Origin of the sequence: Lichenibacterium minor, assembly GCF_004137685.1 — a bacterium.
Lineage (GTDB): Bacteria > Pseudomonadota > Alphaproteobacteria > Rhizobiales > Beijerinckiaceae > Lichenihabitans > Lichenihabitans minor.
The window spans coordinates 1-55300 of the sequence record NZ_QYBB01000030.1; the positions used below are offsets into that span (position 1 = coordinate 1).

Genomic DNA, 55300 nt, shown 5'->3' on the forward strand with positions numbered 1-55300 from the left:
GCCGTCGTCGACCCAAAAATCCAACCGCTTCCCGACGCCCGCGACACCACACCAGCCCAGGGGAGGTGAGCAATTACGTTCCGACAGATCGAGCCGGTCCTTATCGATGAAGCCACGCTTGTCTTTGAGGCCGACCATGAGAGGATCCTGCTAGGCTGGTGATCTGCGGTCTGGAGGAATGCCCGGTGACGGCTCGACTGTGACGAGCGCGGAAGCATTCGAGACGCCGCAGCGATACCCTGACTTATCCAGAGCCGCAGCTCCCTGCCCCGGTGCCGGACGCGCACCAAAGCGCGCTGGCGACGAAAGCGTGCCAGCGGTCGAACCCCATGACACCCTTGTCCGCTGGTGCCCGGTGCGGTGCATTACAAGCCGATGCCAAATGTGGGGCATTATGAGGGGCTTACCCTCAGCGCAACGCCAAAGAAAACGCTAAGGCAATGCTTTGGCAGAGGCCAATGGCGGAGAGGGAGGGATTGTGCCCCATCCGACCAGCATCTAGCAAAAACAGACACTTACGCATCACCCACGATGTCCGTGTGTACCACCACTGTGTGCCACTTTCAACTTCGCAGAAGTGACCTCATTCAGGTCACACCGAAAAGGGATTCGAACTCTCATTGGCCGGAGAGGCCGTCGCGGCTCAACGCTGACGCCCGGAAAACGGCCGGGGGTGCGATAGTCTGCTGTCGACCCACTTTAGACATTCCAGGCCAATTATGGACAGCCCCGAAGCGGACGCTCACGGCTCAGCCGTATCAGCGACTATGCGCTCGTTGCGGTTCTGTTCAACGTCAGCATCTGCCTTGCTTTGCTAAGGCGCACTGACACTACGTTGTTGAGAGGATATTGTGCAAACGCGCGATCCAGCCTTGAAGGCCGCGCATTTGCATGATGCGGCCATCCGCCTCGAGGCCCTCCGCTAGCACGCGCGCGTTCTCGTAGACAACTCCAAACAGTCCCTGCTTGGCGTAGGGCAGCGTGAGCCGGTCCTCCACCATGGCGGTCTCGAAGCAGGCGATCACCGCGGCCTCGGCGCGATCGGCTGCGGCCCGGGCTCCATCGGCGCGCTCCGTGGCCCGATCGGCTCGGGCCTCTGCGACTGCCAGGGCTGCGCGCAGCGCCTCTACATCCCACCTCGGTTACAATGCGCCTCTGCACGGCCTGCCGCATCCTTCTTTGACGCGGCGCTGCCCTGGCTTCGTGTGCCGGCTCCGGAACCAGAACGACGGGCACGAAGGCTGAGGCTGGCTCGGGAACGACACGCTCGACCTTCAACGCACGGCGCCACGCCACCAGTTGCGACCGGAAGATCCCATGGCGGCGTGCCTTCGCCAACACTTATCATGTTATTTTCGTGTTCAGTATCTTGCGGGCAGAAACGAACCATCCCAGACCAGCAGCAGTCGATGTTCGAGGTCGATATTCACAGCCCACAAATCCCTTATATCCCAACTCATCGATAAGATCAAATAAAAATGGAAAATTCAACTCTTCGCCGTCCGGCTCGTTTCGAGATGGTACGCTAGCGATCTGTATATGGCCAATAATTGGCATCATGGCCTCAAGCCGTCTTGTCACATCTCCATGGATAATCTGACAATGATAGATGTCGAATTGAAGTCTAAGGTTCGGCAGCGCGAGATCTTGAATCAGCGCTGCAGCCTCGTCGAAATCCACCAAGTGGTAACCAGGATTGTCACGGGTGTTGAGCGGTTCCAGCACCAAAGTGACATCAAGGTCGTTTAGACGTTCAGCCGTCCAGGCGACTGCATCGCGGAACGCGCCAGTATGAAGCTTCGATCGATCAGTCCGACCCGCCATGAGGTGAACGGTGGGCGTGGCGGTGGCGAGTATGTACGGCACGGCCTCATCGAACTTTGCTCGCATCTCGTCCGCGCGATCCGGTAGGGCCGCCAGGCCGCGCTCGCCAGCCGCCCAGTGTCCGGGAGGCAGATTGAACAGCGCTTGCTGAAGGCCATGGCGCCGAAGCCGTTCGCCCACCTCATCGGCAGGGTGGTCGTAGGGGAACAGGAACTCGACTGCTTCGAAACCCGCCTGCGCCGCCGCTTCGAACCGGTCGAGAAAGGGCAGTTCGGTGAACATCAGGGTCAGATTAGCGGCGAAACGCGTCATCGGGGCATTCTCCGTTCGGTGTGTGGGAGCCTGCGGGCTTGGTGGCGCACCGAGCTTTCGAAAAAAGGCTGCGGTGATCCGTGCCGGCGGGCGCTGTGTCGCGGCGTCGCCCGGAGGAGATCATACGGGATCCGCTGGACCAGACCGGTACCTTCTGCCCTTGCCGAAACCCGAGGTGATCCAGCGGATCTCGTATCAGAGGTTTAACTCGCGTGATCCCGCCCCAGAGCCATGAAGTGGCAAAGCGGGATCACGTGACTCTCGTACGCTAACCCCTTCTCGGATAGCGGGCAGTTACCTGAAACGCAGGTTTCCTGTCCCTAGCTGGCTCACGGACGTGCATCCCATGAGCCTCATGTCTCGCTCGATCTCGAGCCTCATCAAGTTCAAGGCCCGTTCCACGCCGGCTTGCCCCGCCGCCGCGAGCGGAAACAGGTAGTAACGCCCCAAGCCGACAGCTTTCGCACCTAGAGAGAGCGCCTTGAGAACGTGTGTCCCGCGCTGAACGCCGCCGTCCATGATCACGTCGAGCCGATCGCCCGCAGCATCGACCACCTCCGCGAGCTGGTCGAACGCCGACCGCGATCCGTCGAGCTGTCGCCCGCCATGGTTGGACAGTATCACGCCTGTGCAGCCGATCTCCGCCGCGCGCTGTGCGTCCGCGGCCGACATCACGCCCTTAAGGCAGAACTGGCCACCCCACTCCCGCACCATGGCGGCAACATCGTCCCACGACAGTGCAGGATCCAGCATTTCGGTAAAGTATCGGCTGATCGAGAGGGCGCCCCCGCCCATGTCGACGTGATCGTCAAGCTGCGGCAGCTTGAACTTCTCGTGCGTGAAGTAGCTGATCGCCCAGGACGGCTTGAGGGCGAACTGCATGATGCCCGAAGCGCTCAGGCGAAACGGGATAGAGAAACCCGTGCGCTTGTCCCGCTCCCGGTTCCCCCCGGTAATGCTGTCGACCGTGAGCATCATGACCTCGATCCCGGCCTTCTTGGCGCGGGCCATCATCTCGCGGTTCAGGGCCCGGTCCTTGTGGAAGTAGAACTGGTAGACCTGAGGCCCAGTGCTGATCCGCCGCGCTTCCTCCAGGCTGACCGTCCCGAGCGAGGACACGCCGAACATCGTGCCGTATTTGGCCGCTGCCGCCGCCACGGCGCGCTCACCCTGATGGTGGAACAGGCGCTGCAGCGCGGTCGGCGAGCAATAGACCGGCATCGCCAGCTTCTGCCCCATTACGGTCACAGACATGTCGACGTCGCCGACCCCGCGCAGCACGTTGGGCACGAGGTCGCAGGCCTCGAACGCGCCCGTGTTGCGACGGTAGGTCGCCTCATCGTCCGCTCCGCCGTCGATGTAATCGAAGATCGGCCGAGGCAGGCGCCGCTTCGCGAGGCGCCGGAAGTCGTGGAAATTGTAGCACTGCTGAATAGACATCATATCGGTCCGTCAAAAGCCTGCGTAGGGAGCGACGACGCGCCGCCCACACGGCTCCCGGCCCGGCGGGAGCCCGCGCGGGACGGTCCGCACGGCCGCGACCTCGGGGTGCGCCGTGGAGGGCGTCCCGTGGTCCAGGCGGACTCACCGTCCCTGGATGTAGACCACGTGGGTTTCGGTGAACTCGTACAGGCCGTGCTTGCCGTCGGCGCCCCCGATCCCCGATTTGCGGCGGCCGGCGTGGAACCCCTGCATGGCCTCAAAGTGCTCGCGGTTGACGTAGGTTTCCCCAAACTTCAACTCTCGGCTGGCCTTCAGCGCGGCGTTCAAGTCGTTGGTGAAGATCGATGAGGTCAGGCCGTAGTCGGAGTCGTTGGCCAGCCCAATCGCCTCATCGATATCCTCCACCATCTGCACCGGCAACACCGGACCGAAGATCTCGCTGCGCATGATGTCGTGGTCGGCGCGCACACCGGTGATCAGGGTCGGCTCGTAATGGTGCCCGACGGACTTGTCGGAGACGCGACCGCCGGTGACGACCGACGCGCCTTCGGCCTTGGCGCGCTCGACAGCCTGCGCGACCTTCTCGAGACCGGCGCGACTGACCAGCGGTCCCATATGGAGGTCGGTTTCCACCGACGGATCGCCGTAACGGGTTGTCTCGAGCAGCCGCTTGAGCTTGTCGACCAGCGCATCGTGGACGGAGCGCTCGACGTAGACGCGCTCGGCGCAATTGCAGACCTGTCCGGTGTTGATCACCCGAGAGTCGTAGATCGCCTTGGCGGCGAGATCGAGGTCGGCGCTCGCCAGCACGATCGCCGGGGCCTTGCCGCCGAGCTCGAGGTTGACGCGCGTCAGGTTCTGCCCAGCGGTCTGCATAATCCGCGACCCGGTGCCCACGCTCCCGGTGAAGGTGACGAGGTCGATGCCCTTGTGCTCCACGAGCGCCTGGCCGGTGCCAGCGCCTCGTCCGCCCACGACGTTCACGACGCCCGGGGGGAGGTCCGTTTCGGCGACCAGCTCTGCAAACACGAAGGCGTTGATCGGCGTCTCCTCGCTCGGCTTGATCACGATCGTGTTGCCGGTGACGAGGGCCGGGGCGAGCTTGCGGGCGATGAGGAAGAAAGGGAAGTTCCACGGCAGGATGCCGGCCACCGTGCCGATGGGCTTGCGCAGCAGGAAGATCGTCTCGTTAGGCCGGTCGCTGGTGATGACCTCGCCTTCGAGGCGCCGGGCCCATTCGGCCATGTAATCGATGTAGTCGGCCGTGAAGTCGACCTCGATCTGGGCCAAGGGCCGGACCTTGCCCTGCTCCTTGACCACGATGTCGGCCAGCTCCAGCCGGTGCGTACGGACCTTGGCGGAAATCTGACGCAGAAAACCGGCGCGCTCGATAGCGGGGCGCTTCTCCCAGGCGACCTGGGCCCGGCGGGCGGCCTGCACCGCGGCGTCAACGGCAGCGGCGCCGCTGTCAGGCACGCGCCCGAGCAACGAGCCGTCGGCGGGGTTCATCACCTCGATGTAGTCGGTCGCCCCATCGACGAAGCGGCCATCGATGAAGTTCCTGTAGTCGATAGGCCCACCGGAGAACTTGTTCGCGGGGGGTCGGAATGCGTTCGTCGACATCGTCTGTAGTCTCCGTCTGTAGCCGGGAAGGTCGTTCTCTGACAAAAGGTCGGTCGAGGCGCGTCCGTCGCACCCGGGCCGGGCTTTTCGGATTCAGCCGCGGTCGGCGCCCGCGCCTTCAAGGTGGTCGTTCCAGACGAACGAGGCCTCGTCTCTCACGCGCTCCGGCGTCAGCTCCGGAAAGCAGATGGCCTCCAGGGGGCCGTCGTAGCGGATGTAGTCCGCCATAGACTTGAGCGTCGTCGTGCCCTGGATCGGAAAGAACGACGTCGGCTCGGCATAATCGTAGACCATCAGGAACCGGCCCGTCGTCTCGGTGCCGTCCGGCAACGCGACGCCCGGAGGGCAGGCCGTCCAGGTGTGGGGGACACCCTCCGGAATGTCGACGAGCGTCCCATGCGGGATGACGTAGACGCGCCCGTTGAGCTCCACGAGGCCCACGCCGCCGGTGACGAGGATCCGCTCGGCCAGCAGGCGCCTGTCTTCGTCCCTCTCCGCCATGGTCACATGCACGTGCCTGGGCAACCGGAGCTTGTGGTCGAAGGGGATGAAGCCGAGCTGCCCGCGCTGTGTCGAGGGATAAGGCAACGTGCCGCCGGGGTAGAGCTCGTGCATGGTCAGCGGGATTGTGGAGAACGGCGTCTTGATCGTCGCTCCGCTACCGTGGGTGATGCGACACCCGTTCGGGAGCAGGAAGCCGTTCGGCTTGATGTCAGTGCTGGTCATTGCAAGCCTCCGAAATTCACCCCTGGTCGGCCAGGGCGTGTGGTGTGCGATCCGTGCCTCGACGCAGCCGAAAGGCGTGCAGGACGAGCGTGAGGCGGATCTGACGTCGGATTCGACCGATCCGAGAGTGTCGTCGCGCCGAAATGAGCGGTCCCGACGCCGCTCATTCTACAGAAAGACCGTCGAGATCCACGGCACGGCCGCGATGACGATGGTACCGATCAACAACGCCACCATGTAACCGGCGATGGGACGCATGCCCCGGTCGGGGTTCACGCGGCTGACCGCGCATGCGGAGTAGTAGCCGACGCCGAACGGCGGGGCGAACAATCCGATGCCCATCGAAAGGATCACCACCATCGCGTAGTGGACCTCGTTCACCCCGACCTGTTTAGCGATGGGAAACAGCAGCGGCCCGAAAAGCACGATCGCCGGGATTCCCTCCAGGACGCTGCCCAGGATGATGAACGCGACGATGTTGACGGCTAGGAAGGTGGGTATGCCGCCGGGCAGGCCGGTCATGAACGCCGCCAGGGCGGACGAGAAGCCCGACTGCGTGAGCGCCCAGGCCATGCCGGTCGCTGTCCCGATGATCAGCAGGATCGCCCCGGACAGGGTCGCCGTGGTCACCAGCATCGGATAAATGCGGCTCCAGTCGAAGCGGCGGTAGATCAGCAGACCCGCCATGACGGAATAAGCGATGCCGATCGTGGACACTTCCGTCGCGGTGGCGACGCCCTCGATCACGGCGGCCCTGATCACGAAGGGCAGAGCCAGGGCGGGCACGGCCACGACAAAGGTTTGACCGATGACTCGCGCCGAAGGCCGGGCGGCTTGGCTCATGTCCTCGCCGCGGTAGCGCCACCAAACCAGGGCGCAGAGCGTGATGCCGAGCACCACGCCCGGCAGGAGGCCGCCAGTGAACAGGGCCGTGATGGACACACCCGTGACCGAGCCGATGGTGATCAGCACGATCGAGGGCGGGATCGTCTCAGTCTGCGCTCCCGTGGCGGCCAGCAGCGCCACGAGATCGCCCTCGTCGGCGCCGCGCGCCTTCATCTCGGGAAACAGCACGGGGGCGATGGCCGCCATATCGGCTGCCTTGGATCCCGATATGCCCGAAACGAGGTACATCGCGCCGACGAGGACGTAGTGGAGGCCGCCGCGCACGTGCCCGAGCAGGGCGGCAAGGAATCCTACCATGGCTCGGGCCATGCCGGTCATCTCGATCAGGAGCCCGAGAAAGACGAACAGCGGTATGGCGAGCAGGATGAGGTGGCTCATGCCTTCGGACAGGCGATCGATGACAACATCCACCGGGGTCGTGGTCGTCAGCGCGATGTAGCCGAAGGTCGCCAAACCGAACGCGAAGGCGATCGGCACCGCCCCGAGCACCATGAGCCCGACCAACCCGACGAAGAAGATGAGCAAATTCAGATTGCCGAGTGAGCCGAGCGTCGGCGCGACGGCAACGAGCAGGCCCATCACCGCCGCCACCGCCAGGCAGGCGCCGACGACGTGGCGCATGCCGCCCTCCGCAGCGAGGCGCAGGACTGCCACCACAGCCATCAACGCCAGGCCGACCGGTATCGCCGCCGCCCGCCAAGCATTGGAGATCTCGAGGACCGGCGTGGACACGAAGGACTCGTCCGACACGAAATCGTATGCCGGCATCAGGGCCACTGCGACAAAGGCCAGCGGCGCTGCGATGGCTACGGCATCGAGGAACGCCCGGGGTCCTGGCGGCAGGCGACTCGCGATAGCCGTCATGCGCATGTGTTCGCCCCTTTGAAAGGCGATGACCGAGCCGAGCATCGCGAGCCACAGGAAGAGGATCTCCGCGACTTCGTCGGTCCACACCAAAGGCGATTGGAAGACGTAACGGGCCACGATGCCGGTAAACAGCACGGTGATCTCGACCAGCAGGATGAGCGCCGCCGGGACCTCGACAATGGGCCTCAGCGCAGCGCTGACACGGCTGGCCAAGCGCGGCAGGGCCGCACTACGATATCCCAGCGCCCGGGATTGAAGGTCTGTGGCGGGGGTCATGACTCAATCCAACCCCCCGTTCGACGCCTTGACCAGAAGGCCCCAAGCCTCGTCGCCGAACTTCTTCTTCCACTCCTCATAGAAGCCGGACTTGCGCAACACATCGCGGAACGGCGCTTGATCGGGTTTGTTGAACGTCATCCCTTTGGTGCCGAGTTCGGTCGCCAGTGACGCGTTCAGCGTCGCCGTGTCACCGCGCTCGGCCATGCCGGCATCGTTGATGGCCGTCGAAACGATGTCTTTCATAGGTGCGGGCACTCTGTCCCAGGCGCGACGATTGACGAGGAACCAGTAGCCGTCCCACTGGTGGCTCGTCAGTGAACAATATTTCTGAACCTCGTAGAATTTGGCTGCCGAGATGAGGGCCAGGGGATTTTCCTGACCGTCTGTCACCTTCGTCTGAAGCGAAGAATATGTTTCCGCGAAGGATATCGTCGTAGGCGCCGCCCCGAGCGCCTTGAACATCGAGGTCGAGATAGGGCTCGACAGCACGCGAAGCTTGAAGTTACCAAGATCGGCGGGCGTGTTGATGGGCTTCGTCGATGTCGTGATCTGGCGGAAGCCATTGTCCCAGACCTTGTCCATCACGACCAGGCCGGCCTTGACGATCTGCGCGCGCATATAGGCGCCGAGGTCTCCGTCGAGGGCTTTCCACACAGCGGGATAATCCGCGAAGGCGAACCCCACGCCGCTGATCGAGGCGCTCGGGATCAAGGTGGACAGGATGAGGGGCGACAGCGAGAAGCACTCGACAGCGCCTGATCTAAGCTGCCCGAGGACGTCGGAATCCCCACCCAACTGGTTGTTGGGGAACACCTTCAGGTCGAAGCGACCGTTTGTCTCGGTGAGGATCCGCTTCGCCGCTTCCTGGGCGCGGACGTTCATCGGATGGCTCGCAGGTGCATTGTTGGCGTATTTGAACGTGAACTCTGCTGCCTGGGCCCAAGCCCGGCTCACGAACGGGCTCGCGACCATGGCCGAGGCGGCGGTCGACTTGAGCAGCGTACGGCGTGACATCGGCATGGCTTGGTCTCTCCCTTTAATTGTTTGTTGTTTGTAGCGTTCCACAGGCCTTTGAAGCGGGAGGCTGCTGCACGTCACCACAATGCTCGCCGCATCGCGCAACCTCCCGCGGGTCTCAGGCCTTGCTCCCGTCCAGGCCCTTTTCCGTCCTGAAGAGAGCCTCCATCTCGTGACGGAAGCTGATCGCCGTATTGGTCGCGTCATATGCCACGTCGGACCACCGGATCGGTTGAGCGGCCGGCACGGCGTTTCGAAGCGTCAGCCCATGCGCAAGCCCGATCGGCACGGCTCCTACGGCGAGAGACGTTTCCGCGGGGACCACCTTGCCGAAGACCGTGAAGCCACCCTCGCCGTCGAGCGTTTCGCCCGCCTTCAGCGCACGTTTGGAAACGGCGATCACGTCACCGCGCCAGTCTTTCGTGGTGCCGGTCGGCTCGCCCCGCGTAGCGATGCTGGCGACGGAGGTTCCGAGTTCGAGCCCGATCAGGTGATAGGGCTTGTACATGGCCGCATAGCGGCCGCTGTCGTCGGTCTTGAGGCCATATTGGTTGAAGCAGTCCCGAACATATTTCGTGGGCGCGTCAAACACGACGTAGACGCCCCAGCGCAGGTCGCGGAACACAGGTCGGCCGTCGCGCTCGATCGACGAGACGACCTCGACGGTCCCCCGCTTCTTCAGCGTGCCGCCATCCTCGACGGGCCGCAGCACCGTCGGCAGGTCGTCCACGCCGCAGGATGGAAAATCCAGCCCGTCATCCGGTGGGCTGAGATCGCAGGCGTTCGAGACGGCGGCCATCTCAAGTGCCGACTTCGTGCCGTCGAGGAACGAGTTGAACATCTGCGGGTTGAAGTCGCCCCCGGCGACCTGCTCCTCCGTGAAACCGTAGTGACCCCACACCGTGTCCGGCGTCGACTGGTGATAGATGGGCAGATATTTCGTGCCCTTGCCGGCGCAGACGATGTCGAATCCGATTGTGCGCGCCCAGTCGACCAGTTCGGCGATCAGAGCCGGCTGATCGCCGGACGCCATCGAGTAGACGATCCCGGCCTCGGCAGCCCGACGCGCCAGGAGCGGGCCGGCCAACGCGTCGGCCTCCACATTCACCATCACAATATGCTTGCGATGCTCGCAGGCCGCCAAGACATGCCGGATACCGGCGGCAGGACTGCCGGTCGCGTCGATGACGATGTCGATGAAAGGGCTGGCGATCATCGCCGCGGTGTCGTCCGTGACGAACGTCGCCGTCATGCGAGCCGCGTCCTCGAATGAGCGAGCACGGAAGCGCTCATCGGGCCACCCAACGCGCCGCATCGAATCCTGCGCGCGGGCGGGCGACAGGTCGGCAACACCCACGAGATGTATGCCCGGAGTGCGCCAAGCCTGAGACAGAAACATGGAGCCGAACTTGCCGGCACCGATCAGGCCGACGCGAGCGGGCCTGCCCTCCGCCGCGCGCAATTTTAGCTTGGCGAACATCGACATCGGCTTCCTCCCAAGCCGGATTCCGCGTCGTACGGGCCCCAGCTCATTGATTGTTTCTCTCCACGACTCTTGTAAGCCGACCGGCACAGTGGGAAAACGCGCATCCGAGCAAGGTGGCTGTGCATGAATCCCAATAGGCCGAACTTCGACTGGAACGACCTCAGGTCGTTTCTCGCCATCGTTCGAACGGGCCGGCTGACCGTCGCGGCGAGCCAACTGGGCATCGATCATTCGACCCTGAGCAGGCGTATTACGTCGCTCGAAACGGCCCTGCAGGTGCGGCTCTTCGATCGGCTCTTGACGGGCTATGCCCTAACGGATCACGGCCGGATCCTCGTGGGTGAAGCCGAGGAGATCGAATCCGTTGCCATACGTATCTCGTCCAACATCGAAGACGCGAAGGCCCGAATGATCGGCCCCGTCCGCATCGCGACCCCGGAAGGATTCGGCACCTATTTCGTCGCGCATCGCTTGCGCGATCTGTCTCAGGAGCATCCCGGGATCACGTTAGAACTCATCGCGGACCCGAGCATCGTGAGCCTTACCAAACGCCAAGCCGATATCGCAGTGACGATGGAGCGTCCGGTGACGGGCCCTCTTCGCGCGCAGAAACTCACAGACTACGAATACGGGTTGTATGGAGTAGACCATCTCCTCTCCAGCCAGACTGACTCGGAAATTAATCTTTCTAACTTCAAACTGATCGGATACATATCGGATATGTTACCGACGGCGTCCCATGACTATTTTAGAGAAATTTTTGGAGAACGTCTGGCTGATATGAGTACATCGAACATACTCACTCAGATCGCGGCTACAATTAGCGGGCACGGCTTGTGCATCTTGCCATGTTTTATGGCGGCAAAGCATACAAGTCTTCGCCGAGTGTTGGCGAAACAGATTTGTTTCAACCGATCCTACTGGCTTACTACCCATGTCGACGCCCGAGCTCCTGCTCGAGCTAAGGTGATTGCAAGTTTTCTTCAAGAAGGCGTAAAAACATATCGCGATGCATTTCTTCCATCGCTTAAAAAATAACAAAAAATCAAGTTATTAATCAGGGCGACTCGGTCAATAATCTTCGAACAATCCTTATGCGAATATTATTATTCGAACGGCCGCTCCGGTTTATGTTCGTTCCAAAGCAGCCGTTCCGCTTTCCACCCATGTCTGCTGTCCGGCCGGACTCGACGCGGCGACGTCGTTTCTGCGGTCTGACGGGCACCTCGGAAGCCGCCGCTCCGGATGGCGCGGACCCAAGGTGGTCTGACATCCCCCGCCAGCCTCGTGCCGCATCGCCCAGGCCAGCGGGAACCGCTCGTCCGGCGCGTTCCGCTCGGCGCTGCGAGACCGCGCTGTGACCGATCGTCGATGCTTGCCGCCCGGGTCGGCATGGGCGAGTGTCGCGGCTCGGGAAGCGTCAATTCAGGATATCCCATGCGAACACCGTCGAAGCCGGCCCCGCTCCGAGCCTTCGTCCTCGGCGTCGCGGCCGCATCCGCCCTGGTGTCCGTCCCGATCGGCCGGTTGACGGCGGCACCCGCCGAGGATGTGCATGCTCGGAATACGCAGGCCCGGGACGCGCAGGCTCGGGATGGGGTGAGCGCGCCCATCAAGATCACCGTCATCACCGACCTCGACGGCGACCTCTACGACGCGCGGTCGGGCTCGGGCGGCGTCGACGCGACCCGGATGGCGGTCGAGGACTTCGGGGGCAAGGTGCTGGGGCGCCCCGTCGTGGTCGACGCCCGCGACGACCACAACAAGCCGGACACGGTGAAGGCGCTGGCCGAGGGCGCCTACGACGCGGGAGCCGACCTGCTGATGGACGTGCAGAACTCGCCCATCGCGATCGCGGCGTCCAAGGTCGCGGCGGAGCGCCACCGGCTCGCCATCGTGACGCTGGCCGCCACCCCGGCCCTGACCCGGGGCGCGTGCAACAAGTACACCTACCATTACTCGTTCGACGCGCCGGCCATCGCGGCCGCGACGGCCGACAGCGTCGCCAAGCTGCCCGACGGCAAGCGCTGGGCCGCCGTGGTGGCCGACGCGGGCTTCGGTCGCGGCGCCGTCGCGGCCTTCGCGCCGCATATCGCGGCGGAGGGCGGCACGGTGGTCGGGTCCTTCGTGGTCCCGGTCGGCGCGGCCGACATCGCCCCCACGCTGCGGGACGTCGCGGCCCTGAAGCCCGACGTCGTCGGCGTGTTCAGCGCCGGCGCCGACGCGGACGAGAAGGTGAGCCAGGTCAACGCCGCCGGGAAGACCGACGGACCCCCCGCCCACGTCACCACGGCGCTGCTCTACTTGTCGGACGTCGACCGGGTGAAGGGCGGCTACGCCGGCGTGCGCGCGACGGTGCCCTGGTACTGGGACATGGACGGCCGGGCGCGCGCCTGGGCGGACCGCTTCGCCGCCGTCCACGGCGGGCTTCGGCCGACCGCCGCCCAGGCGGCCGACTATTCGGCCACGACGCAGTGGCTCACGGCCGTGGCGGCGGCCGGCACGACGGATGCCGACGCGGTCGTGAAGACCCTCGACGGCCGCACGTTCGACGACATGTTCGCGCGCCACGCGACGTGGCGGGCCAGCGACCACATGGTCACGCACGACCTTTACGTCGTCGACGTGCTGCCGCCGGCCGAGCTCCGGGCGCCGCACGCCTGGTTCCGGGTCGTCGACACGGTGCCGGCGGCGCGGGCCTTCCCGGAGGCGGAGGCCGGGGCCTGCAGGTTCTGAGCGGGCCCGACCGGCCGAAGCCCGCCGGATCAGGCGCCGCGCTCACGCCTTCCCGGGGCCGTCCGCGACCGTGACCGTGTCGCCCGTCTGGGTCGACTCCAGCGGGTTGTCGATCAGCCGGTCGCCGGCCGACAGGCCGGACTCCACCTGGACCCGCTCGCCGAGATCGCGGCCGAGTTCGACGGGCTTCACCGTCACCCGGCCGCTGCCGTCCACGGCGGCGACCTGCATGCCGTGGGCGCCGAACACCACGGCCGTCATCGGGATGGTGAGCCGGTCGGGGTCGGACGGGATGTGGAACTGCACTTCCGCGAAGGCTCCGGGCCACAGCCTGCCGTCGGCGTTGTCGGCGTCGAGCTCGACGGTCGCGGTGCGCGAGCTTTCGGCGACCGCGTTCGACGTCGTCACCAGCTTCGCGTCCACAGTGGCCTTGGCGCCCGGCAGGTGCAGGGTCGCCGCGATGCCGGGCTTTAGGGCCGCCAAATAGGCCTGGGGCACGTTGACGTAGACGCGCATGCGGTGGATGTCGGCCACCTGGAACAGCGGCTTGCCGCTGGTGCCGCCGGCTGCGACGAGGTCGCCGACGTCGACGTTGCGCGCCGTCACCACGCCGTCGAACGGCGCCACGATCTTCTCGAAACGCGTCAGTTCCTTCAGGCGGCCCACCACGGCCTCCTGCGTTGTGACGTTGGCCTTGGCGACCGCCAGCGCGGCCGTGCGGGACGCCGCCGTGAGGCGGTCCGTGTCGCCCTGCTCCTTGCTCGACCAGCCCTGCACGACCAGCCGCGCCGTCCGCGTGTCGGTGGCCTGGCCGAGGTCGGCGTTGGCCTGGGCCTGCTGCACGGCGGCCCCGAGCTGGCCGAGCTGCGCTTCCGCTTCCGCGAGCTGCTGGTCGAGGTCCGGGGCCGAGATGGTGGCCAGCACCTCGCCCTTCGTCACCCGGGCGCCGATGTCCGCGTGCCACGCAGCGACGTAGCCGCTGGCGCGGGGATAGAGCGAGCTCATGTCGAAGGCGCTGACGGTGCCGGGCAGCACCAGCGCGTCTTCCCCCGGGCCGCGCTGCGGCGCAACGACCCGGACCGTCGGGACCGCCTGGGCGTCGGTCCAATTGGCGACCTCCGCCAGGCTCCTCGCCCGGCTCTGGATGCCGAAGAACGCGAGCGCGACGGCGCCGACGGCCGCGGCCGACAGCAGCAGGAGGACGCGGCCCGCGCGGGGGGGCTGACGGCTTGGATCGATCTCGGGGCTCGGCGACATGGAAAGTCCGGGTCAGGCTCAGGAGGATAGGGCAGGGTTCGACAGGGCGGGCGACGACAGGGCGGGAAGCGCCGCGGCGGGCGCCTCCGAAGGCACCGAAGCGGGAGCCGCCGCTTCGGCGCGTCGCGGCCGGCGGCCGTGCACGAGGCAGAACACGGTCGGCACGAACAGCAGCGTCGCCAGCGTGGCGAAGGACAGCCCGCCGATCACGGCGCGCCCGAGCGGCATGTTCTGGCCCGGCTCGAGCGCCATCGGCGCCATGCCGATGATCATGGCCAGCGCGGTCATCAGCACGGGCCTGAACCGGGTGGCCCCGGCGGCCAGCGCCGCGCTCACCGCGTCCCGCCCCTCGGCGAGCTGCTCGCGCGCGAAGCTCACCACCAGGATGCTGTTGGTGGTGGCCACGCCCATGCACATGATGGCGCCGGTCAGCGCCGGCACCGACAGGCCCGTGCGCGTGACGAACAGCATCCACACGATGCCGGCCAGCGCCGCCGGCAGCGCCGTGACGATCACGAAGGGGTCGAGCCAGGACTGGAAGTTGACGACCATCAGCAGGTAGATGAGCACCACCGCCAGGGCCAGCCCGACGACGAGCTGCCCGTAGGCGGCCGCCATCGTGACGGCCTGCCCGCGGATGCCGACGACGGAGCCGCGCGGCAGCTCCGCCTTCGAATCGTCGATGATGCGCTGGATGTCGGCCGCCACGGCGCCGAGGTCGCGATCCTGCACGGCGGCGTAGATGTTGACCGTCGGCCGCACGTCGTAGTGGGACACGACCGCGTCGAGCGGCTCCGGCCTGAAGCTCGCGAGCCCGCCGAGCAGCTGGGTCGAGCCCGCGGCGGTGAGGGGCAGGTCGCCGAGCGCGCCCAGCGTGTCGATGTCGTATTGCGGGGTCTGCACCGACACGGGATAGGATACGCCGTTCTTCGGGTTCAGCCAGTAGGTCGGCGCCGTCTGCGTGCTGCCCGACAGCGTGGCCTGGATGCTCGACGCGGCATCGCCTTCCGTCAGCCCGACCACGCCGGCGAGCTCGCGGTCGAAGTCGACCTTGAGGCCCGGATCCTTGGACGCTTCCTGGATGCGGGGGTCGGCGACGCCGGGCACGCGGCGGATGCGGGCCAGCAGCTTGTCGGCATAGGCGCGGTCCCCCGCCGCGTCGTTGCCGGCGACCTGCACGTCGAGCGGCGCGGGCGAGCCGAAATTCAGCACCTGGGTGACGATGTCGGCGGGCAGGAACGAGAAGGTGGTGCCCGGGAAGGCGCGCGGCAGGACCTCGCGCAGGCGCTTCGTGATGTCGTCGGTGGAGGGCGTGCCCTCGCGCAGCGTGAGGAGCACGTCGGCGTCGAAGACCCCGACCGTTCCGGAGTTGCCGTAGGCGATGTTGATGCCGCTGATCGGCAGGCCGATGTTGTCGACCACGCTTTCGAGGCGCCCCGGCGGCAGCGTGCGGCGCAGCTCGGCCTCGACGCGGTCGACCAGCAGCGTGGTCTCCTCGATGCGGGTGCCGGTCGGCGCGCGGACGTGGATCTTGATGGCGCCGGCATCCACCGACGGGAAGAAGTCGCGGCCGAGGGTGGGCGCGAGGCCGAGGCTCAGCAGCGCGAAGCCGAGGAAGCCGGCCGCGAAGCGGGACCGGTGATGCAGCGCCAGCCCCAGCAGGCCGAGGTAGCCCTGGCGCAGCCGCTCGAAGCGCCGCTCGAAGCCGCCGAGGAAGCGGCCGAAGAGTCCTGCCGGCGCGGCCGCGTGGCCGGAAGCGCCCGCGTGGGCGTGCTGCCCCCCGTGCTGCCCGCGCAGCAGGAAGTGCGCCATCGTGGGCACGAGCGTGTAGGTGAGCAGGTAGGACGCCACCATCGCGAAGACGACCGCCATGGCGAGCGGCCGGAACAGGTAGCCGGCGACGCCGCCGAGCGCGAGCAGCGGCACGAAGGCGATGCAGATGCAGAACAGCGCGATGGTGGCGGGCGGCATGATCTCGCGCGCGCCTTCCGTGATGGCGGTGAGGATGTCCTCGCCGAACTCCTCCATGTGCCGGTTGATGTTCTCGATCGTCACCGTGGCGTCGTCGACCAGGATGCCCACCGCGAGCGCCAGGCCGCCGAGCGTCATGACGTTGATGGTTTCGCCCAGCGCCGCCAAGGTGATGAGCGAGCTCAGCACCGCCAGCGGGATCGACACGGTGATGATGAGGGTCGAGCGCCAGGAGCCCAGGAACACGAGGATCATCACGCCCGTCAGCGTCGCCGCGATGATACCCTCGCGCACCACGCCGGTGACGGAGGCGAGCACGAAGCCCGACTGGTCGCCGACGGTCTTCAGCGTGACGCCGGGCGGCAGCGTTTCCCGCACGGCCGGGAGGCGCGCCTTGATGCCGGCGATGATGTCGAGCGTCGAGGCCGAGCCGATCTTCAGCACCGACATCAGCACGCCCTTGTGGCCGTCGAGCTGCACCACGTTGGTCTGCGGCGGCGAGCCGCTGTGCACGGACGCGACGTCGCGCATGAAGATCACGGTGCCGTCGACGACCTTGATCGGCAGGTCGTTGAAGTCGGCCATGACCTTCGGCGAGTCGTTGAGGTCGACGGTGTATTCGTAGCGGCCGATCTTCTCGGTGCCGACCGGCGTGATGAGGTTCTGCCGCGCCAGGGCCGCGCCGACGTCCTGGGCCGACAGGCCGTGCGCGTGCAGGGCGCGCTGGTCGAGGTCGATCTGTACCTGGCGCGCCGCGCCACCGTAGGCGTAGGGCAGCTGCGCGCCCCGCACGGTGGCGAGCGCGGGGCGGATGAAGTTCTGGGCGAGGTCGTTCAGCTCCGTCTGCGACAGCGTCTCGCTCGACAGCGCGAGCTGCAGGATCGGCACGCTCGACGCGTTGTAGACCAGCACCTGGGGCGGCGTGACGCCGGGCGGGAGCTGCTTCAGGATGGTCTGCGACACGGCGGTGACCTGCGCCTGGGCGGCGTCGATGTTGACCGTGGGCTGGAAGAAGATCTTGACCACGCCGTAGCCCGGCACGGACTGCGACTCGACGTGCTCGATGTCGTTGACGGTGGTCGACAGCGAGCGCTCGTAGACCGAGATGATGTGCCCCGACATGTCGTCGGCCGGCAGGCCGGTGTAGCTCCAGATGACGGAGATCACCGGGATGCCGATGTCGGGGAAGATGTCCGTCGCGGTCCTCAACGCGGACAGCGTGCCGAAGATCAGGATCAGGATCGTCATCACGACGAACGTATACGGTCGAGACAGGGCCAGTCGAACAATAGACGTCATAGAACCAGGCCGCGACTGGGGTTGCTTCGGAGTATAAAATCTTATTTAGAAACAAGTATGCAATGTGATCGCGGCCGTTTCGGGGCTTAGCTGTTTCTCATTCCGGCCCGCCCCGCCGCCCCCGCCGGCCGGGGCCGCGGGTCGAAGATCGCAAGGCCGTCGGCGGGCCGCCTCAACTCCGCGTCACCGAGCAGGCGCCGCCGAGGCGCAGGATGCGGCCGCACAAGGCGGCGGCGGCGGGGCGCGACGGCGCCGGGAAGCGGACGCGGTAGAAGGGCCGGAAGCCCCGCCCCGGGGCGCGTCCGCCCACCACCATGGGGGGCTCGTCCCGCAGCACGGCCGAGAAGGCCGCGCGCCGGTCGGCATAGGCCGCCACGGCGGCGGCCTTGGAGAAGCTGCCCGCGAGCTGCACGCCCCAGGGCGCGAGCAGGGCCGAGGCACCGGCGAGGGCCGGCAGGCGCGCGCGCAGCGCGGCGAGTTCGCCATCGCACGACCTGTCCGGCACGGAAGCCGCCGCGGCGGGCGGCGGCCCGTCCTTCCAGTCCTCCGCGGGCCGGCCCGTGACGGCCAGCACGTAGCCGCGCGTCTCCGCCGGCAGGTCGCGGCGGCCGGCGAGCCAGTCCGCCACGCGGGCCGGCCCGGCGTTGTAGGCCGCCGCTGCGAGGCCGAGGCTGCCGAACTGCCGCCGGAGGTCGGCCAGGAGCTCGGCCGCCTTGGGCACGGCGGCCTCGGGGTCGAAGGGATCGGCGAGGCCGCGCTCGCCGGCCGTGCCCGGCATGAACTGGGCGATGCCCTGCGCGCCCGCCGGGCTGACCACCGCGGGCCGGAAGCTGCTTTCGCGCCAGATCAGGCGCGTCAAGAAGCCGACCGGCAGGCCGTGCCCGCGCGCCGCCGCCTCGATGAGCCGGCACACGGGGACGTCGACGGCCGGGACCGCGGGCTCGGCCGCGGGGGCGCGGGGCGCGGCGCCCGCCGAGGCCAGGGCGGCGATCAGGATCGCTGCCGAAGAGCGCCCGACCGCGCGACGGATCGCGGACACCGGCCCGCCCCTAAAGGTGCAGCTTGGGGGTGAACACGTCGGACGCGATGTCGGGCGACGACGCGGGCGGGGTCGCGGCCCCCTTCAGCGCGTCCGAGCCCGGCAGCTGCGCCCGCGTCCAGCCCCCCCCGAGCGCCTGGATCATCGCCACGCTGGCGAGGTAGCGGTTCTGGCGGATGGTCAGCGCGGTCTCCTGGTCGGCCAGCAGCGTCTCCTGGGCGGTGATCACGCTGGTATAGGCCACCGTGCCGGCGCGGTACTCGTTGACCGTGACGTCGACCGCCCCCCGCGCCGCCGTCACGGCCTCGGCCTCGACGGAGCTCTCCTGGCCGAGCACGCGCAGCGCCACGAGGTCGTCCTCGACCTGCTGGAAGGCCGTGAGCACCGTCTGCCGATAGGTCGCCACCGCGAGGTCATAGGCCGCCACGGCCGCCGCGGTGGTGGCCTGGCGCAGGCCGCCCTCGAACAGCGTCTGGGTCAGGTTGCCGCCGAAGGACCAGATGGCGTTGGCGGCCGAGAAGGGCAGCGGCGTCGCGCCCTCGGCCGCCACCGTGGCCGACAGCGTGACGTCCGGGTAGAAGGCCGCCACCTCGACGCCGATCAACTCGTTCTGCTGCTGCACCGTGCGTTCGGCGTTGGCGATGTCGGGCCGGCGCTGGAGCAGCGTCGCGGGCAACCGCACGGGGGCGACCGGGGCGCGGTCGCCGAGCTCCGCCACCGGGATCGTCAGCTCGGCGGGCGCCCGGCCGATCAGGGCCGCGATGGCGTGCTCGTATTGGCCGCGGGCCACGCCGGTCCCGATCTCGGTCGCCTGCACGCCCTTCAGCTGCGCGAGCGCGTTGTCGACGTCGGAGCGGGCCGCCGTACCAGCCGCGTACTGGTTCTGGCTGATCTTCAGCGTCCCCGCGTAGGCGGCGGCCGTGTCGGCCAGCAGCTTGTGCAGCGAGTCCTGGGCGCGAAGGTTGAAATAGGCCGTGGCGAGCTCCTCCTGCACCAGGAGGCGGACGTTGGCGACGTCGGCGTCGCTGGCCTGGGCCGCGGCGACGTCGCCCTGAATCTGCCGGCGCACGCGGCCCCAAACGTCGAGATCCCAGCTCGCCGTCAGGCCCGGCGTGAAGGTGTTCTCGGTCGTGCCGGCGCCCCCGCTCGTGGTGGTGGTCGTGGTGCCGGACGTGCCCGTGCTGGTCGTGGTGCCGGCGGTGGTTCCCGAGGTCGTCCCGGTCGAGGTCGTGGTGCCGCTGCTGATGCTGGTGCCCCGCTCGGAGCCGAGCGCCGAGCCCTCGTGGGAGCGGATCGCCGAATAGGTCGCCCCCACGGTCGGGAACAGGCCGGCCTGCGCCTCCTTGATGACCGCGACGGCCTGGCGATAGGTGGCCTCGGCCTCCTTCAGGGTCTGGTTGGAGACGTTCACCTGCCGCTCCAGCCGGTCGAGCTCGGGGTCGCGGTACACGGCCCACCAGTCGCCGCGGTCGAAGCTGTCGCCCGGCATGGCGGGGTGCCAGCCCTTCAGCTCCTTGTAGCGCGCCGGCACGGGCGCGGCCGGCTTGACGTAGTCGGGCCCCACCGCGCAGGCGGCGAGCGGCAGGCCCGAACCGAGCAGCAGCGCGGCGCGAAGCCCTGACGCCGTCCGGAACCCGACCGTCGACGCCGGGCGGGCGGTCCTCCATTTCGCCTGCATGGAACTCCGATCGGCAGCCGTTTCCGGACCTCCGTTTACGGCGCCGGCCGAGCGAGATCCGCATGCGATGCGACCGGAGCGCTGAAAAGATCGGGGCGTCACCGATATGTTACGCTCCATTCACCACGTTCAACCTGATCTGAACTCTAGAAAAACGGCGAAGACACGGAGACACCGCATTCGCCGTTCCGGCATACCGGCTGAACACTCCCATCGGCCGGATCATCCGGCGGCGGCCGGCGCGGGGCGGCCGTCCCGATGCGGGCGCCGCCACGCCCTGAGCCGGTCGAGGTACAGGTACACCACCGGCGTCGTGTAGAGCGTCAGCACCTGGCTGATCAGCAGGCCGCCCACGATGGAGATGCCGAGCGGCTCGCGCAGCTCGCTCCCTTCGCCGATCGGCAGGCACAGCGGCAGCGCGCCGAGCAGCGCCGCGCTGGTGGTCATCAGGATGGGGCGGAAGCGCAGCACGGCCGCCTGGAAGATCGCGTCCCGCCCCGTGAGCCCCTCGTTGCGCTCGGCTTCGAGCGCGAAGTCGATCATCAGGATGGCGTTCTTCTTGACGATGCCGATCAGCAGGATGACGCCGATCAGCGCGATGACGCTGAAGTCGAGGCCGAACAGGATCAGGGCCAGGATCGCGCCGACGCTGGCCGAGGGCAGCGTCGACAGGATGGTGATCGGGTGGACGAAGCTCTCGTAGAGCACGCCGAGCACGATGTAGATGGCGCCGAGCGCCGCCACCACCAGCAGCTCCTCGCCCGACACCGACTGCTGGAAGGCCAGCGCCGTGCCGGCGAAGCCGCCGACGAGGTCGGCCGGCATGCGCAGGTCGGCGACGTGGCGGGCCATGGCGGCCTCGGCGTCGCCGAGCGAGCGCCCGGGCGGCAGGTTGAACGAGATCGTGGTGGCGACGTACTGGCTTTGGTGGTTGACGGCCAGCGGCGTGCTGCCGGGCGTGATCCGCGCCACCGCCGACAGCGGCACCATGGTCTCGGTCGAGGTCGCCACGGCGGCGCCGGTCGAGGACGAGGAGTTGCCCGTCGCGGCGATCGAGGACTGCGCGGCCGTGCGGGCCGCGTCGTTGGCGGACGAGGTGGCGGTGGAGGTGGTCGCCGCGGCGCTGCCGGCCTGCAGCACCGTGGCGTTGCGCGCCACGACGGTCGCGTTGGCCGCCACCACGGTGGCGTTGGCGGCCAGCGCTGTGCCGGGGTTGGCGGCGGAATCGGCCGTCGAGGACAGGGACGGGCTCGTCGGCGCCGCCAGGGCGGCGGGCCCGGTCCTGGTGGTCGGCGCGCTGACCGAGCCGCTCGGCAGCTGCGTCGTGGCGGAGCCGCTCGCCTGGGCGCCCGATGTGCTGATCCAGAACTGCTTCAGCGTGTCCGCATTCTGCCAGTAGCGCGGCGCCACCTCCATGACGACGTGGTACTGGTTCAGGGCCTGGTAGATGGTCGACACCGAGCGCTGCCCGAAGGCGTCGTAGAGCGTGTTGTCGATCTGGTACATGGTGAGGCCGAGCCGCGAGGCCGCGTCGCGGTCCACCGTCACCTCGGTCTCGCTGCCCTTCTGCTGCTGGTCCGAGTTGACGTCGAGGAACAGCGGGTCGCGCTCCAGCGCCGCCTGCAGCTTCGGCGCCCAGGTGTAGACTTCCGCCGTGCTGTCGCCGAGGATCGTGTACTGGTATTGCGCGTTGCTCTGCCGGCCGCCGACGTTGATGTCCTGGATGGGGATGAGGAACAGGCGCCCGCCGGGCACACGCCCGAGCGCGCGGCGCAGGCGCCCCGTCACGGTCGCCATGGGGGCGCGCTCGGCCTGCGGCTTCAGCGCCACGAACACCGAGCCCGTGTTGGTCTGCGCGCCCATGCCGCCGCTGCCCGACCCCGTGGAGCCCACCACGCTCTCGACCGCCGGGTCGGCCCGCACGATGTCCATCATCTGCGTGAGCTTCTGGCTCATCAGCTGGAACGAGATGCTCTGGTCCGCCTGCAGCGCGCCGATGAGGCGCCCCGTGTCCTGCTGGGGAAAGAAGCCCTTCGGGACGATGCCGATCAGCCACACGTTGAGCGCCACCGTGCCGAGGAGCACGACCACCACGAGGGCGCCGTGGTCGAGCGCCACCGCGAGCGAGCGGGCGTAGCCGTCGCGCAGGCGGTCGAACAGGGTGCGGCGGGGCGGCCGGCCTGGGGCTCCCCCGCGCCGCGCGGCCGGGCGCAGGAACAGGCCGCACAGCATGGGCGTGGTGGTGAGCGAGATCGCCATGGAGATGACGATGCTCATCGACAGCGTGACGGCGAACTCGCGGAACAGCCGCCCCACGAGGCCGCCCATCAGCAGGATGGGCAGGAACACCGCCACAAGCGACAGGGTGATGGACACCACCGTGAAGCCGACCTCGCGCGCGCCCTGGAAGGCGGCGGCGCGGCGCGGCATGCCGTCCTCGACGTGGCGGGCGATGTTTTCCAGCACCACGATGGCGTCGTCGACCACGAAGCCGGTGGCGACCGTGAGCGCCATCAGGCTCAGGTTGTCGAGCGAGTAGCCGAGCAGCCGCATGGCCGCGAAGGTGCCCACGATGGAGATCGGCACCGCGACCGCGGGGATGAAGGTGGCGCGCCAGTCGCGCAAGAAGGCGTAGACCACCGCCACCACGAGCAACACCGCGATGACCAGCGTGCGCTCCGTGTCGCCGAGCGACGAGCGGATGGTGGTCGAGCGGTCGGACGCGAAGGCGATGTCGATGTCGCTCGGCAGCGCGGCCTTGAGCTTCGGCACGGCCGCCCGCACCCCGTCCACCGTGGTGATGATATTGGCCCCGGGCTGGCGGAACACGATCACCAGCACGGCCGGCTTGCCGTCGGCGAGGCCGAGGTTGCGCAGGTCCTGCACCGAATCGTCGACCTCGGCGACGTCGCTGAGCCGCACCGCGTCGCCGTTCCGGTAGGCCACGATCAGCGGGCGATACTGCGCGGCGTGGCTGATCTGGTCGTTCGTGTAGATCTGCAGCCGCCGCGCGCCGACGTCGACGATGCCCTTGGGCGTGTTGGCGTTGGCGTTGGACAGGGCCGAGCGCACGTCCTCGAGGCCGATGCCGTAGTGGAACAGAGCCTGGGGGTCGAGCTCCACCCGCACGGCCGGCAGCGCCGCGCCCGAGATGACGACCTGGCCGACCCCGGGCAGCTGCGACAGGTCCTGCTGCAGCACCGTGCTGGCGCTGTCGTACATCTGCCCGCGCGTCAGCGTGTCCGAGGTGAGGGCCAGGATCAGGATGGGGGCGTCGGCCGGGTTGACCTTGCGGTAGGTCGGCTGACTCAGGAGGTTGGTGGGCAGGTCGGCCTGCGCGGCGTTGATGGCGGCCTGAACGTCGCGCGCCGCGCCGTTGATGTCGCGGCCGAGCCCGAACTGCAGGGTGATCCGCGCCTGCCCGACCTGGCTCTGCGAGGTCATCTCCGCGACGTCGGCGATCTGGCCGAGGTGGCGCTCCAGCGGCGCGGCGAGGCTCGTCGCCACCACCTCGGGGCTGGCGCCCGGCAGCTGCGCCGACACCGAGATGGTGGGGAAGTCCACCTGCGGCAGCGGCGACACCGGCAGCGCGAGGTAGCCGAGGACGCCCGCGATGGCCACGGCCGCCGTGAGCAGGGCGGTGGCGACCGGCCGCGCGATGAAGGGCGCCGAGATGTTCATTCGGCCGGCGCCCCGCCCGGGGCCGGACCGGGGGACGCGCGCGGGGCGCCGCGGAAGCGCTCCGCCAAGCCCTCGAAGGCGAGGTAGATCACCGGCGTCGTGAACAGGGTCAGGAGCTGGCTCACCGCGAGCCCGCCCACGATGGCGATGCCGAGCGGCTCTCGCAACTCCGAGCCCGTGCCGTGGCCGAGCACGAGCGGCAGCGCGCCCAGCATGGCGGCCAGCGTCGTCATCAGGATGGGGCGGAAGCGCAACAGGCAGGCCTGATGAATGGCGTCGCGCGCGCCGAGCCCGTCGCGCTTCGCCTGCAGCGCGAAGTCGATCATCATGATCGCGTTCTTCTTCACGATGCCGATCAGCAGGATGATGCCGATGATCCCGATGATGTCGAGGTCGTCGCCGGCGATCCGCAGCGCCAGCAGCGCGCCGACGCCCGCCGAGGGCAGCGTCGACAGGATGGTGATCGGGTGGACGAAGCTCTCGTAGAGCACGCCGAGCACGATGTAGACCGCCACCACGGCCGCCGCCACCAGCACGGCCTCGTTGGACAGCGACCGCCCGAAGGCCGACAGCGCGCCCTGCTCGGCGGTGACGAAGCTGTCCGGCAGGGCGATGTCGCGCTCCGCCTGAGCGATCGCCGCGGCCGCCTCGCCGAGCGAGGCGCCCGGCGCGAGGTTGAACGACACCGACAGCGACGGGAACTGCGCCAGGTGCTCGATCTGCAGCGGCCCGGCGCGCTGCTCGACCCGCACGATGGCGGACAGCGGCACCTGGCCCGTGGTGGCGGTGGACGAGGGCAGGTACATGGCGGAGAGAGCGCCCTCGACGCCGCGCAGGTCGTACGTGTCGGCGCCGAGGATCACCCGATACTGGTTCGACTGCGTGTAGAGCGTCGACGCGATGCGCTGCCCGAAGGCGTCGTAGAGGGCGTTGTCGACCGTGGCCGGCGTGATGCCGAACCGCGTGGCCGTCGTGCGGTCGATCGTCATCTGCAGGTTGAGGCCGCGCTGGCTGACGTCGCTCTCGACGCCAGCGAACTCCGGCGTCGCGGACAGGCGGGCCACGAGCTTCGGCACCCATTCGTCGAGCAGGGCCTGGCTCGGGTTCTCGAGGAAGAACTGGTACTGGTCGCGCCCCGCCGTGCTGTCGATGGTGAGGTCCTGCACGGGCTGCATGGCCAGCGAGACGCCGGTCACCCCGGCGACCTCGCCCGCGATGCGGCGGATCACCCCCGCGGCGTCGAGGGTGCGCTCGTCGCGCGGGCGCAGGGTGATGAGGAAGCGGCCGGTGTTCAGCGTGGTGTTGGTGCCGTCCACCCCGATGTTGGACGACAGCGACACCACGTCGGGGTCCTTCAGCACGGCGTCGGCCAGCGCCTGCTGCTTCGCCGCCATGGCGGCGAAGGAGATGTCCTGCGCAGCCGAGGAGATGCCCTCGATCTCGCCCGTGTCCTGCACGGGGAAGAAGCCCTTGGGGATCTCGGCGAACTGGAACGCGGTGGCGGCGAGCGTGAGCAGGAACACCAGCATCGTCGCGGCGCGGTGGTCGAGCACGAAGCGCAGCGCGCCGTCGTAGCGCGCCACCACCCAGTCGAAGGCGCCCTCGGCGGCGCGGTCGAGGCGGCCGCGCGCGGCCTCGGGCCGGTGGCGCAGCATGAGCGCGCACAGCATGGGCACCAGCGTCAGCGACACGAGCGCGGACAGCACGATGGTCGTGGCCAGCGTGACCGCGAACTCGAAGAACAGCCGCCCCACCACGTCGCCCATGAACAGCAGCGGGATCAGCACCGCGATCAGCGACACGGTGAGCGACACGATGGTGAAGCCGATCTCCCCCGAGCCCTTGAGGGCCGCGGCGAGCGGGGCCTCGCCGGCCTCGACGTAGCGGGCGATGTTCTCGATCATCACGATGGCGTCGTCGACCACGAAGCCGGTGGCGATCGTCAGCGCCATCAGGCTCAGATTGTCGATCGAGAATCCGAACAGGTCCATGCCGGCGAGCGTGCCCACCAGCGACAGCGGCACCGACAGGCTCGGGATCAGTGTGGCGGGCACGCTGCGCAGGAACACGAAGATCACCAGCACCACCAGCGCCACCGCGAGGCCGAGCTCGAATTCGACGTCCGACACCGAGGCTCGGATCGTGACGGTCTGGTCGGACAGCACGCGCAGCTCGACGGCGGCCGGCAACGTCGCTTCGAGCCGCGGCAGCGCCGCCTTCACGGCGTCCACCACGGCGATGACGTTGGAGCCGGGCTGGCGCTGCACGCTGACCACGATGGCGGGCGTGCGGTCGGCCCAGGCGGCGAGCTCGGCGTTCTGCACGCCGTCGACCACCTTGGCGACGTCCTTCAGGCGGATCGCGTCGCCGTTCTTGTAGCCGAGGATCAGGTCCCGATACTGCTGCGCGCTCGTCAGCTGGTCGTTGTCGTTGATCGTGGTGTCCTGGGCCGGCCCGTCGAAGTTGCCCTTCGGCGTGTCGGTGTTCTGGTTGGTGATGTCCGTGCGGATGTCGTCGATGGCGATGCCCCGGGCCGCCAGCGCGCGCGGGTCGACCTCGATGCGCACGGCCGGGCGCTGGCCGCCGCCGAGCGCCACGAGGCCGACCCCCGACAGCTGCGACAGCTTCTGGGCGATGCGCACGTCGGCTAGGTCCTCGAGCTGCGTCAGCGGCAGGGTCTTCGAGGTGATAGCCAGCGTCACCACGGGCGTGTCGGCGGGGTTGACCTTAGCGTAGACGGGCGGCGCCGGCAGGTCGGACGGCAGCAGGTTGGTGGACGCGTTGATGGCGGCCTGCACCTCCTGCTCGGCCACGTCGAGCGACAGGTCGAGGGTGAACTGCAGCGTGATGACGGACGAGCCGCCCGACGAGATCGAGCTCATCTGCCCGAGGCCCGGCATCTCGCCGAACTGGCGCTCCAGCGGCGCCGTCACGGCCGTGGTCATCACCTCCGGGCTGGCGCCGGGGAAGAAGGTCGACACCTGGATGGTGGGGTAGTCCACCTCGGGCAGCGCCGACACCGGCAGGAAGTGGAAGGCGACCAGGCCCACGAGCAGCAGTGCCACCATAAGCAGCGTGGTGCCGACCGGGCGCGGGATGAAGACGCGGGACGGGTTCACGGCGCGGTCAGCCGCCCGACGGCGCGGGCGCGGCGGCGGGGGCCGGGGCGGAGGCCGGCGGCGCGCCCTGCCCGTCGCGGCCGCGGCGGTGCCCGCCGGGGTGGCCCCCCGAGGCCTCGCCGCGCTGGCCGTCCGCCGGCGCGCCCCCGGCGGATCCCGCGGCTTCGCCGGGCGGCGGGGCCTGCGGCGTCGCGGCCGGGTCGGCGGCGTCGGGCGTGATGCGGACCTTGGCGCCCTCGCGCAGCCGGTCGGTGCCGTCCACCACCACGCGGTCGCCGGGCTTCAGCCCGTCGAGCACCTGCTGGAACTCGCCGTCCGTGACGCCGGTCCTGATCGTGGCGACCGCCACCGTGTCGTCCGGCTTGACCAGGTAGACGTAGGTGCCGGGCGCCCCGTGCTGCACGGCGGCGGTGGGCACCCGCACGGCGCCGCGCAGCGTGCGCAGCAGCAGCCGGGCGTTGACGAACTGGTTGGGGAACAGCGCGCCGTCCGCGTTGGAATAGGTCGCGCGCAGCTTCACGGTGCCGGTGGTGGTGTCGACCGTGTTGTCGACCGTGGTCAGCGTGCCGTCGGCCACCTTCGCCGTGTCGGTGCGGTCGTAGGCCGCGACCGCGAGCGCGGGGCCGGCCGCCATCTGCTTCTGCACCGCCGCGACGTCGTCCTCGGGCAGGTCGAAGATCACGGAGATGGGCTGGAGCTGCGTCACCACCACGAGGCCGGTCGCGCTCGACGCCGTGAGATAGTTGCCCGGGTCGACGAGCCGGAGCCCGACCCGGCCGGCGACGGGCGACACGATGTGGCAATAGGCGAGGTTCAGCTTGGCGGTGTCGATGGTGGCCTGGTCTTCCTTCACCAGCCCCTCGTCCTGCTGCACCACGAAGCGCTGGTCGGCGTAGGTCTGCTTGGCGATGCTGTCCTGCCGGTTGAGCGTGTTGTAGCGGTCGAGGTCGGACTTCGCCTGGTCGAGCAGGCCCGTGTCGTGGGCCAAGGCGCCCTCGGCCTGTTCGAGCGCGATCTGGTAGGGGCGCGGGTCGATCTGGGCGAGGAAGTCGCCCTGCTTGACCATCTGCCCTTCCTTGTAGCCGACCTCCATCAGCTGTCCGCTGATCTGCGTCTGCACCGTGATGGTGGCGAGCGGCGTGACGGTGCCGATGCCGGTGAGCACCACCTGCATGTCGCCGGTGCCGATCGTGGCCGCGCCGACCGGCTGCGGGGCGCCGCTCCCGGGCGGGCGGGCGTGGGCCGCGCCGCCGCCCCGCAGCGCCTCGATGCGGGGCCACAGGAACCGGTCGCCGGCCCAGCCCAGCCCCGCCAACAGGAGCAGGAACACGAGCCAGCCGAACCCGCGCCCCCGGCGGGGCGGCGTGGAAGGCCCGGCGGGCTGGACCGGCGCAGAAGGCGCGGCTGGCGCCGACGGCCGCTCCTGCGGGCGCTCGGCCCGGTCCGTCCCGTCCTGGGGCCGCTCGACCCGGTCGAGCGTGGAGATGCCGCTGTCGGCGCGGTCCATCGAGTACCGTATGACCCTGTCGGACGGAGGAAAAGGGTGGCGCGTTCCCGAACGGAACGCGCCACCGAAGCCCGATCGTCCCGTCGCGCGACCTGTCGGCTTCCCGGATGCGTTACAGGCCTGTCGAGACGTCAAGGCGGCGGGCGGGTTGCTGTTCTCTTTCACCGGTCGCGTCCGCCGCGGCGGGCGGCCGCGGCCCGGGGACAGGCCGGCGCCGTCCCGTGTTCCACCCGCTGGTTCGACGTATTCGACCCATTCGACGCGTGCGCCGGATCGCGGATCGCTCTACACGCGGTCAAACCGTCCCCCGCGGCCGGCCGAGGCTGGCCGAAGCTGGAGAGAGTTCCGATGCGCATGACGGCCGCCCTGACCCTGTGCTGCCTCCTGGCGGCCTGCGCCGACGGCGGCTCCGCGTCCGACCGCGCGCGCAACGGCCACGACCTCGGCGCGTTCGGCAACGCCGGTTTGGCGCTCCAGTCCGAGGTCCGCACGGACGCGCGCAACGTCGACGACATCGCCCGCCGCGCCGGGGCAGCGGTGCCCTGACGGCGCGCGGCCGGGAGCGGGAGCGGCGGCAGACACGTCTCGTCAACCTTTACGACTTAGCGTCGCCTCATCGACGCCCCGATCGCGCCGCCCTGCCCTGTCAGGCATCGGGCCTTCGTCACGTCGCCGCAGGAGTCGGGCAGAATGAACATCCGGATCGGGATCTTCGCCGTCGGCGCCGCGGCGGCCGGCTTCATGGGGGTGGGCGTCGGCGCAGCGGCCGCGGCCGACCTGCCGGCCCGCATGGCGCCCGTCCCCTACGTCGCGCCCGTGCCCGTGTTCACCTGGACGGGCGCCTATTTCGGTGTCAACGCGGGTGCCAGCTTCGACCAGAACACCCCCTTCCACCTCTACGACGGCAACGGCCTGACGCTCGCCAACACGAGCCTCGGCACCATCCGGCCGGAACACTTCCACAATTCGGACAGCGGTTTCACGGCCGGCGGCCAGGTCGGCTACAATTACCAGTTCACGGGCTTCGGGTCCGGCCTGTTCGGCCCGAACAGCGGCTTCGTGGTGGGCGCCGAGGCCGACGCCTCCTACATCGACGGCGGCACCAGCGGCACCTACACAGGGCTCAACGCGGCCGGCACCACGTCGGCGACCAACACGTTCCGGTCCGGCATCGACTTCCTCGGCACGGTGCGGGGCCGCGTCGGCTACGGCTTCGACCGCCTGCTCGTCTACGGCACCGGCGGCTTCGCCTACGGCGACGCCTTCCAGAGCGCCGCGCTCTACACGGCCGGCAACCCGAGCCTGATGCGCTACTTCGGCAGCCACAGCGGCATCCAGACCGGCTACACCTATGGCGGCGGCGTGGAATACGCGCTGCCGACGGCGTCCTTCCTCAACGTGTTCCATTCGAGCGCCGTCACGATCAAGGCCGAGTACCTGCGCTACGACCTCGGCCACGCGAACTTCGCCGCCGACGGACTCACCACCACCACGGCCTACGCGATCCGGAGTAAGACGGAGGGCGACATCGCCCGCGTCGGCCTGAACTACAAGTTCTGACCCGCGGAAGGATGGCCCTGGTCGCCGCGAAACGGACCACGGCGTGCGGACGGGCATGAGGCTCCGGTGGGCGGGTGCCGCGTTCGGCCTCCTCGCGCTGGCCGCGGCGGGCCTCGCGCCCGCCGCCTCGGCAGCAGCCGACCCGCCCTCCGCGGCGGCGGCCGGGGCCGTCACGGTGATCACCATCATCGACGTGGTGCCGGACTACGCCATGCCCGGCAACGTCGCGGCGTCGGAAGCGCTGCTCCGCGGGCTGGCCGACGCCGCCCGGCACGCGCCGGGCGTCGACAGCTTCGAGGTGCTCAGAGACGCGTCGCGCCCGAACCACTTCGTCATCCTGGGCCGGTGGCGGACCATGGACGCCTTCGCGGCCTACAGCGGCGCGGACGCGACCCGGCGCTTCCGGCAGGCCTTCCAGCCCCGGCAGGGCGGGCCCTTCGACGAGCGCGTCTACGTCGGCCTGGAGTGACGCGGGCCTCGGGTGACGCGGGCCGGAGCGCCCCGCCGGCGCACTCAGCCGGGCGGCGCCACGGCGGCGTCGCCCTGCCCGTGGCGTTCGAGCGCCTGGGCCACGAAACCGCTCGCCTTGATGTCCTCCACGAAGGCCGCGAGGGCGCGCTCGGCGGCCGGTCGACCGGCGGGCGTGCCCATCGCCTGCCGGATGGCCATGAAGGGCGTCGGGATGAGGCGAAGGCCGGGGTCGGCCGCCACCGCGCCCTCCACGGCCCGCCGCACCCCGGCTAACACGTCGAGCCGCTCCGAGCGGAACAGCGCGACGGCCTCGGGCGTGCTGCCGGCCCGCACGATCTCGGCGTGCTTCAGCGTGCGGCTGAGGAACAGGTCGTAGGCGCTCCGCGCCCCCACGGCGACCCGCACGCCCGGCCGGTCGACGTCCTCGGGGGATGCGATGGCGGATGAGCGCGGCACGACGTAGTTGCCGTCGATCACCACGTAGGCGGGCGTGAAGGCGATGTCGCGCGCCCGCACGGGGTCGCGCGCCAGGAAGGCCACGTCCCACACCCCGGCCGAGGCCGCGGCCGTGACCTTGCCGGCGGCGTCGAAGGGCACCAGCGCGACGGTGAGGCCGAGGCGCCGGCCGAGCTCCCGCGCGATGTCCACCGACACCCCGCTCAGCGCGCCGTCGGCGTCGCGGCTCGCCAGCGAGGCGTTCCCGTAGTTGATCGCCGCCCGGAGGACGCCGGTGGGGGCCAAGCTGGCCTTCACGTCTTCCGGCACCTCGGCCGGCACAGCCTGCGCGCCGGCGTCCCCGCCCGATCCCAGGATCCCCATGCCCAACAACCCTCCCAGCACCGCCCTGCGCTCCATGTCCATCTCCGGCATCGCCCCATCCGGGGGCTCGTGATCCTGCTCGCGGACTCGGCAGGTCTCGCCCCGGACCCCATCGGGGCATCCAGGACCATGCCGAACTCGCCTTTCGTGTGGCCCTCGCGTTTCGGCTCCTCGACGCGCGGAGTCCCAGCAGCCGTTCAGCCCGCGTCGAGACCGCCCATGACCGCACGCCCTGCAAAGCCGCTCGCCCTCCTCGCGCTGGCTTCGATCGCCCTGGCCTCGGCGGCATCGGGCCCGCCGGCCGTCGCTTCCGAGACGGCCAGCAGTTCGGCCAGTGCGAGCCCCGCGACCGTGAGTCCCGCGGCGGCGAGCCCGGACGTCCGGCGCGTCCTGGCCCCGACGGGCGCCCTCCACGTCGGCGTGTACCGGGGCAGCCCCTCGTCGATCGTGGAAGGGCCCGGGCCGGACGACGCGAAGGACGTCGGATACGACCTCGGCCGGGCGCTCGCGGCCGCGCTGGGCGTGCCGTTCCCGGGCGGCGGTGTTCCCGGCCAACGACGGCCTGCTGGCGGCCGTCGCGGCCGGCGACGTCGACGTCACCTTCACCAACGCGACGGCCGAGCGCGCCAGATCGATGGACTTCTCCGACACATTTATGGACGTGCAGAAGAGCTTCCTGGTCCCGGACGGCTCGCCGCTGACCCGGCAGGAGGACTTCCGGCGTCCCGGCCTGCGGGTCGGCGTGAGCCAGGGGAGCAGCACCGCCACCTAGCTCCGGCCGCTCTTCCCGGGGCTGGACCTCGCGCCGGTGGCGACGCTGCAGGAGACGGCCGACCTGCTCGCCGCGCACCGGCTCGACGCCTTCGCGACCAACGACGCGATCCTGTTTCAGATGGCGGACGGCCTGCCGGGGTCCCGCGTCGTCGCGGGGCGGTGGGGGGCGGAGCATTTCGCCGCCGCCGTGGCGAAGGGGCGTCGCGACGGGATGCCGTTCCTCCAGGCCTTCGTCGCGCACGCCGGGCGCGACGGCACGGTGGCGCGGGCCATCGCGCGCGCCGGGCTGCGCGGCACGGTGCCGGCCGGCGGCTGATCGCGGGCCGCGACCTCATGGCGCCGCAAATCGGCTTCATGCACGCCCCGAGCCTCGACGCGTCGAGCCGGGGCCGAGAGGGAGGGAAGCGATGCGCCTTCGACTGAACGGGTGCCCGTGCTGCGGCGACACGCCGAGCGGGATGTGGCACCGGCGGCACTTCCTCCGGGCGGCCGGCGCCGCGATGGCGAGCGCCACGCTCGCGCCCGCGGGCGCCCTCGCCGACGCGGCGTCGACGGGTGCGGCATCGACGGGTGCGGCGGCCGGCGCCGTGCCGACGATCGCCTACGATTCCGTGCCCGACCCGGTGCGGATGCCGACCGACATGTACCTCGGCGAGTGTTCCGGCGTCGCCGTGAACTCGAAGGGCCACGTATTCGTCCTGTCGCGCGGCGACACGACGGGGCCGGCCTACGGCGCGGCCGCGGCCCAGCTCCTGGAGTTCGACCCCGACGGGCGCTTCGTGCGCGAGATCGGCCACAGGCTCTACGCCTGGTCCTTCGCCCACGCGGTCAAGGTCGACGCGGCCGACAACGTGTGGGTCACCGACAAGGGCTCGGACATGGTCATCAAGTTCACGCCCGAGGGCCGCGTCGCCCTGGTGCTGGGCCGCAAGCAGGAAGCCGCGGACGAGCTCACGGCGCCCTTGAAACACCCGAACCCGCCGCTGCCGGCGGTCGACGGCTATTTCCGGCAGGTGACGGACGTCGCCTGGGACGCCGCCGGCAACAGCTACATCAGCGACGGCTACATCAACTCGCGCGTCGCCAAGGTGGACCGGGACGGGAACTGGGTGAAGTCCTGGGGCGAGCGCGGCACGGGTCCGGGGCAGTTCCACACGCCCCACAGCATCGCGGTCGACGCGCAGGGACTCGTCTACGTCGCGGACCGCAGCAACCGGCGCATCCAGGTCTTCGACGGCGAGGGCGCCTTCAAGCGCCAGTTCACCATCGACGTGCCGGTGCCGCCCGGCGCCCGGCCCGTCATCGGGGACATGCCCGACGAGGGCGCGATCGCGGCCGGCACCTTCGCGCCCGGCTCGCCCTGGGCCATCTGCATCTCGCCCGGGCCCGACCCGGTGCTCTACAGCTCCGACGCCTATCCGGGCCGCATCTACAGGATGACGCTCGACGGCCGGGTGCTCGGCGTGCTCGGGCAGGCGGGGCGGCAGCCGAAGCAGTTCGGCTGGATCCACCAGATGGCCTGCCCGACGAAGGACACGCTCTACGTCGCCGAACTGCTGAACTGGCGCGTCCAGAAGCTCGTGCTCCACGCCTGAGCGGTCGGGGCCGGCCTGCGGCGCGGCGGGCCGGCCGCGGTGGCCCGCGCCGCCGTCGGCAGTCAGGCGGTCAGGAGCGGGCGCAGGCCGCGCATGTCGGCGACGGTGTCGAGCGCGTTCACGGCCGCGATCAGCCGGTCGGCCTTCTCCGCGCCCAGCACGGGCGCCACGAGGTCGCGCACCTTGGCGTTCAGGCGCTCGGGGCTCAGCGGGTTCTCCTTAGTGCCGGGCGGGAAGCGCGTGTGGTGGCTCAGCGTCCGCCCGTCCGCCGTCGTGACCTCGACGATGCCGCCCCGGGGCGCGGCGGGGTCCATCAGCGCCGGGTCGCCGACCACCCGCACCTTCGCGGCCATGGCCTGGATCGCGGGATCGCGCATCAGGGCATCGTCGTGGCTGTCGGCGAAGGACACCGCGCCCTTGACCAGGGCCAGCGCCACGAGGTGGCCGCAGTTGACGTCCGGCATGGCGCTCGCACCGACGATGCCGACGGCGTCCGTCGGCACCCTGACGAGCACGCCGCGGACGTCCCCCGGCGTGAGCCCGGCCTCCCGGCGCAGGGCCAGCACGGCGTCGAGCGGCGACTGGATCGGGTAGCCGACCGAGAAGGTCTTGATGGCCGTCTCGGTCACGAAGAAGCGCGTGCCGAGCCCGTCCACCATGGCCTCCGGGTGCGGGTCGGTCGACAGCGCGATGAACAGGTTGTTGGTGCCGTCGAGCACGTCGAAAACACCCGTCAGCCCGGCCTGCACCATCGACACCGCGGTGACGCCGTCGCGCGCGCCCATGCCGGCGAAGTCGAAGGCCTTCTCGACGTGATCCTCGTCCTTCACCCAGCTCCACAGCCCGGACACCTGCTGGGCCGTGTAGGAGATCGCGTATCGCATGCCGCGCTCGTCGAGGCGCGCCAGCGAGGCCGCGGCGCCGAGCGCCCCGAAGTTCGAGGCCGTGCCCTCGGCGCTGCGGTGCGTGGCGCGCACGAGGTCGGGCCCGAGCGCCAGCAGCAGGCGGCAGGCCATGTCGTAGCCGAGCGCCACGGCGCGGATCACCTCCTCGCCCGAGCGCCCCTCCTTCTCGGCCATCGCGAGCGCGGCCGGCACGGTCGAGCAGCCGGGATGCGCCTTGGTGAGGGGGTCGAAGTCGTCGGTCTCGTCGGCGTGGGCGCACATGGCGTTGGCCAGCGCCGCGTTGACCGCGGTGGTGCGGAACGGGGACGCCACGACCGACGCCTCCTCGGTGCCGCCGAGCCCCCGGATGTAGCGGACGGCGTCGAGGCCCGGATGCAGGCGCGAGCCCGACACCATGGCGCCGAGCGTGTCGAGGATGCGGGCCTTGCAGGCCGCGCTGACCTCCGGCGGCAGCGCCCGGTCGCGCGCCGAAACCATGTAGCGGGCGAGGCGGCCCGTGACGTCGGCACCCGCCGGCGCTCCCAGGGCGATGCCGCAGCCGAAGGGCGCCGCCGCGGCGACGCTCCCCATACCTTTCAGGATCACCCGGCGCGTGGTCCCGCCCTGGCTCGTCGTCATCGCGCGCTCCCCTCGTCCGCCCCGGCCCAAATGCCTATTCCGCGACGCCCGGCACCACGCCGGGCTCGGCAGCTTCCGCGCCCATGCGCACGTCGCGCGCTTCGCGGCCAAGGGCGACTAGCACCGTGATGACCACGGCGGCGGTCCCCGCCACGCCCGCCAGCGCCCAGCTGTAGTCGTGCCCCATGCGCTCGCCGATCGCCGCCTGGATGGTGGCGTTGCCGGAAGCGAGGAAGTTGCCGAGCTGGTACACCACGCCCGGGAAGGTGCCGCGGATGGCCGCCGGCGACAGCTCGTTGAGGTGCACCGGGATCACGCCCCAGGCGCCCTGCACGAAGAACTGCATGGAGAAGGCGCCGACCCCGATCGCGACCGGCGTGCCGCCGAAGGCCCAGAGCGGCACCGCCGCGAGCGACAGCAGCGACGCGATGCCGATGGCGAGCCGGCGGCCGATGCGCTGCGACAGCGCCCCGAAGAACAGGCCGCCCATCATGGCGCCCACGTTGTACACCACCGCGATGGTGGACACCGTGCCGGCCGCGAAGCCGTGCTGCGCGCCCAGGAACGCGCTCGGATACAGGTCCTGCGTGCCGTGGCTGAAGAAGTTGAAGGCCGTCATCAGAACGACGGCGTAGACCGTCAGCGGCAGGTTGCGGCGGATCACCTCGACCACGCCGGCACCGCGCTCCTCCGGGCGGCGCGCGGTCCAGTCCGGGCTTTCGGGCACGTTGCGGCGGATGTAGAAGACCAGCAGGGCCGGCAGCGCCCCCACCACGAACATGCCGCGCCAGGTCAGCACCGGCTCGAGATAGTTCAGCAGCGACGCCAGCAGGTAGCCCGATGGGTAGCCGGCCTGGAGCAGGCCGGATACGCGGCCGCGCCACTGGGCCGGGATGCTTTCCATGGTGAGCGAGGCGCCGACGCCCCACTCGCCCCCCATGGCGATGCCGTAAAGGCCGCGCAGGATCAGGAACACCGTCAGGCTCGGGGCGAAGCCGCTCGCTAGCTCCAGCACGGAATAGATGAGCACGTTGGCCATCAGCGTCGGCCGGCGCCCGAAACGGTCGGCGAGGCGCCCGAAGATGAAAGCGCCGAGCGCGCGCAACAGCAGCGTCAGCGTGATCGCCCAGGTGATGGGCGTGATGTCGGTGTCGAAAGTGGCCGCCACCTTGCGCAGCACGAAGATCAGGATGAAGAAGTCGAACGCGTCCAGCGTCCAGCCGAGGTAGCACGCGGCCACCACGTGCTTCTGTCGACTCGTCGGCCCCGCCATCCCCGTCTCCCCCTCGGACCGACCGCCGCTTCCGTTTCGATCGGCGGACGATCCCGACACCCTCTGGTCTTCGCCCACGGTTGAACCCGTGGACGACGGTCGAAACGTCGGAGTGCCAAGCATATCCGGTTCCGCCGGGCGGCATTACCCCACCGCTCCACGGAGCGGAACGGCCGATCGCATGAAGAATTTTTTATGATCCGAACGGTTGTTCTGTGCCGCCCGGGTGCGACCGGGCGTTTCGATTGACATCGTGAGGCCGGATGCCGAAAGACGGCCGCGCAGCAGGACACATGCGGCGCGGGAGGACGGCATCATGCGGCTTCATCGGATGGGCGGGCTCGACCGCCGCTCCTTCCTGGCGACCAGCCTCGCCACCGCCGGCTCGGCCATGGCGCTCGGCGCCCTGCCGGGGCGCGCCTGCGCGGCGCCCGTGCCGGTCGGCCCCGTGATGGCGACGCTGAGCGCCTATATGGCGGCGGCCGGCGGCCGGGCGCTGCCCGACGAAGTGACGGAGAAGGCCAAGCAGCACGTGCTCGACACCTTCGCGGCCATGATCTCGGGCTCGAGCCTGCCGCCGGCGCTGGCGGCGCTGAAGTTCGCGCGGGGCTACGCGACCGACACCACGGCCACCATCGCCGCCTCGCGCCTGACCGCGAACCCGCTCGAAGCCGCGCTGGTCAACGGCATGCTGGCCCATTCGGACGAGACCGACGACTCGAACGAGTTCTCGCAGTCCCACCCCGGCTGCGCGGTGGTGCCGGCGGCGCTGGCGGCCGGCGAAAAGTTCGACGCCGACGGGACGCGCTTCCTGCGCGCCGTGGCGCTCGGCTACGACATCGGCCCGCGCGTCACCATCAGCTTCGGCGCCGTCGAGTTCCGCGACGAGAGCCACAAGGCGACGCACGCCATCGCGGGCGGCTTCGCGGCCGCGGCGGCAGCGGGCTCGCTCGCCGGGCTCGACGCGCAGCGGATGCGGTGGCTGCTCGACTACAGCGCCCAGCAGTCGTCCGGCATCGGCGCCTGGGCGCGCGACACGTCCCACGTCGAGAAGTCCTTCGTCTTCGCGGGCATGCCGGCGCGCAACGGCGTGACCTCCGCCCTCGCCGTGCAGTCCGGCTTCACTGGCGTGGACGACATCTTCTCGGGGCCCGACAACTACTTCGAGGCCACGGCGCCGAACGCGAAGCCGGAGCTGCTGATCGAGGGGCTCGGCCAGCGCTACGAGATCGCCCGCACCAACATCAAGAAGTGGACGGTGGGCTCGCCCATTCAGGCGCCGCTCGACGCCATGGCGGCCATCTTCGCCAAGCGGCGCGTCGCGCCCGACGACGTCAGGTCGGTCGTAGTGCAACTCGCCCACACGGAGGCTCGCACGGTGAACGATCGCGACATGCCGGACATCAGCCTCCAGCACATGGTGGCCGTGATGCTGCTCGACGGCACGGCGTCCTTCGCGGCCGCGCACGACCGGGCCCGCATGGCCGATCCCGCGGTGCTGCGGCAGCGGGCCAAGGTGAAGCTCGTCGAGAGCCCGGAGCTGGAGCGGCTGGAGCCGGCCCGGCAGGCCATCGTCGACATCACGCTGAACGACGGCACCGTGCTGAGCGAGCGGGTGACCGCGGTGCGGGGCACGGTCGACAACCCGATGCCGCGCGACGAGATCGTGGCCAAGGCCCGCGACCTGTGCGAGCCGGTGATCGGCAAAGCGCAGACCGCGTCCCTCATCGCCATGGTGCTCGGGCTGGACGGCCTGCGCAGCGTCCGCGACCTGCGAGGCGTGCTGCAGACCGCGTGACGTCCCACCGTGCGATCCCTCCTGGTGGACGTCTGATCCGACCCACGCCCGCCCCGAAGCGGCCGTTCTGCTCTCCACCCAAACGCGACGTAGCCGCATCCCGCCGCAGTATCTTGTAGACGTTCGTTTGCGAGAACGGCACGGGTGAGCTTCGACGCCGAGCCCCCTACCCTCGGCAGCACTGTTCCTGAAAAACGTTCTTTTAATCTGCGTTCCCTTGTGCGACTCTCCCGTGACTTATGGGAACAAACGTCCTCATCGGGTACGCCAGGGTGTCCACCCTCGACCAGAAGCCGGAGCTCCAGCTCGATGTGCTGAAGGCGGTCGGCTGCGCCAAGGTCTTCGTCGAGAAAGCCTCGGGGTCGAAGGAGGACCGACCGCAGCTGACCGCCGCCCTGGACTATCTGCGGCCCGGCGACACTGTGGTGGTCTGGAAGCTCGATCGCTTGGCCCGGTCCATGAAGCAGTTGATCGAGATCGTCGACCAGCTGAAGACGCGCGGCATCGGCTTCCGCTCGCTGACGGAGGCGATCGACACCACGACGGCCGCCGGCGAGCTGTTCTTCCACATCTTCGGCGCTCTGGCACAGTTCGAGCGCTCGGTCATTCGGGAGCGCACCAATGCCGGCCTGAAAGCCGCCCTGGCGCGGGGCCGCAAAGGCGGGCGTCGACCGACGGTGAAAGAAGACGACATCCGTGCCGCGCTGGCGCTCCTCGCCGATCCGGAGATCTCCGTCCGCGCAGCGGCTTCCAAGCTGGGCCTGAGCGTATCGACGCTCTATCGCCACGCGCCAGGGCTGCGCAGTCGCGTCGGTGAGGCACGCTGATGCCGATCCGTCGCCATCACCGCTGGCTCTACCCGATCGACTGGCGAGAACTCTCGACCTCGATCCGCTTCCGCCGCGCCAAGGGTCGATGCGAGGGGTGCGGTCGACCTCACGGGCGCCTGGTCCTGCACCTCGGCGACGGGCGCTGGTGGGACGAGGACCTGGGACGCTGGCGGGACGGGGTAGGCAAGGCCGTACGCCGCATCAAGCCACCCCATAGCCTCCTGGAGCGCACGCGTACGACCCGAGTGGTGCTGGCCACGTGTCATCGGGATCATGACCCGACGAACAATGAGGCCTCGAACCTCGCCGCCCTGTGCCAGCGCTGCCACATGCTGCATGACAGGCCCGAACACCTCAGGCGCCGGAGGTTGACCTACCTGGCGCGACGCGCCCTGGGAGACCTCTTCACGGGGCCATACCGTCTGTGAGCACGCCACCGGCGCAGGTACCGTCGCCCGGCCCCCCGACGGAGAACCTGGCCGGGCTCGTGGAGCGCGTGACGTTCCACAACGATGACAACGGCTTCTGCGTGCTGCGGCTCAAGGCTCGCGGGCAGCGCGACCTCATCACAGTCATCGGCCACGCCGCGATGATCTCGGCCGGGGAATGGATCCAGGCCGCCGGCACCTGGACCAACGACCGAACACACGGCCTGCAGTTCCGGGCGGCCTTCCTCAAGGCGACCCCGCCGACGACGATTGAAGGCATCGAGCGCTATCTCGGCTCGGGCATGATCCGCGGCATCGGCCCCGCCTATGCCAAGCGCCTGGTGAAGACCTTCGGCGAGACCGTGTTCGACGTGATCGAGGCCGAGCCGGCGCGCTTGCGCGAGGTCGAGGGCATCGGCCCCAAACGCGCCGAGCGCATCGCCGCCGGCTGGGCCGAGCAGAAGGTCGTGCGCGAGATCATGCTGTTCCTGCACGCCCATGGCGTCGGCACGAGCCGTGCGGTGCGCATCTACAAGACCTACGGCGCCGAGGCCGTGGAGGTCATCAGTGAGAACCCGTACCGCTTGGCGCGCGACATCCGTGGCATCGGCTTCAAGACGGCCGACCAGATCGCGGCCAAGATCGGCATCGCCAACGACGCCATGGTGCGGGTCCGCGCCGGCGTCAGCTACGCGCTCGCCGAGGCCATGGATGAGGGCCACTGCGGCCTGCCCGAGGACGATCTGCTGCGCACCGGCGCCGAGCTGCTCGAGGTGACGGCCGACCGGCTCACGGCCGCGCTGGCGCTCGAGTTGCAGGAGGGCGCCGTGGTGGCCGACACGGTCGGGGAACGCCGCTGCATCTTCCTGGCGGGCCTGTACCGGGCCGAGCGGGACATAGCCGAACGCCTGCAGTCCCTCGCGGGCGCGGAGCCGCCCTGGCCTGCCCTCGACGTCGACAAGGCCATCCCCTGGCTGGAGAGCCGCGGCGGCCTTACCCTCGCGCCGAGTCAACGGGAGGCGCTGCGCCTCGCCGTGGCGAGCAAGGCCCTGGTGATCACCGGCGGCCCGGGCGTCGGCAAGACGACGCTCGTCAACTCGATCCTGAAGGTGCTGGTGGCCAAGAGCGTCAACGTCGCCCTCTGCGCCCCCACGGGACGGGCTGCGAAGCGCCTGACCGAGACGACCGGCGTCGAGGCGAAGACCATCCACCGCCTGCTTGAGACCGACCCGAAGAACGGCGGCTTCAAGCGCGACGAGGTCAACCCGCTCGCCTGCGACCTGCTCGTCGTCGACGAGACCTCGATGGTCGACGTGCTGCTGATGAAGGCGCTGGTCCGAGCCCTTCCGCCCCGGGCGGCCCTCCTGCTCGTCGGCGACGTCGACCAGCTGCCGTCGGTCGGCCCGGGCCAGGTCCTCGCCGACGTCATCGGCTCCGGCGCCGTGCCGGTGGTCAGGCTGACGGAGGTGTTCCGCCAAGCCGCGACCAGCCGCGTCATCGTGAACGCGCACCGCATCAACCAGGGCCAGATGCCCGAGGCGACGCCGGCCGGCACCGAGCGTTCGGACTTCTACATCGTGGACGCGGCCGAGCCGGAGATCGCGGCCGCCAAGATCCTCGCCGTGGTGCGCGACCGCATCCCGAAGGCCTTCGGGCTCGACCCGGTGCGCGACGTCCAGGTGCTGTGTCCCATGAACCGGGGCGGCGTTGGCGCCCGGTCCCTGAACATAGAGCTGCAGAAGGTTCTGAACCCGCCGGGCGAGGTCCGGGTCGAGCGCTTCGGCTGGACCTACGCGCCGGGCGACAAGGTGATGCAGATCGAGAATGACTATGACAAGGAGGTGTACAACGGCGACCTCGGTATCGTGGCCCGGATCGACCTCGAGGCCAGCGAACTCATCGCCAGCTTCGACGGGCGCGAGGTCGTCTACGGCTTCGGGGAACTCGACGAGCTGGTGCTGGCCTACGCCACGACGATCCACAAGGCGCAAGGCTCGGAGTACCCGGCGGTGGTGATCCCGGTCATGACGCAGCACTACACCATGCTGGCGCGCAATCTCCTCTACACGGGCGTGACCCGGGGCAAGAAACTCGTCGTGCTGGTGGGGCAGCGCAAGGCTATCGCCATGGCGGTTCGGAACGGCGGTCAGCGCCGGCGATGGTCAAAGCTGCAGGAGTTGCTTAGCACCTGACCAACTCCGGGTCGGCCTGGCTTGTCTTATCCTGGCCGGCAGAGGGACATTGTCGCCTCACCCCCCCTTCCACTGCAGGATGTAGAGACCAGCATTATAGTCCGTGATGTACATGAGTCCATCCGGCTGGACATTGACGTCGCAGGTGTGGATGACACGGTGGCGATCAGGTCGTGTATCGAGCCACTGCTCGGGCTCGCTTGGGACAAAGAAGCCGATTTCCTTCGGCTGGAATTGGTTACGGATGTCGAACACGCGAACACCGGCATTCTGGTAGGTCGCGAACACAATGTCGGAGCTCTGAAACGTCCCCGGCCGGTTCTCGTGCAGGTTGTGTGGGCCGAAGTGACCACCCTTGGCCACGTAGTCCTGGTCGGACGGGGTTGGGAAGGTCGCGATTGTCACTGGGTTCTGCGGCGCCCGGATATCCACCACCCACGTGTACTTCAACGGTTCCTGATCGATATCGAGGACGGCTTCGTCGGCCACGATGCAGAGGCCACGGTCGATGAGCGGCAGGGCGCTGTGGGTGCCTCCCGCGAAGGGCGGCGACCAGTTTGTGTGGGAAATCAGTTTCGGCGCGGTCTTGTCCGATATGTCGAGAAGGGTCAGGCCGCCGTCTCGCCAGGACGCATAGGCCGTGTCGCCCGCGATCACGGCGTGGTGGAGCGCCACGCGTCCCGGCATGGCCAGGGTCTCGCCGCCGGCCGCCCACATGCCCGGCAGCGCCCAACGGCCGACCTCGCGCGGATGCGACGGATCCTGCATGTCGATGACGATAAACACGTGGTCGGTGTAGCCGTCGAGCAGAGCGGACGCGTAGGCGTAGCGGTCTCCCACCCACCAGATGCGATGCAGCCCGAGGCCTTCCACTTCCATGAAGCCGATCGGGCGCGGATGGGCGGGGTTGGAGATGTCGTAGACCCGCATTCCGGCTGTGTAATCCTCGCCGCGGGTGCCAAACTTGCTCGAATGCACGCCTTCGATCGAGTGGCCGTAATACTCCGTCTCCTTCACGTAGACCGAGTAGAAGTTGAACTCCTCCACGACTAGCAGAATGTCGTTGGCGGTCTGAATGTGGACAGACCACGAGCGCTGGTGGGTCGGCAGGAAGTTGACAGGCAGGGGATTGCGTGGGTCCCGCACGTCGATGACGCTGACGCCGCCGCTGAAGACGTGGCTCACGAAGGCATGACCCTTGTGGATCATGCACTGGATACCGTCGGCACGGCCAGCTTGGTTAGTGCGTCCCACGAATTCGATGTTCCGGGCCGCGTCGAAGAGCTTAGTCATTTATCCTCCCGCTCATGAGTGGGTGTTGTTCGGGGCGTGACGGCGGCCTCACGCCTGCGGGGCGAAGACACCGCCCTGCACCAGAAGCTCGTCGTAGGTGTCGAGATAACGGTTTTTGGCCAGGGGCAGATGGTCCCGTACCAAGGCGATCAGCCGGGCGCGGTCGCAAAGGCGGCAGGCGTCGATCATCGCCCAGTGGTCGGCGCAGACCCGTTCCAGAAAGGATCGGTCCATGTAAGGGTGGAAGCGCACCGTCAGGGCGCGCGTGGCGCATTGCTCGATGAGCTCGACGAGGACGGGATTGCCGGACTGTGTGTAGAGGGTCCGATGGAACCGGTTGTTGTGGTCGAAGATGCGTCTCAGGTCATTGTCGGCCACCGCCTGCTGGTGATCCTGCTGGATCGAGACAAGCGTCTCCAGCGCGACCGGGTCAAGGGGGAGCGGCATGGTCCCGGCCGCGGTCGTCTCCAGCAGCATGCGCACCGCGTAGAGCTGCTCGACGCGCTCGGGCTTGAGGTCGAGCACCGCAGCGCCCTTGTTGCGCTGCCGGTCCACCAGGCCGGCCTGCTCCAACGCCGCGAGCGCTTCGCGGACCGCGGCCCGGTGGGAGTCGAACCGCTGTACGAGATCGGCTTCGACCAACCGCTCGCGCGGGTTCAGTCGTCCGAACACAATATCATCGCGCAGAGCGTCGAAAATCTCCTGGCCGGAGTTCGAGAGAGAGGAACCCGGCCCCGGCTTCACGGGCCGAACTCGGCGAGCAAGCTCTTAGAGGCGGCTGTCATAATGCGCAGGTCCGAGCCCGTCACGAACAGGCGGTATCCCACCGCATGCATGCGCTTGGCATAGGCCGAGGTCTCGCAGGCGAGTCCCGCCATGATGCCCGCCGACACGGCGCTCCCGGCGATCCGCCCGAGGGCTTCGACCACGACTGCGTCGTCGGTGTCCATGCGTGGCGACCGGCCGAGGCTCGAGGCGATATCGCTTGGCCCTGCGAACAGGCCGTCGAGCCCCGGCACTTGCGCGATGGCGTCGAGCTGTTCGAGGCCGCCGGGGGTCTCAATCATAGCGATGGCCAGCACGCCGTCATTGGCCTTGGCCACATAATCGTCACCGAACAGAAGCCGCGCCCGGATCGGCCCGATGCTGCGGTTACCGACTGGCGGGTAGCGGCAAGCCGTGACCAACAGCTGGGCTTCCTCCACCGAACTCACCATCGGGCAGATGATGCCGCTGGCGCCTGCATCGAGCAGACGGCCGATCAGCGCGGGATCGAGAGCGGGCGGACGCACCAGAACGGTCGCCCCGAGATTGGTCGTAACCTGCAGTAGTCGGACCATCTCGTCGAAGCCCGTCATGCTGTGCTGCATGTCGGCCACGAGGCAATCCCAGCCGACCCGAGCGATCATCTCGCCGGACAGGGTCGAGGCGCTGTGCAGCCACGTTGTTCGAATGCCACGGTCGTGCGGACCACTCAGCGCTTTCAGCGTTTTGGTGTGCATCGGCTTCTCCCCCTTTGGACTCGATAAAGTCGGAGCCGAAAAATGTCAAATAAGATTGTTTGACAATCCCGTGCGGCTTGCATCTATTGGTCTGCAACGGCCCGCGTTAGACGGGCAGTCGCGCCAGGGAGACACGATGACGCCGACCGTCGATCAGGATCGCACTGTCACGTACCCACCGGAGACAGCCGTCACGGTCGCCTGCAGGCTTGTGGGTGCGGGCAAGCGTTTCGGCGGCATCTGGGCGTGCCGAAACGTCGATTTGGAGATCCGAGCCGGCGAGGTCCACGCGGTCATGGGCGAGAACGGGGCCGGCAAGAGCACACTGATGAAGATGCTGCACGGCATCCACCTGCCCGATGAAGGTCACGTGGAACTCGCGGGGCGCATCGTCTCTCTGACGTCGCCTCGGGTTGCCGAAGCCGAGGGCATCGCCATGGTTCCGCAGGAACTCGATCTCTTTCCCGACCTGTCGGTCGTCGAAAATCTCTTCGTGGGGCGGGTTCGACCGCGCACGCGCTTCGGCACCTTCGACTGGGCCACGATGCGTCGGCAGGCGGCGACTGCCTTCGGTCGGCTCAACGCGACCTTCGACATCGATGCGCCCGTGCGCTCGCTGTCGGGCGCCAATGCCCAAATGGTGGAGATCGCGCGCGCCTTGATGCACGACGCCAAGGTCGTGATCCTGGACGAGCCCACGGCCGCCCTCACCGAACGTGAAGCTCAGCGGCTGTTCGGAATCATAGGCGAACTGACCCGGCGTGGGGTCGCCATCGTTTACATCTCGCACCGATTGGACGAGGTGTTCCAGATCGCCGAGCGGATCACCGTGCTGCGGGACGGCGAGCGGATCCACACCGGCCGCACCCGCGATCTCGATATGCCGCGACTGATCCAGATGATGGTCGGCCGCCCCCTCAGCAAACTGTTCCACCGCACGCCCCATACGCCCGGCGAGGCGCTGCTCGAGGTGCAGGGCCTGGGACGCACCGGCACGTTCGAGGACATCTCCTTCACGCTGCGGCGGGGCGAGATTGTCGGCCTCTCGGGACTGATCGGCGCGGGCCGATCGGAGGTAGCGCAGGCCATCTTTGGCATCGCACCCGCCACCCACGGCAGCATCCTCATCGCCGGACGTCCGACCCTAATCCCTAACTCGAGCTCAGCCATTGCGCGCGGCATCATCTATGTGCCCGAGGAGCGGCGCTCGCAGGGCCTCGTTCTCGACTACCCGATCGATTGGAACATTTCCTTCAGCGGTCTCAACCGCATCTCGCGGTTCGGCTTCGTGTCGCGCCGCAGGGAGCGAGAGATTGCCGAGCGGTTCCGAGCGCTTTTTGCCATCCGGAGCAGCAGTCTGAAAGCTCCTGTGCTGTCCCTGTCCGGCGGAAACCAGCAGAAGGTGCTGCTCGCCAAGGCCCTGGTGGTGGAGCCCGAGATCATCCTGCTGGACGAACCGACGCGCGGAGTCGACGTTGGGGCCAAGGCCGAGATCTACCGCATCATCGATGACCTCGCGGCGGCCGGCAAAGCCGTGCTGGTTGTTTCGTCGGAGATGAACGAGCTGCTGTCGATGTCGGATCGCATTCTGGTCATGCACCAGGGTCGCCTGACGGGGACCTTCACGGGCCCCGATTTCTCGCCCGATGCAATCGGCGCGGCCGCGGCGGGGGTGCTGGCGGAGCAGGCCGAGGATTCCGCCCTCCATCCGGGATCGGTGCATTGAACGCGCCCTGGATCGATCGCGCCCTCAAGCGGCCCGAGGCCGCTCCGATCGCCTTCCTCGTGGTGATCTCGCTCCTGCTGGCGCTGACGACCCCGGGCTTCTGGTCGAGCGCCAACCTGCTCAACATCATCAGCCAAGTCGCGGTCGTGGGTATCGTCTCGCTCGCGCTCAATCAGGTGATCTTGTCCGGCGAGATCGACGTGTCGATCGGATCGCTATTGGCGGCCTGCGCCTTCACCTACGCAAGCGTCGGCCACCTCACCATCCACCCCCTCCTGCCGTTGCTCGCCGCGCTCGGGGTGGGTCTTGGGGTCGGGGCGCTCAACGGGGTCATCGTCACAGTGGGCCGCGTTCCCTCGATCATCGCCACCCTTGGTATGCTGCTCGGCCTGCGCGGCGTGGTCCTGCTGATCGGGGCCAACGGCGTGCTGCTGGTGCCCGACGGGGCGCGGGCGTTCGGGCTCGGCAGCATCGCCGGCCTGCGCGCGCCGATCGTGGGTCTGGTCGTGGTCTTCGCCATCTTCGACCTCATCAACCGCAACACTGAATGGGGCCGCGACATCCTAGCGGTTGGCAGCAATCGTCGGGCCGCCGACGCGGTCGGGCTGCGGGCAAGCTTTGTGAAGTTCCGCTGTTTCCTTGCCACGGGCCTGGGGTGCGGCCTCGCCAGCGCAATCTTCGCGGGCCAGATTGGCGAGATCCAGGCCACCGCCGCGACCGGCTTTGAACTTCAATGCATCGCCGCCGTCGTATTGGGCGGCACCAGCATCACGGGCGGGCGCGGCTCCACGCTGGCACCGGTAATCGGGGCCGTGCTGGTCGGCGTAATCCTGAACGCGCTCACGCTCAACAGCGTCCCTGGCACGTTCGAGCAGCTGGTCCTCGGCCTGCTGATCCTGCTCGCGATCTCGGTCGACGCTGTGCGGTTCCGTGCCTCGAGGAGACTTTCGTGAGCCAGCCAACGACGCGCTCCACGGCACCGGCCGAGGCGTCGCCACGCCCGCGCTTCGCCTTCACGCGAACGCACGGGCTAGCCCTCCTGCTCGTCATCGAACTCGCCGGCCTTGGCGTGCTCGTCCCCGGCTACCTCGAACCCGGCAGCCTGCTCGACACCTCGCGCACTTTTATCGAGACCGGCATCCTGGCGCTCGGCATGACTTTCGTGATCGTGTCGGGGGGCATCGACCTGTCCGTCGCTTCCCTGCTGGCCCTCGTTTCGGTCGTGATGGGCCTCTCCTACCAAGCCGGATTGCCGCTGCCGGCCGCCATGTTTCTCGGGATCATGACGGGGATCGCGGGCGGCCTCGTCAACGGGGCGGCCGTGGCCTATCTCGGGTTGCACCCCTTTGTCGTGACGCTCGCCACCATGGCAATCTACCGCGGCGCGGCCTACGCTATTTCAAATGCGGCGGCCGTGTCGGATTTCCCGCCCTGGTTCACCAGCATCGGCCAGTCCTACTTCGCGGGCGGCCTGGTGCCGGCGCAGTTACCTGTCCTCGTGGTCGCAGCCCTAGCGTGCTGGCTGCTGCTTGATCGCACGACTTTTGGGCGCCGGGTGTACGGCATTGGAGCGAACGAACTCGCGACCCGTTTCTCCGGCGTCCCGGTCGAACGCGTGAAGCTCGCCATCTACGGCCTGATGGGGTGCCTCGTCGCGGTCGCGGCCATGATCCAGACCGCCCGGGTCTCGACGGCCCGCGCCAATGCCTCGATCGGGCTCGAGTTGCCGGTCATCGCCATGGTGGTTCTGGGGGGCACCAAGATTACGGGCGGGGCCGGCACCATTCCGGGAACGGTGTTGGGCGTCCTGGTGCTGGCCTACCTGCAGGACGGGCTGGTCTCGGCGGGCGTGCGCAACGACTGGGGGCTCGTCATCGTCGGCGCCTTCCTGATCCTCGGCGTGCTGGCCAACGAATTGTTTCGCCGCGCGCCTCGCTGAGGGTGACGCACGGCCCACGAAATCCCGCCCGCGAGGCGGGCCGTCAATCCGGCAGTCACGACCGGCCAACAGTATTTTGGGGAGGACATCCAGTGTCAAACGACGAACGCCGCCCGTCCAGGCTTCTCAACACGACGCGCCGCCAAGCCATGATGGGCCTCGGTGGCGGGCTGCTGGCTGGCGCCTCCGGCCTGTTGGCCAGGCCCGCCTTTGCGGCTAACCAGACGGTCGCGTTTGTGCCGAAGTTCACGAGCGATCCATATTTCGTTTCGGCGAACCAAGGCGCCCAGGAGGCCGGCAAGGAACTCGGTCTGACGGTCCAGTATAACGGACCCGTGGATGCGAACGTCGCCGGTCAGGTCGACATCGTCGATCGTCTGGTCCGTAGCCGCGTCGATGCGATCTCGATCTGCGCGCTCGACCCGACCGCGCTCGCACCGTCGCTGATGCGCGCGCAGCAGAAGGGCATCAAGGTGAACACCTGGGATGCGGACGTCAAAAGCGACGCTCGCCAAGTGTTCCTCAATCAGGCGTCCTATGACGCCATCGGAGAGACCATCGCCGACATCATGGCCAAGGGTGCCGGGACCTCGGGCGACTTCCTGATGGTGACGGGGTCGCTGACGGCCTCGAACATGCTGGCGTGGATGAAGGCCATCCAAGAGACCGTGGCCAAGAAATACCCCGACATGCACATCAAGACGACACTGCTCGGCGAGCAGGACATCGAGAAGGGCAAGAACGTCACCCTCAACTACCTGCGCGCCAACCCCGACACGAAGGGCGTGTTTACGGTAGACGGCATTGCCGAGATCAGCGTGGCCGAAGCGGTCAAGCAGCTCGGGATGTCCGGCAAGATCACCATCGCGGGGATCGGCGTGCCGAACGCAATCCGCCCCTACATCAAAGACGGTATCATCAAAGACGCGGTGCTGTGGAGCCCGGTCGATATCGGCTACGCGGCCCTCTACATCAGCAAGGCGCAACTAGACGGCACGTTCGATCCGGCCAAGGGGGTTGTGAAGGCCGGGCGCCTCGGCGACCTGAAGTTCACGGCCAAGGACGAGGTCCTGCTCGGGCCGCCGCTGGTGTTCAACAAGGACAATATCGATAAGTACAATTTCTGAGCGCAAAACCGGGCCAACGGCCGGTTTCGCTCTCCTCGCACGGGCCGGCCTCCCGGGGCCGCCCGTGCTGTGTTTAAGCTTTCGTGATGGATCAGCCGCCCGCCTGATTCCAGCCCCGGCCGGCATCGCCGAAAGCCGTCCAGCCGGTCTCTGTCACTGCCACCGTATCCTCGAGCTTGATAAAGCCACGGCGGGGGTGCAGCAGTGTGGTCTCGATCGAGAGGACCATTCCGGCCTCGAGCGGCAAGTCGGCATGATACGGTTCGTAAGGCACGGCAGACCGTCCGGTCAGCCACGGGGCCTCGTGGCTAATGATGCCCATCCCGTGTGCCACGAAATCAAGTCGCTCGCGCTGGGGTGAGCGCCCCAGAAGCGCCTCGGGTCCAGCGAACACGTCGCCGCCCCGTGCCCCGGCGCGCACGGGTTCGCGCGCCGCCATCTGTATGGCATCAATTTCAGCTAGCAAATCCTCGAGTTCCGCGTCGGGCTCTCCCAGGATCGCCATGCGGCAGAGATCGCCGATGTAGCCGCCGATGTTGCCCCCGGAATCGAGTGACAGCACCTCCCCGTCCTGCCACGTCTGGCGAGACGGAGCGCGGTTGAATGACTGCCCCATGGTGATCAGGCAGTAATCGAAGGTGACGCCTCGTGTGATCTCCTCCAGACGCAGTGCGTCCGCAATGTCCGCCTTGGTGGCGCCCGCCCCATGCCGTCCGATCGCGGCCAGCATGGCGTCGACGACCTTGGTCGAGGCGTCCTCGAGCAGTGCGAGCTCGGCTTGTGTCTTGACGGCCCGAAGCAGTTCCAACGGCAACGTGGCCGACCCAAAGGTCGCGCCCGGCAGCCCGTCGCGCAACACCTCGTAGGCATCCACCGGCAGGAAGCTCGTCTCGATGCCGATGTGCCGCGCGTGCGGAGCGACGCGCTGCAATGTCGCCACCACGGTCGCGGCCGTCTGACGCGACGTCATGTTGCCGAAATGGGTGCTGTCCATCCAGAACTTGCCGAGCTCGCGCTCGTAGTCCTCCATGGGGCTCGCGACATAGGTTGCATCTTGCGGACGTCCCTTGACGTAAACGAGGCACGGCAGGTAGCGGCTCAGGCCGTGCGCGTCCATGTTGGCATAGAAGAAATAGCGGTAGCCGCCGAGCATGTACTGAATGTTGTGCTTGGAGGTCACCAGCACGGCGTCGAGCCCCGCCTCTTCCAGCAACCGGTCGAGCCGGGCGGCATCGAACGGCGTGTCCGGAAGCCGCGCAGCGACGTTCAGCTGCTCCTCGAGCACTCTCCTCGTCATGTGTCCGTTCCTCCAGCTACGTGCCGACCCGTCCTAGCCAGCATGATCAAGGCACCCAGCCCCGATCTCCAAAGCTCTCGACCACGCGCTCCACCTGCTGCGCGGCCAAGCGGAGTTCGTCCAGCAGAGGGCCCTGCAGGTCGACCGGCGTACGCCGTATCCGATGCGAGGCAAGACTCATGGCGGCGATCACCCGCCCATCCCGGTCCCTCAATGGGACGGCGACCGACAGCGTGCCGTCCTCCATCTCGTCGATTGCTAATCCGTACCCGCGCTCATGGGTCAAGCCAAGTTCGATACGCAGCCGCGCCGGATCAGTGATCGAAGCCGACGTGCGAGCGACCAGACCCCGTAACGCGAGCACTCGGTTGAGTTCGGACGCTGGGAGGCAGGCGAGCAGCGTCTTGCCACTCGCCGAGCAGTTCGCCGGCAAGCGATCGCCGACGCCAAGCCGGGTCGTGAAGATGCGTCTTGTGGCGTCGCGGCACACGAACACGGTGTCAGGGCCGTCGAGCACGGAGATCGAACACGGCTCGTTGAGCCGATCCGCCAGATCGATCACGAACGGGGCCACACTGCTCCACAGCCCCTCGCTGCGAACCAAGCCCGCGCCGAGTTGGAGAACGCGCGCGGTCAACCAGAACCGCACGCCATCGGACCGGACGTAGCCAAGCTCGCGCAAGGTCAGCAGTAGGCGGCGGGATGCAGCCCGGCTGATCCCCACCCGCTCGGCAGCTTGGCTGACTGAGAGCGGCCCTGTCGCGCCCGACAAAGTCTCAAGCATCTCGAGGCCGCGCGCCAGCGTCTGCGAAAAATCCGGCTTGGCAATCGACGGTTCCGGCATATAAATCTCGAGTGCGATTATCGCACATTTGTGCGAAGTTTGACGGCGCAGTCAAGCCCTGACATGGTGGACGAAACAACATGGTCGGGGAGAACGCTGCGATGGCTGAGTGGCTCAAGCGGGGCATGGATGTGCAGCAGGCCCGCGCAGCCGACCGACAGGTCCGTGTAGTGGTAGAAGCCGCCCTGGCCGACATCGAAGAGCGCGGAGACGAGGCAATCCGAGCCATGTCGGTAAAGTTCGACGATTGGAACCCGGCGAGCTTTCGCCTGAGCGAGCGCGAGATCGAAGCCTGCCTGTCCCGGTTGTCCGGCCAAGCGCTGGACGACATCCGGTTCGCCCAGGCTCAGGTCCGCAACTTCGCCCAGATCCAGCGCTCCGCCCTCCGCGACGTCGAGACCGAGACGCTGCCAGGCGTCTTCCTGGGTCACAAGAACGTGCCGATGCGATCGGTGGGCTGCTACGTGCCGGGTGGCAAATACCCGCTGCTCGCCTCGGCCCACATGTCGGTCATCACTGCCAAGGTGGCGGGCGTCGCCCGTGTTATCACCTGCGCGCCGCCCTACCAGGGCGAGCCCGCCCCAGCCATCGTTGCGGCTCAGCATTTGGCCGGCGCCGACGAGATCTACGTGCTCGGCGGCATTCAGGCGATCGGCGCTATGGCGCTAGGCACCGCTTCCATCGCGCCGGTCGACATGCTGGTCGGCCCGGGCAATGCCTACGTGGCCGAGGCGAAGCGCCAAACCTTCGGACGCGTGGGGATTGATCTCCTGGCCGGTCCTACTGAAACGCTGGTCATCGCCGACGACACGGTGGACGGCGAGCTTTGCGCCATCGACCTGCTGGGGCAAGCCGAGCACGGGCCGAACTCGCCCGCCGTCCTCCTGACCGTGTCGGACAAGCTGGCCCACGCCACGATGGAGCAGATCGAGCGTCTCCTCACGATCATGCCGACCGCCTCCGTGGCGGCCAAGGCGTGGACCGACTACGGCCAAGTGATCGTCGTGCGCGATTATGACGAGATGCTCGCGGTCGCAGACGAAATCGCCTCCGAGCACGTCCAAGTGATGACGGACCGGGACGACTGGTTCCTGCAGAACATGTCGAACTATGGCGCCCTCTTCCTCGGTCCCCGCACCAACGTGGCCTATGGAGACAAGGTCATTGGTACGAACCACACGCTGCCTACAATGAAGGCCGCGCGCTACACGGGCGGGCTCTGGGTCGGCAAGTTCCTGAAGACCTGCACCTACCAACGGGTCGAGACCGACGAGGCCTCGGCGCGCATCGGCGAGGTCTGCTCGCGGCTCTGCGCGCTTGAGGGTTTCTCGGGCCATGGCGAGCAGGCCAACGTCCGCGTCCGGCGGTACGGTCGCCGCAACGTCGAGCCCTACTCCGCCGTCGATGCCCAGTAGTCCCGGCGAGCCGATGAGCGAGGCCTATCCACGCACCCCGTCGCTGCGTCTCGACGGCCGCCGCGCGATCGTGACCGGGGCCGGTCGCGGCATCGGTCTCGCGGCGGCCCTCGCCCTGGCGGACGCCGGCGCGGCCGTCGCGCTCGTGAGCCGGACCACGGCGGAGATCGCGGCCGTGGCGAGCGAGATCGAGCGCCGTGGCGGCACCGCGGAGGCGATCACGCTCGATGTCGGCGACTACGACCGATGCGCCGCCGTGCTCGGGGCGGCCGGCCCGTTCGAAATCCTGGTGAATAACGCGGGTACCAATCGACCGGCGTCCTTCCTGGATGTGTCGGCGGGCGATTACGATGCGGTCTTCGCGCTCAACGTCAGGGCTGCGTTCTTCGTGGCGCAGGCAGTGGCCCGCCGCATGGTCGAAGTCGGGCGCCCGGGCTCGATCATCAACATGTCGTCGCAGATGGGACATGTGGGCGGCCCCGGTCGCACGGTCTATTGCGCCACGAAACACGCGATCGAAGGGCTCACCAAGGCAATGGCGGCAGAACTCGGCCCCAAAGGTATCCGCGTCAACAGCCTGTGCCCGACATTCATCGAGACGCCGATGACTGCCCCCTTCTTGGCCGATGCCGATTTTCGGGCCTTCGCCCTCGCCAAGATCAAGCTGGGACGCCTCGGGCACCTTGAAGACGTGATGGGCGGGGTCGTGTTCCTCGCGTCCGACGCCTCGGCCCTGATGACTGGTGCCGCCTTGATGCTCGACGGCGGCTGGACGAGCACGAGTTAATCTTCACCTTCGGTTTGGGATGAAACACATGAACAATCGCAAGAAGGTCGTCGTCATCCAGCGCATCGCTCAGCCGGCGCTGGATCTGTTCTCGACTCGCGATGACATCGAGGTCGAGGTGCTGACCGACACCAGCGTGGCGAACATCGCGGCGCATGTTGGCGACGCCGACGCGATCACCATCCGCGACGCTCCACTGCCGGCCGAGGCGCTTGCGAGCGCCCATAATCTCAAGATCATCTCGCGGCACGGCGTTGGTTACGACAACGTTCCGCTCGCCTTCTGCACCGAACGCGGCATTCCCGTGACCATCATCGGCGACGTGAACGCGGCCGCGGTCGCCGAACACACCTTGTTCCTGATGCTGGCAGTCGCGAAGAACGGTGCACAATTCGACCGTGCCGTCAGAAACGGCGACTTCGGCATTCGCAGCCGAAAGACGACGGTTGAGCTCCGCGGCAAGACCCTGCTGCTGATCGGCTATGGTCGTATAGGCCAGGAGTTTGCAGCCCGGGCTCGCGCCCTCGGCTTGATGATTGCAGCCTTCGATCCCTTTGTGGACCGAACTCGAGTGCCCGACGTGCGTTTCTTCGACATATTGCCAGCGGCACTGGCCGAAGCCGATGTGGTCTCACTGCACGTTCCGCTCGGCGAGAAGACGCGCAACCTCATCGATGCTTCGGCGCTGGCCCGAATGAAGCCGGGCGCCATCCTGCTCAATGCCGCGCGTGGCGGCCTCATAGACGAGGCCGCGCTGGTGGCGTCTCTTGATGCCGGCCACCTACACGGCGCGGGCCTCGACGTATTTGCCCGCGAACCCCTGCCCGGCGATGACCCGTTGATTTCCCGCGAGGACATCGTTTTCAGCCCGCATTGTGCAGCCCTGACCGCCGACTGTCTCGTCGACATGGGCAAAGCGACAGTTCGCAACGTGCTGGCCGCCTTTGACGGCACACTCGACCCGACTTTGATCGTCAATCGTTCTTCGCTCCCGTAAAATGCATTAACCAGTTTTGCATTTCGGCAACATTTCTTGTCATGTCTTGACTTAGCTGGACGCCTTCATGTCCCTGAATTCTATTTTGCTGTGGCGCGGGGTTAAATCACGCATGATGATGAGTTTGGGCGCTCTGCCACAGCAGATCGCGCCGTGGTATGTCTGCTCTGGAGGAGGCTTGAGTTGGCATTGACGACGATCTTGGTCGACAGCAGCCGGTAGTCCTGAGCCTGACAGGCTCGCCTGCCCTTGTGTCGCATAACTCCTACAGACTGTGTGGAAAGGGGAGGGTCGTGCTCCCCGTCCCCCAGCCTCATGGTAGGATCCGCCATGGCGCACA

General features: G+C 68.3%; 42 protein-coding genes. 19 read left to right on the forward strand and 23 right to left on the reverse strand.

Annotated features, from left to right (window positions below; translation table 11 throughout):
* Nucleotides 1-830 precede the first annotated feature (830 nt).
* The 8 genes from D3273_RS20015 to D3273_RS20050 all read right to left on the reverse strand — a co-directional run bounded on the left by D3273_RS20015 (nucleotide 831) and on the right by D3273_RS20050 (nucleotide 10483).
* Nucleotides 831-1025, reverse strand: coding sequence for a hypothetical protein (locus D3273_RS20015; protein WP_129228665.1), 195 nt, complete (start codon nucleotides 1023-1025; stop codon nucleotides 831-833).
* Between the two features lie 319 nt (nucleotides 1026-1344).
* A complete protein-coding gene (gene otnI, locus D3273_RS20020; protein ID WP_129228666.1) occupies nucleotides 1345-2136 on the reverse strand; it encodes a 2-oxo-tetronate isomerase in 792 nt (263 codons plus the stop codon).
* A gap of 294 nt (nucleotides 2137-2430) precedes the next feature.
* Complete coding sequence (locus D3273_RS20025; protein WP_129228667.1) at nucleotides 2431-3576, reverse strand: alpha-hydroxy acid oxidase; 1146 nt, start codon at nucleotides 3574-3576, stop codon at nucleotides 2431-2433.
* Nucleotides 3577-3720: 144 nt separating this feature from the next.
* A complete protein-coding gene (gene aldA, locus D3273_RS20030; RefSeq protein WP_129228668.1) occupies nucleotides 3721-5202 on the reverse strand; it encodes an aldehyde dehydrogenase in 1482 nt (493 codons plus the stop codon).
* 93 nt (nucleotides 5203-5295) lie between these two features.
* Nucleotides 5296-5928 (reverse strand): cupin domain-containing protein, encoded by a 633-nt coding sequence (locus D3273_RS20035; protein WP_129228669.1) that lies wholly within the window; start codon nucleotides 5926-5928, stop codon nucleotides 5296-5298.
* 168 nt (nucleotides 5929-6096) lie between these two features.
* Entirely contained in the window at nucleotides 6097-7977 is a 1881-nt protein-coding gene (locus D3273_RS20040) for a TRAP transporter large permease (protein ID WP_129228670.1), read from the reverse strand.
* A 3-nt stretch (nucleotides 7978-7980) separates the two neighbouring features.
* On the reverse strand, nucleotides 7981-9000 hold the full coding sequence (locus D3273_RS20045; protein WP_129228671.1) for a TRAP transporter substrate-binding protein: 1020 nt from the start codon (nucleotides 8998-9000) through the stop codon (nucleotides 7981-7983).
* Between the two features lie 115 nt (nucleotides 9001-9115).
* Nucleotides 9116-10483, reverse strand: a complete 1368-nt coding sequence (locus D3273_RS20050) for an NAD(P)H-dependent oxidoreductase (protein ID WP_129228672.1) — start codon at nucleotides 10481-10483, stop codon at nucleotides 9116-9118.
* A 123-nt stretch (nucleotides 10484-10606) separates the two neighbouring features.
* Between D3273_RS20050 and D3273_RS20055 the strand changes: the two genes are divergently transcribed.
* Both D3273_RS20055 and D3273_RS20060 read left to right on the forward strand, forming a co-directional pair.
* The gene (locus D3273_RS20055) at nucleotides 10607-11521 is read left to right on the forward strand and encodes a LysR family transcriptional regulator (RefSeq protein ID WP_129228673.1); all 915 of its coding nucleotides are present in this window, start codon (nucleotides 10607-10609) and stop codon (nucleotides 11519-11521) included.
* A 561-nt stretch (nucleotides 11522-12082) separates the two neighbouring features.
* Nucleotides 12083-13219, forward strand: a complete 1137-nt coding sequence (locus D3273_RS20060; RefSeq protein ID WP_165359586.1) for an ABC transporter substrate-binding protein — start codon at nucleotides 12083-12085, stop codon at nucleotides 13217-13219.
* 42 nt (nucleotides 13220-13261) lie between these two features.
* On the opposite strand, the gene D3273_RS20065 is transcribed toward D3273_RS20060, so the two are convergent.
* From D3273_RS20065 to D3273_RS20095, 7 genes are all read right to left on the reverse strand, one after another.
* Entirely contained in the window at nucleotides 13262-14476 is a 1215-nt protein-coding gene (locus D3273_RS20065; protein ID WP_129228675.1) for an efflux RND transporter periplasmic adaptor subunit, read from the reverse strand.
* A gap of 18 nt (nucleotides 14477-14494) precedes the next feature.
* A complete protein-coding gene (locus tag D3273_RS20070; protein ID WP_129228676.1) occupies nucleotides 14495-17746 on the reverse strand; it encodes an efflux RND transporter permease subunit in 3252 nt (1083 codons plus the stop codon).
* Nucleotides 17747-17918: 172 nt separating this feature from the next.
* Nucleotides 17919-18785, reverse strand: coding sequence for a lytic transglycosylase domain-containing protein (locus tag D3273_RS20075; RefSeq protein ID WP_428977792.1), 867 nt, complete (start codon nucleotides 18783-18785; stop codon nucleotides 17919-17921).
* A gap of 10 nt (nucleotides 18786-18795) precedes the next feature.
* Nucleotides 18796-20463 carry an efflux transporter outer membrane subunit gene (locus D3273_RS20080; RefSeq protein ID WP_129228677.1) on the reverse strand — a complete coding sequence of 556 codons (1668 nt, stop codon included), beginning with the start codon at nucleotides 20461-20463 and terminating at the stop codon, nucleotides 18796-18798.
* A 222-nt stretch (nucleotides 20464-20685) separates the two neighbouring features.
* Complete coding sequence (locus D3273_RS20085) at nucleotides 20686-24144, reverse strand: efflux RND transporter permease subunit (RefSeq protein ID WP_129228678.1); 3459 nt, start codon at nucleotides 24142-24144, stop codon at nucleotides 20686-20688.
* On the reverse strand, nucleotides 24141-27263 hold the full coding sequence (locus tag D3273_RS20090; protein ID WP_129228679.1) for an efflux RND transporter permease subunit: 3123 nt from the start codon (nucleotides 27261-27263) through the stop codon (nucleotides 24141-24143). Before D3273_RS20090 ends, D3273_RS20085 begins: the two co-directional genes overlap by 4 nt.
* 7 nt (nucleotides 27264-27270) lie before the next feature.
* On the reverse strand, nucleotides 27271-28770 hold the full coding sequence (locus D3273_RS20095; protein WP_129228680.1) for an efflux RND transporter periplasmic adaptor subunit: 1500 nt from the start codon (nucleotides 28768-28770) through the stop codon (nucleotides 27271-27273).
* Between the two features lie 348 nt (nucleotides 28771-29118).
* Between D3273_RS20095 and D3273_RS20100 the strand changes: the two genes are divergently transcribed.
* From D3273_RS20100 to D3273_RS20110, 3 genes are all read left to right on the forward strand, one after another.
* Nucleotides 29119-29316: a hypothetical protein gene (locus D3273_RS20100; RefSeq protein ID WP_129228681.1), complete on the forward strand. Its 198-nt coding sequence runs from the start codon at nucleotides 29119-29121 to the stop codon at nucleotides 29314-29316.
* Between the two features lie 144 nt (nucleotides 29317-29460).
* On the forward strand, nucleotides 29461-30330 hold the full coding sequence (locus D3273_RS20105; protein WP_245501297.1) for an outer membrane protein: 870 nt from the start codon (nucleotides 29461-29463) through the stop codon (nucleotides 30328-30330).
* A gap of 55 nt (nucleotides 30331-30385) precedes the next feature.
* The gene (locus D3273_RS20110) at nucleotides 30386-30799 is read left to right on the forward strand and encodes a putative quinol monooxygenase (protein WP_129228682.1); all 414 of its coding nucleotides are present in this window, start codon (nucleotides 30386-30388) and stop codon (nucleotides 30797-30799) included.
* Between the two features lie 44 nt (nucleotides 30800-30843).
* On the opposite strand, the gene D3273_RS20115 is transcribed toward D3273_RS20110, so the two are convergent.
* On the reverse strand, nucleotides 30844-31671 hold the full coding sequence (locus D3273_RS20115) for a transporter substrate-binding domain-containing protein (protein WP_207210848.1): 828 nt from the start codon (nucleotides 31669-31671) through the stop codon (nucleotides 30844-30846).
* Between the two features lie 490 nt (nucleotides 31672-32161).
* On the opposite strand from D3273_RS20115, the gene D3273_RS20120 reads away from it, so the two are divergent.
* The 3 genes from D3273_RS20120 (at nucleotide 32162) to D3273_RS20130 (ending at nucleotide 33989) form a co-directional block, all read left to right on the forward strand.
* Nucleotides 32162-32392, forward strand: a complete 231-nt coding sequence (locus D3273_RS20120) for a type 2 periplasmic-binding domain-containing protein (RefSeq protein ID WP_129228683.1) — start codon at nucleotides 32162-32164, stop codon at nucleotides 32390-32392.
* Between the two features lie 36 nt (nucleotides 32393-32428).
* Nucleotides 32429-32710 carry a type 2 periplasmic-binding domain-containing protein gene (locus D3273_RS20125; protein WP_129228684.1) on the forward strand — a complete coding sequence of 94 codons (282 nt, stop codon included), beginning with the start codon at nucleotides 32429-32431 and terminating at the stop codon, nucleotides 32708-32710.
* Nucleotides 32711-32801: 91 nt separating this feature from the next.
* Nucleotides 32802-33989, forward strand: a complete 1188-nt coding sequence (locus D3273_RS20130; protein WP_245501298.1) for a peptidyl-alpha-hydroxyglycine alpha-amidating lyase family protein — start codon at nucleotides 32802-32804, stop codon at nucleotides 33987-33989.
* A gap of 62 nt (nucleotides 33990-34051) precedes the next feature.
* Here the strand turns inward: D3273_RS20130 and D3273_RS20135 are convergent, their stop codons facing one another.
* Nucleotides 34052-35512: an MmgE/PrpD family protein gene (locus D3273_RS20135; protein WP_129228685.1), complete on the reverse strand. Its 1461-nt coding sequence runs from the start codon at nucleotides 35510-35512 to the stop codon at nucleotides 34052-34054.
* Nucleotides 35513-35546: 34 nt separating this feature from the next.
* Nucleotides 35547-36785 carry an MFS transporter gene (locus tag D3273_RS20140; protein ID WP_129228686.1) on the reverse strand — a complete coding sequence of 413 codons (1239 nt, stop codon included), beginning with the start codon at nucleotides 36783-36785 and terminating at the stop codon, nucleotides 35547-35549.
* 316 nt (nucleotides 36786-37101) lie between these two features.
* Between D3273_RS20140 and D3273_RS20145 the strand changes: the two genes are divergently transcribed.
* The 4 genes from D3273_RS20145 to recD2 all read left to right on the forward strand — a co-directional run bounded on the left by D3273_RS20145 (nucleotide 37102) and on the right by recD2 (nucleotide 42033).
* The gene (locus D3273_RS20145; protein ID WP_129228687.1) at nucleotides 37102-38583 is read left to right on the forward strand and encodes an MmgE/PrpD family protein; all 1482 of its coding nucleotides are present in this window, start codon (nucleotides 37102-37104) and stop codon (nucleotides 38581-38583) included.
* A gap of 239 nt (nucleotides 38584-38822) precedes the next feature.
* Nucleotides 38823-39410 (forward strand): recombinase family protein, encoded by a 588-nt coding sequence (locus D3273_RS20150; protein ID WP_129228688.1) that lies wholly within the window; start codon nucleotides 38823-38825, stop codon nucleotides 39408-39410.
* Nucleotides 39410-39841, forward strand: coding sequence for a hypothetical protein (locus D3273_RS29335; RefSeq protein WP_129228689.1), 432 nt, complete (start codon nucleotides 39410-39412; stop codon nucleotides 39839-39841). Before D3273_RS20150 ends, D3273_RS29335 begins: the two co-directional genes overlap by 1 nt.
* Nucleotides 39838-42033 (forward strand): SF1B family DNA helicase RecD2, encoded by a 2196-nt coding sequence (gene recD2 / locus D3273_RS20160; RefSeq protein WP_129228690.1) that lies wholly within the window; start codon nucleotides 39838-39840, stop codon nucleotides 42031-42033. The genes D3273_RS29335 and recD2 overlap by 4 nt, the downstream gene beginning before the upstream one ends.
* Nucleotides 42034-42090: 57 nt before the next feature.
* Here the strand turns inward: recD2 and D3273_RS20165 are convergent, their stop codons facing one another.
* The 3 genes from D3273_RS20165 to D3273_RS20175 are packed head-to-tail and all read right to left on the reverse strand — an operon-like array spanning nucleotide 42091 to nucleotide 44828.
* The gene (locus D3273_RS20165) at nucleotides 42091-43326 is read right to left on the reverse strand and encodes an LVIVD repeat-containing protein (RefSeq protein ID WP_129228691.1); all 1236 of its coding nucleotides are present in this window, start codon (nucleotides 43324-43326) and stop codon (nucleotides 42091-42093) included.
* 48 nt (nucleotides 43327-43374) lie between these two features.
* Complete coding sequence (locus D3273_RS20170; protein WP_129228692.1) at nucleotides 43375-44070, reverse strand: GntR family transcriptional regulator; 696 nt, start codon at nucleotides 44068-44070, stop codon at nucleotides 43375-43377.
* Nucleotides 44067-44828 (reverse strand): HpcH/HpaI aldolase family protein, encoded by a 762-nt coding sequence (locus D3273_RS20175; RefSeq protein WP_129228693.1) that lies wholly within the window; start codon nucleotides 44826-44828, stop codon nucleotides 44067-44069. Before D3273_RS20175 ends, D3273_RS20170 begins: the two co-directional genes overlap by 4 nt.
* 136 nt (nucleotides 44829-44964) lie before the next feature.
* Here D3273_RS20175 and D3273_RS20180 point away from each other — a divergent pair, with 136 nt between their 5' ends.
* The 4 genes from D3273_RS20180 to D3273_RS20195 all read left to right on the forward strand — a co-directional run bounded on the left by D3273_RS20180 (nucleotide 44965) and on the right by D3273_RS20195 (nucleotide 49620).
* Nucleotides 44965-46554: a sugar ABC transporter ATP-binding protein gene (locus D3273_RS20180; protein ID WP_129228694.1), complete on the forward strand. Its 1590-nt coding sequence runs from the start codon at nucleotides 44965-44967 to the stop codon at nucleotides 46552-46554.
* Nucleotides 46551-47507, forward strand: a complete 957-nt coding sequence (locus D3273_RS20185) for an ABC transporter permease (protein WP_165359587.1) — start codon at nucleotides 46551-46553, stop codon at nucleotides 47505-47507. The genes D3273_RS20180 and D3273_RS20185 overlap by 4 nt, the downstream gene beginning before the upstream one ends.
* Nucleotides 47504-48493, forward strand: a complete 990-nt coding sequence (locus D3273_RS20190; RefSeq protein WP_129228696.1) for an ABC transporter permease — start codon at nucleotides 47504-47506, stop codon at nucleotides 48491-48493. The genes D3273_RS20185 and D3273_RS20190 overlap by 4 nt, the downstream gene beginning before the upstream one ends.
* A 92-nt stretch (nucleotides 48494-48585) precedes the next feature.
* Nucleotides 48586-49620 carry a substrate-binding domain-containing protein gene (locus D3273_RS20195; RefSeq protein WP_129228697.1) on the forward strand — a complete coding sequence of 345 codons (1035 nt, stop codon included), beginning with the start codon at nucleotides 48586-48588 and terminating at the stop codon, nucleotides 49618-49620.
* Between the two features lie 91 nt (nucleotides 49621-49711).
* Here D3273_RS20195 and D3273_RS20200 read toward each other — a convergent pair whose 3' ends face one another.
* Both D3273_RS20200 and D3273_RS20205 read right to left on the reverse strand, forming a co-directional pair.
* Entirely contained in the window at nucleotides 49712-50905 is a 1194-nt protein-coding gene (locus tag D3273_RS20200) for a M24 family metallopeptidase (protein ID WP_245501299.1), read from the reverse strand.
* Between the two features lie 58 nt (nucleotides 50906-50963).
* Nucleotides 50964-51761, reverse strand: coding sequence for an IclR family transcriptional regulator domain-containing protein (locus D3273_RS20205; RefSeq protein ID WP_129228699.1), 798 nt, complete (start codon nucleotides 51759-51761; stop codon nucleotides 50964-50966).
* 101 nt (nucleotides 51762-51862) lie between these two features.
* Here D3273_RS20205 and hisD point away from each other — a divergent pair, with 101 nt between their 5' ends.
* The 3 genes from hisD to D3273_RS20220 are packed head-to-tail and all read left to right on the forward strand — an operon-like array spanning nucleotide 51863 to nucleotide 54960.
* The gene (hisD, locus tag D3273_RS20210; protein ID WP_129228700.1) at nucleotides 51863-53176 is read left to right on the forward strand and encodes a histidinol dehydrogenase; all 1314 of its coding nucleotides are present in this window, start codon (nucleotides 51863-51865) and stop codon (nucleotides 53174-53176) included.
* 13 nt (nucleotides 53177-53189) lie between these two features.
* Nucleotides 53190-53963: an SDR family NAD(P)-dependent oxidoreductase gene (locus D3273_RS20215; protein WP_129228701.1), complete on the forward strand. Its 774-nt coding sequence runs from the start codon at nucleotides 53190-53192 to the stop codon at nucleotides 53961-53963.
* Nucleotides 53964-53991: 28 nt separating this feature from the next.
* Nucleotides 53992-54960: a hydroxyacid dehydrogenase gene (locus D3273_RS20220; RefSeq protein WP_165359588.1), complete on the forward strand. Its 969-nt coding sequence runs from the start codon at nucleotides 53992-53994 to the stop codon at nucleotides 54958-54960.
* Nucleotides 54961-55300: the final 340 nt, after the last annotated feature.

Coding starts and splice junctions, on each gene's coding strand:
- otnI (WP_129228666.1), bottom strand. CDS start 2,136: ATGACGCGTTTCGCCGCTAATCTGACCCTGATGTTCACCGAACTGCCC.
- D3273_RS20025 (WP_129228667.1), bottom strand. CDS start 3,576: ATGTCTATTCAGCAGTGCTACAATTTCCACGACTTCCGGCGCCTCGCG.
- aldA (WP_129228668.1), bottom strand. CDS start 5,202: ATGTCGACGAACGCATTCCGACCCCCCGCGAACAAGTTCTCCGGTGGG.
- D3273_RS20035 (WP_129228669.1), bottom strand. CDS start 5,928: ATGACCAGCACTGACATCAAGCCGAACGGCTTCCTGCTCCCGAACGGG.
- D3273_RS20040 (WP_129228670.1), bottom strand. CDS start 7,977: ATGACCCCCGCCACAGACCTTCAATCCCGGGCGCTGGGATATCGTAGT.
- D3273_RS20045 (WP_129228671.1), bottom strand. CDS start 9,000: ATGCCGATGTCACGCCGTACGCTGCTCAAGTCGACCGCCGCCTCGGCC.
- D3273_RS20050 (WP_129228672.1), bottom strand. CDS start 10,483: ATGTCGATGTTCGCCAAGCTAAAATTGCGCGCGGCGGAGGGCAGGCCC.
- D3273_RS20055 (WP_129228673.1), top strand. CDS start 10,607: ATGAATCCCAATAGGCCGAACTTCGACTGGAACGACCTCAGGTCGTTT.
- D3273_RS20065 (WP_129228675.1), bottom strand. CDS start 14,476: ATGTCGCCGAGCCCCGAGATCGATCCAAGCCGTCAGCCCCCCCGCGCG.
- D3273_RS20070 (WP_129228676.1), bottom strand. CDS start 17,746: ATGACGTCTATTGTTCGACTGGCCCTGTCTCGACCGTATACGTTCGTC.
- D3273_RS20080 (WP_129228677.1), bottom strand. CDS start 20,463: ATGCAGGCGAAATGGAGGACCGCCCGCCCGGCGTCGACGGTCGGGTTC.
- D3273_RS20085 (WP_129228678.1), bottom strand. CDS start 24,144: ATGAACATCTCGGCGCCCTTCATCGCGCGGCCGGTCGCCACCGCCCTG.
- D3273_RS20095 (WP_129228680.1), bottom strand. CDS start 28,770: ATGGACCGCGCCGACAGCGGCATCTCCACGCTCGACCGGGTCGAGCGG.
- D3273_RS20100 (WP_129228681.1), top strand. CDS start 29,119: ATGCGCATGACGGCCGCCCTGACCCTGTGCTGCCTCCTGGCGGCCTGC.
- D3273_RS20105 (WP_245501297.1), top strand. CDS start 29,461: ATGAACATCCGGATCGGGATCTTCGCCGTCGGCGCCGCGGCGGCCGGC.
- D3273_RS20110 (WP_129228682.1), top strand. CDS start 30,386: ATGAGGCTCCGGTGGGCGGGTGCCGCGTTCGGCCTCCTCGCGCTGGCC.
- D3273_RS20115 (WP_207210848.1), bottom strand. CDS start 31,671: ATGCCGGAGATGGACATGGAGCGCAGGGCGGTGCTGGGAGGGTTGTTG.
- D3273_RS20130 (WP_245501298.1), top strand. CDS start 32,802: ATGCGCCTTCGACTGAACGGGTGCCCGTGCTGCGGCGACACGCCGAGC.
- D3273_RS20135 (WP_129228685.1), bottom strand. CDS start 35,512: ATGACGACGAGCCAGGGCGGGACCACGCGCCGGGTGATCCTGAAAGGT.
- D3273_RS20140 (WP_129228686.1), bottom strand. CDS start 36,785: ATGGCGGGGCCGACGAGTCGACAGAAGCACGTGGTGGCCGCGTGCTAC.
- D3273_RS20145 (WP_129228687.1), top strand. CDS start 37,102: ATGCGGCTTCATCGGATGGGCGGGCTCGACCGCCGCTCCTTCCTGGCG.
- D3273_RS20150 (WP_129228688.1), top strand. CDS start 38,823: ATGGGAACAAACGTCCTCATCGGGTACGCCAGGGTGTCCACCCTCGAC.
- D3273_RS29335 (WP_129228689.1), top strand. CDS start 39,410: ATGCCGATCCGTCGCCATCACCGCTGGCTCTACCCGATCGACTGGCGA.
- D3273_RS20165 (WP_129228691.1), bottom strand. CDS start 43,326: ATGACTAAGCTCTTCGACGCGGCCCGGAACATCGAATTCGTGGGACGC.
- D3273_RS20175 (WP_129228693.1), bottom strand. CDS start 44,828: ATGCACACCAAAACGCTGAAAGCGCTGAGTGGTCCGCACGACCGTGGC.
- D3273_RS20180 (WP_129228694.1), top strand. CDS start 44,965: ATGACGCCGACCGTCGATCAGGATCGCACTGTCACGTACCCACCGGAG.
- D3273_RS20205 (WP_129228699.1), bottom strand. CDS start 51,761: ATGCCGGAACCGTCGATTGCCAAGCCGGATTTTTCGCAGACGCTGGCG.
- hisD (WP_129228700.1), top strand. CDS start 51,863: ATGGCTGAGTGGCTCAAGCGGGGCATGGATGTGCAGCAGGCCCGCGCA.
- D3273_RS20215 (WP_129228701.1), top strand. CDS start 53,190: ATGAGCGAGGCCTATCCACGCACCCCGTCGCTGCGTCTCGACGGCCGC.
- D3273_RS20220 (WP_165359588.1), top strand. CDS start 53,992: ATGAACAATCGCAAGAAGGTCGTCGTCATCCAGCGCATCGCTCAGCCG.